Origin of the sequence: Rosenbergiella collisarenosi (assembly GCF_018494085.1) — a bacterium.
Lineage (GTDB): Bacteria > Pseudomonadota > Gammaproteobacteria > Enterobacterales > Enterobacteriaceae > Rosenbergiella > Rosenbergiella collisarenosi.
Genome location: NZ_JABBFP010000001.1, coordinates 346,030 through 403,700 on the forward strand (window position 1 = coordinate 346,030; position 57,671 = coordinate 403,700).

The window sequence follows — 57,671 nt, forward strand, 5'->3', positions numbered from 1 at the left end:
GCTTACATCTTTTATTTAAGGGGGCAAATCGCTGGGTCCCTGGTTTGCATATTGGCCAAGTAGAAGGTGGCTGGCGTAATCTGAACCTGCGCGATATTACCTACCAGATGCAGGGGGTGGATGTACGCGGCGGCCAGCTCCATCTTGCCGTTAACACGTCATGCCTGTGGCATTCGTCGGTCTGTGTTGATGACCTTACGCTGAGTGATGTGAGTGTTGCCGTCGATACCAGTAAGATGGCTCCCGCTGCACCCGTCGAGGAGACCAAAAGCGAACCTCTCACCGATATCTCTACTCCTTATCCGCTGACGCTTAAGCATCTCGGCTTACGTAATATCAACGTTAAGGTTGATGGGACGAGCATAGCGTTGGGGGAGTTTAGCACCGGTATCGCATGGCAAAACCGCCAGATCACGCTAGCACCTACGCAAATTAATAACTTCCTCCTTGCCTTACCGACAGTCGCTCAAGTTGCCGTCGATAAAGCTGCGCAGACGACGAAAACGGCGATTACACAAACTACAGAGCAGGCGGCCGAACAGAAAAAAGCCGCAGACGAACAAGCGCGTATCGCCGCTCAGCAGCCCCCTTTAGGCGATACCCTACGCGCGCTGTTTGCGAAGCCGCTTCTTGATCTCCCCTCAATAACATTACCTGTTGATGTCGATATTCAAGGGATCACCGGTAATACCTTACAGGTGACGGGGGACACGCCATTAACGATTAACCAGCTTAATCTGAAAGCGCGCGCCGTGAATAACCATATTGCATTACAACAGCTACAAGTTCAGGCGCTACAAGGGCAACTGCATGCGAGCGGTGAGGCAGATTTGGTGGATAACTGGCCGGTAAATCTTAATCTCAACAGTACACTGAATATCGACCCCATCAAGGGGGAGAAAGTTAAGTTATCGCTGAAAGGAAATATGAAACAGCAGGTTGATCTCGGCCTGAACCTTTCAGGGCCAGTGAAAGCGCAGCTGAATGCGATGGCGCAACCGGCGATAGTCGGCCTACCTTTCTCCTTAAAGGCGAACAGCCCGCGCCTACGTTGGCCGCTGACTGGCCCTGCACAGATTCAAGTCGATAACTTCGCTCTCGACACGTCAGGGAAAGCGTCTGATTACCATATTCAGCTCGCGGCAGCGTTAACGGGTGAGGGGATCCCTCCGGCACAGGTTTCACTCAACGGTAAAGGGGACCTAGGGCAATTTAGCCTAGATAGACTGCGCATCGCCGCCCTGCAAGGGAATATCGACCTCAGTGCTCTGGTCGATTGGAACAAAGCGATCAGCTGGCGCAGTAATTTGACCCTCGATAATATTAATACCGCACGGCAATATCCAGATTGGCCGGCCAAATTGACGGGTCAAATTACCACTAAAGGTAGTCTTTTTGGCGGAACCTGGCAGGTGAGCGTACCGAAGTTGGCGATTAAAGGAAATGTGAAACAGAACCCAGTCAATATTGAGGGGAGCCTGCAAGGTAACAGTTACATGCAGTGGAAAGTCCCGCAATTGTTGGTCGCTTTGGGTCGTAATCACCTTGATATTCACGGTGAGCTCAACGATAAATTGATGCTCGATGCGAATATTGACGCCCCAGCGCTAGACAACGCACTGCCAGGCCTTGGCGGTACGATCAAAGGGGTCGTGAATGCACGAGGAACCTTAGCCCAACCTGAGTTAAAGGCTGACCTGCAAGGCCGTGCTTTACGCTGGCAGCAGATGAGCTTGCAGTCGTTGGCCCTGAAAGGGAATGTGACATCGGCCCAGCAGATCTCAGGTAATTTAGTACTCAACCTTCAGCGGCTACATCAAGAGGGCGTCGACATCAGCCAGATTTTGCTGAATGCCGGTGGCGATGAGCAAGCTCATCAACTGACCTTGAAGGTGACCGGTAAACCGGTAGCGGGCGAGTTAGCCTTAAAGGGGCACTTTGATCGTCAGCAGCAGCGTTGGCAAGGTAGCTTAACCCGTAGCCAATTCTCGACGCCAGTGGGTAATGTCACCCTTAGCCGTGCGATGAGCCTCGATTATCAGAATACTAAGCAAACTATTACGGTGGGCAGCCATTGTTGGCTAAACCCGAATGCAGAACTGTGTGTGCCTGAACCGATCGTAGCAGGGCCTGAAGGCCATGCTCATCTACAGATCCGTAAGCTGGATCTCGCGATGTTAAAAGAGTTTTTACCGGCACAAACGCAGTTATCTGGACGTTTTAGCGGTGATACTCGTGTCAATTGGACCGCAAAGGGTGGCTTACCCGATGCGAACCTTTCCTTGACTGGGCAAGGGGTTGAGGTCCGCCAAGATGTACAAGGTAAGATGCTCCCCATCGCTTTTGAGCGCTTAGATCTCAAGGCCGCGCTGGTTAAAGGTAAGGCCCAGCTACAATGGCTGATTAAACTGGTGAACAATGGCCAGTTGACCGGTAATGTGCAGATTACTGATCCGGAGAATCGCCGTACCCTAGGCGGCAACGTCGGTATTGATAATCTCTCTCTCGCCATCCTTAATCCGGCATTATCGAAGGGAGAAAGTATTCAAGGGGTGTTAAGTAGCCAATTACGTCTAGGCGGCTCTTTGCAAAATCCGCAAGTGTTTGGTCAGCTTGCGTTGAAAAATGCGAAAGCATTGACCAGCGCGATGCCCGTTGAGCTGACTGATGCAAACCTTTCGATGGTATTTAATGGAATGTCGTCAACCTTGCAGGGGCTAATACGGACCGCACACGGTAATTTAGATCTCTCCGGGAATGCGGATTGGCGTCAGCTCGATAACTGGCGTGCGCATATTGCGGCTAAGGGTGACAGGATCCGTGTGACGGTTCCTCCAATGGTACGGCTAGACGTTTCTCCCGACCTTACTTTCGACGCGACGCCTGCGGCGTTTACACTCGATGGTAAAGTTGACGTACCTTGGGCACGGATAGTGGTACAGGACGTACCTGAAAGTGCAGTCGGCGTTTCTTCGGATGAGGTGATGCTTGATGACCATTTGCAACCGATCAAACCGACGACCGCGAGCATGGCCATCAATAGTAATTTAGTTATTCACGTGGGGGATGATGTAAGATTATCCGCGTTTGGACTGAATGCGCGATTAGACGGTGACCTCAAAGTTGGACAAGGGAAAAATGGCTTGGGCCTTAACGGACAAATCAATATTCCTTGGGGACGCTTCCATGCCTACGGTCAAGACCTGATCGTACGTAAAGGGCAGCTCCAGTTCTCCGGTCCGCCGGATCAACCTTATGTCAACCTTGAGGCGATTCGTAACCCAGATGCGACCGAAGACAATGTGACGGCTGGTATTCGCGTGACAGGTCTGGCAGACGAACCTAAAGTTGAAGTGTTCTCTGACCCGACCATGTCTCAGCAGGCGGCGCTTTCTTATCTATTGAGGGGGCAAGGTCTCGGTAGTAGCGATGACAGTAACGCCTTGACGTCCGCATTAGTCGGTTTAGGGGTTGCGCAAAGTGGTCAAGTCGTGGGTAAAATCGGCGAGACCTTTGGTGTTAGCGATTTAGCGCTCGATACCGCAGGTGTTGGCGATAGCCAGCAAGTTCAAGTGAGTGGCTATGTACTACCAGGCCTACAAGTAAAATACGGAGTGGGACTCTTCGATTCGTTAGCAACCCTTACGCTACGTTATCGTTTGATGCCTAAACTCTACCTGGAAGCAGTGTCTGGCGTCGATCAGGCACTGGATGTGCTTTATAAGTTTGAGTTTTAGCTATGCGAATTATTGTCTATGGTAGTTTAAGACGTAAGCAGGGAAATAGTCATTGGATGACCAATGCTCAGTGGCTGGGTGACTACCAAGTCGAAGGCTATGAGCTCTACAATCTTGGCCACTATCCGGGGGTTGTCCCCGGTGAAGGAACCATTGAGGGTGAAGTCTATCGTATTGATGCCATGACCTTAGGAGAGCTTGATGCGTTGAGAACCAAAGGGGGCGAGTATAAACGTCAACTGGTTTCAACGCCTTATGGCAGCGCTTGGATGTATATTTACCAGCGTTCGGTGGCGGGTCGCCAGCAAATTCCGAGTGGAAATTGGCTTGATAGGAGTGAACAACCTTAAAATAAAAATGCCGTCGAGATCGACGGCATTTTTTTAAAACTTACTTCTGTTGTGCGCGTTCGAAAGAAGAAACGATCTCAGCTTTCGCCGCCGCCGCGTCACCCCAACCTTCGACTTTCACCCACTTACCTTTTTCCAGCGCTTTATATTGCTCGAAGAAGTGTGCGATTTGACCACGGAGTAGCTCTGGCAGATCATTAACGTCTTTGATGTGCTCGTATTCTTTAGACAGCTTACTGTGCGGGACGGCGATGACTTTAGCATCTTCACCAGACTCATCTGTCATTTTCAATACACCCACCGGACGGCAGCGAATCACTGAGCCTGGCTGTAATGGGTAAGGCGTTGGGACTAACACATCAACCGGGTCACCATCTAAAGAGAGAGTGTGGTTGATATAACCATAGTTACATGGGTAAAACATTGCCGTCGCCATGAAACGGTCAACAAACAGAGCGCCTGATTCTTTATCAACTTCATATTTGATCGGTGCAGCGTTTGCAGGGATTTCAATAACAACGTTGATATCTTCTGGTAAGTCTTTACCTGCTTCTACAAGGTTCAAGCTCATGATTGATTCCTAATTATCAGTAAAATTTGTGGTGCGCAGTATAGCGAATTACGCACCGTTATGTGTCCGATTTTTTTAATCGCTTACTGATTTTCACTGATAAAACGTTCAACATCCTCAACCATGTATTGATTACCGACGTAGAAAGGGCAGCGCTCGTGGATAGTTTTCGGTTGTAAATCGAGGATTCGATTCACACCATCGCTCGCTTTTCCGCCTGCTTGTTCCGCAAGGAAAGCCATTGGATTGCACTCATACAGCAAACGCAGCTTGCCTGTAGGGTGGCTCGCGGTTTGTGGGTAGAGGTAGATACCGCCTTTTAGAAGGTTACGGTGGAAGTCTGCCACTAACGAGCCGATATACCTTGAGGTGTATGGGCGGAACGTTGCGGCGTCTTCTTCTTGGCAAAATTTCAGGTATTTTTTCACGCCAATCGGAAAGTGCACATAATACCCTTCGTTAATCGAGTACATTTTACCGGTAGGCGGGTAGGTCAGGCGTTCTTGGTTCAAGCAGAACACCCCTAATGAAGGATCGTAGGTAAAGGCATTAACCCCGTTACCGGTGGTATAAACCAGCATGGTAGAGGAGCCGTAGACCACATAGCCGGCGGCGACTTGTTGGCGACCGGGTTGCATAAAATCCTCGTCAGTGATCGGAGTACCGACCGGAGTGACGCGGTGGTAGATGGAAAAGATGGTTCCCACCGAAACGTTAACATCAATATTTGATGAGCCATCCAACGGGTCCATCAGCACGACGTAACGGCCATCCTCAGATCCTTCGAAGATAACAAACTCATCTTCCTCTTCTGAAGCGATACCCGCCACGATACCCCGGGCTTTTAGCGCAGATTTTAATTTTTCGTTAGCATAGAGGTCGAGCTTCATTTGCTGCTCGCCCTGAACGTTTTCGATTCCATTCGCGCCGAGAATATCTAATAGGCCTGCTTTATTAATATCGCGATGAATAATTTTCGCGCCAAGTTTAATTGCTGAAAGAAGGGCGGTGAGTTCACCGGTGGCATGAGGGAAGTCTGCTTGTTTTTCAACAATAAATTCGCCTAAGGTCTTCATTGCGTATCCTGGTTGTAAATTGATTTACTTTTCATTAACAGTATAGTCAAGCTACACCTAGGATTGGATCAAATCAATCCTCTCAGTTGCTCCTGAATGCGATATAGGTAAACTGTACAAAAAACTTAGTGGTAGATCTCTTTATGCGAATTCATATTCTCGGTATCTGTGGAACATTTATGGGTGGCTTAGCCATCCTCGCGCGCGCGTTGGGCCATGAGGTGACAGGGTCTGATGCCAACGTATATCCGCCGATGAGCACGTTATTGGAAAAGGAAGGGATTAGCCTGACTCAGGGCTATGATCCGCAACAACTTAGTCCTGTCCCTGATCTTGTGATTATCGGCAACGCGATGTCTCGTGGAAATCCATGCGTCGAAGCGGTGTTGGAAAACAATATTCCTTACGTTTCAGGGCCGCAATGGCTACACGATTTTATCCTGCGTGATCGTTGGGTGTTAGCGGTTGCCGGGACGCACGGTAAAACGACGACTTCCGGTATGCTTGCTTGGATCCTCGAGTCGTGTGGCATGGCGCCAGGTTTTGTTATCGGCGGCGTACCTGGTAATTTCGATGTTTCAGCGCGACTCGGTGATAGTCCATTTTTCGTCATTGAAGCCGATGAATACGACAGTGCCTTTTTCGATAAGCGCTCGAAGTTTGTGCATTACTGTCCGCGTACATTGGTCTTGAATAATCTTGAATTCGATCATGCCGATATTTTTGACGACCTTAATGCGGTGAAAAAGCAGTTCCATCATCTGTTACGTATCGTCCCGGGGCAAGGAAAAGTGATTTGGCCGGAGCAGGATAATAACCTGCGTCATGTCGTCGGAATGGGCTGCTGGAGCGAGCAAGAGACTGTCGGTCCGCAAGGACAGTGGCAGGCGAAGAAAACCTGCCCAGATGCCTCGCAGTGGACTGTTCAATTAGGGGACCAAGTCGTCGCTGAAGTGCAGTGGGGCTTAGTGGGCGAACACAATATGCACAACGGCTTAATGGCTATAGCAGCGGCTCGGCACGTGGGGATCACCCCGCAGGATGCAGCACAAGCGCTAAATAATTTTATCAACGCGAGACGACGCTTAGAGCTACGCGGCACGGTGAACGGTATTGAAGTCTATGATGATTTTGCGCACCATCCGACCGCTATCCTCGCGACCCTCTCAGCCTTACGCAGTAAGATCGGCGGGACTCGGCGTATTCTCGCCGTATTGGAACCTCGGTCGAATACCATGAAACTTGGTGTCAGTAAGAATGAGCTTGCTCCATCACTCGCGCGTGCCGATGAGGTGTTTCTGTTCCAGCCGAGTCATATCCCTTGGCAAGTGTCGGACGTTGCAGAAGCCTGCGTTCAGCCTGTTCAATGGAGCGCCGATATCAATAATCTCGTTACGATGATTACGAAATCGGTGAAACCCGGGGATGTAATTCTAGTAATGAGTAACGGTGGTTTCGAAGGGATCCATCAGAAATTACTCGATAGACTCGCAGCAACTTCCACGGTCTAAGGATGAAAGGCCGCTCAGTATCTTAGCTGAGCGGTTTTCGTCAGTTATGCTTCTGCTAACTCACGTAGGTATTGGAAAATCTGACGCGAGGACTTAGGAGGCTTATTCGTCGCTTTCTCTTTCTGTGCATTGCGGATAAGGCTGCGCAGCTGTTGGCGGTCGGCCGTAGGATAGAGTTCGATAACCTCATCCATCGCGCTATCTCCATTTTCGATCAGGCGATCACGTAATACTTCAAGCTTATGAAACAGAGCGACTTGCTGATTATGCCTATTTTTTAATTTATCCAACGCGAGGCGGATCGGTTGCTCGTCGCGGGAACGTAACATCTTGCCAATCAGCTGGATTTGGCGACGGCGTCCTTCTTTTTTAATTCGTTGCGCTAACTCAATGGCTTGGCGTAATTCCTCATCAAGCGGAATACGATCGAGAGCATTTTTGCTTAACTCCATTAGCTCCATTCCGAGACGTTTGAGTTCTTCTGCATCGCGCTTAATTTCGCTTTTGCTGACCCAAATAATCTCTTCGTCTTCTTCATCTTGTGGATCAGGCTGGTGGTCGAGCCACTCATCGGGCGGGTTAATCATGGTAGGGCTCCTAAAAAAAGTGGCTTATGCTATCAGGTTACAGCCAGACTGCGAAATTGTTCTCTGACTCTGTTAAACTCATTCTACCTTCAGATAACAGCAGATGGCAGAGCAATGAGTGAATCTCTTCAAGTTTTAGAACAACAAAAGGTTCTTGAACAAGCAGTCGAACACGCCTTAACCTTCGCAAAAAGCCGCACAGATGGCGCAGAAGTCGCGGTGAATAAAACCACGGGACTGAGCGTAAGTACTCGCTACGGCGAAGTCGAAAACGTTGAATTTAATAGCGATGGTGCGTTAGGTATCACCGTTTATTTGGGTCAGCGTAAGGGCAGCGCCTCGTCGACCGATTTAAGCCCCGCGGCGATTGAGCGAGCGGTACAGGCGGCGACTGATATTGCTCGCTACACCTCAGAAGATCCTTTTTCGGACGTGGCCGAGGCCTCGTTGCTGGCATGGGATGCGCCAGATTTAGATCTGTATCATCCTTTGGAGATAACCCCTGATCGGGCGATAGAATATGCAGCAGCGGCTGAACAAGCGGCGTTAGCCTGCGATACTCGTATCGTTAATAGCGAAGGGGGCAGTTTCAGTAGTCATGCGGGGATCCGTGTCTTCGGTAATAGTCATGGCTTCCTGAAAAGTTATTGTTCAACGCGTCACTCGATGTTTAGCTCCGTAATCGCCGAGCAAGATGGCCAGATGGAGCGCGATTATGCCTATACCTCTGGACGTGATTTTGCTGATCTGCAGAGCGCTGAATGGGTAGGCCAAGAGTGTGCACGACGCACGTTGTCTCGTCTCTCTCCACAAAAGCTATCGACACGTAAAGCTCCAGTGCTCTTCGCCCCAGAAGTCGCGAGCGGACTGATTGGTCATCTCGTCGGCGCGATCAGCGGCAGTAGTGTCTATCGCAAATCGACGTTCCTACTCGACAGTTTAGGTAAGCAAATTTTTCCTGAGTGGCTATCAATTATCGAGCAGCCGCACCTACTTAAAGGTACCGCCTCCTCCCCGTTTGATAGCGAAGGTGTGCGGACCCAGCAGCGTACTATCGTCGACCAAGGCGTCTTACAGACGTGGTTAATGACCAGTTATTCTGCGCGTAAGCTGGGCTTGCAGAGTACGGGCCACGCGGGAGGGATCCATAACTGGCGTTTAGCTGGGCAAGGTCAAAGCTTTGAACAGCTCTTAAAAAGAATGGGAACAGGGCTCGTTGTCACTGAGCTAATGGGGCAGGGCGTCAGTGCGATGACCGGCGATTATTCCCGTGGTGCTGCGGGTTTCTGGGTGGAGAATGGCGAAATTCAATATCCGGTGAGCGAGATCACTATCGCGAGTAATCTACAAGATATGTGGCGTACGATGGTAACGGTCGGCGATGATATTGATGAGCGTGGAAATATCCAATGTGGGTCGATTCTGTTAGAACAAATGAGTATTGCCGGACAATAATCAGCAGGGAGTTGTAATGCGTAAGGTCAATCTTATGGTCATGAGTGGTGTGCTATTTTGCTCGTCATTATCGCTTGCTGCGCATGCCGCCGATCTCGAAGGTGACATGTTGAGCTTATCTTCAGGACTGAGTACGGTACTGAGTAGTGATCAAGGGGGTGAGATGCAGCAAGCCTTGGCTACGATGCGCCATGCAGCGGAAGATGCGAGGACCGCGACGCCGCCGTCGCTGGCGGGAAGTACGGCCCAAAGCCCTGCGATGCAGGGATGGCGCAGCGCCTTCGACCAGCTGCTGGCGAAAATTACGCTGGCGGAGAAGCAGGTTAAGCAAGGAAAGATAAGCGAAGCCAAGCAAACCGCCCATGAAATTGTCGCGTTACGTAACGAAAACCACCGTAAGTATCGTTAAAGCTGGACTCAAGGTTATTTCGGCGCTGCCACGCGTTGGCGATATTGATTGGGGGTGGTGCCGAGTGCCTTCTTAAACATGGTGATAAACGCAGTCACCGATTCGTAGCCTAACTCATGCGCAATGGTTTCCACTCGCTCGCCATCGACCAACTGGTTGATGGCGAGCAGCAATTGCAGCTGTTGTCGCCATGGACGAAAGCTTAACCCCGTTTCATTAACCATCAACCTCGCAAAACTTCGTTCGCTTAAGGCTAATGTTTTAGCCCAGTAGGCTGCTGAATACTTTACGTTTCCTGGCTTACGCATTTCATCGACTAAGAATTTAATTTTCGGATGACCAGAGACGGGAAGCTGTAGCTTTCCGCTAGGCTGCCGTACGAGTTGATCCAATAAAACGCTAATCAGTCGCTGTGCCTCTGGGGTCTGATAATGGCTAAGGGGTAGGGCAGCTAAGGCAAAAATAAGTTCTTTAAGGAGTGACGAGATACGTAAAGTACAGCATTCGTCAGGCATTGTGGCGAGTCCTGGATCGATAAAAACGAAGCAAAACTCTGCCTGTGACGAGATTTGGTTACTGTGGATAACGTGTCCCGGGATCCAGATGGCTTGACCGGTCGGTGCCATCCAGATGCTCTCCTCGACGTGGCAGGTTATTGTGCCCTGTAATGGCACAATAAGTTGTCCTTTGCGGTGTTTGTGGCGAGGCACCTCATGAAAAGAGTCCTCTGCTTTAACATGAAAGGCTCCTACCTTATCGAGATGATGGTCAGGGTCGAACCCTTTAGGCATAGTGGGTGCTAGCATTTTGGCAACTTTTAGCGATAAATTGTCATTATAGCTTGATTTAACGCTGCATAAGAAACGCTATGCTATCGACTGATTTTTTTAGGTTGAGACACTTTCATGACTTCATCTGTTACTAAGCGATCATTGTTCATCGGCATTCTATTAGTCGCCATGACGCTACGCGCACCGTTTACTGGAATTGCGCCACTCTTACCCACGTTGGGTGACTCTTTGCAGTTGGACACCCTGCAGATTGGGCTACTGACTACTCTACCGCTACTGGCCTTCGCGCTGCTATCACCGCTCGTCCCCTTATTGACGCGCCATCTCGGGTTAGAGCGGAGCGTTGCTGTAGCACTGGTAGTTATCTGCTTAGGAGTTGTACTGCGTTCAATCGGACATATCTCTGCGCTTTATTTGGGTACCGTACTTATCGGTGCTGGCATTGCGGTAGGGAATGTTATTTTGCCGAGTTTACTTAAACGAGATTTTGCTGCAACGCTCCCGAAAATGACTGGGGCTTACTCGTTAACGATGGGGGTGAGTGCGGCACTAGCGTCGGTAATCGTCGTCCCTCTCGCCGCGAAATTGGGCTGGGCATGGGCATCGTTTAGCCTCTTGCTTTTACCCCTTCTAGCCCTAGCCGTCTGGACTCTGCAGCTTAAAGGTCACTCGGTGTCAGGCCTATCTCGGCCGGCAATGAGTAGTGATCGACAGATCTGGCGCTCAGCATTGGCGTGGCAAATTACCCTATTTTTAGGCCTTAATTCGTTAGTGTACTATGTACTCGTCAGCTGGCTACCGACCTTTTTAGTGGACAGCGGTTTTAGCGCCACGCAGGCGGGAAGTTTACACGGACTTCTGCAATTGGCTACCGCGCTACCCGGCCTGATTATCGGAGCGGTGATCGTCCGTTATCGCGACCAACGGTGGATCGCGATGATGATGGCGGCTCTATGGGTGATAAGCCTGCTAGGACTGTGGGGAATGCCCAGCTGGGCGATAGTATGGGTGAGTATCGCCGGAGTCGGATCGGGTGCCGCGATGATTTTGGGCTTATCGTTAATTGGGCTACGTAGTGTTTCTGCTCACCAAGCCGTAGCGCTCTCGGGAATGGCACAGGCTATCGGATATCTACTGGCTGCTGCTGGGCCTGCCGCTATCGGTAAACTCCATGACCAAAGTGGCGGCTGGCATTTACCCATACTCTTCTGCACGATATGTGCAGTCATTATGATGATAATGGGTTTCTTGGCCGGTAAAGATCGGGTGATCGGGGCATAAAAAAAGAGGTTACTGCATGCAGTAACCTCTTCTCGAAGAAGGTGAAGCTGACCGGTAAGCCGGGTTCTGTCGTGGACAGTCATTCCTCTAGGCCAGCAATCGCTCACTGGCTCAAGCAGCCTACCCGGGTTCAGTACGGGCCGTACCATGTGAACCCCTATTTGGCCTTGCTCCGGGTGGAGTTTACCGTGCCACGGACTGTTGCCAGCCGCGCGGTGCGCTCTTACCGCACCCTTTCACCCTTACCTGATCCCTTGCGGGCCATCGGCGGTTTGCTCTCTGTTGCACTGGTCGTAGGCTTGCGCCTCCCAGGCGTTACCTGGCACCCTGCCCTATGGAGCCCGGACTTTCCTCCCCTCCGCCCGTCTCCCTTTCGGGACGACGACGAAGCGGCGACTGTCTGGTCAGCTTCGGCGGCGGATGATAGGGGAAATTGCAGTGATTGTCACGTTTTTCTATCGTTTAATTAGCCTGCTGCTGTGCCAACCCATGCTTGTATAGCGCATTTTTCTTCACGCCATGGATCTCCGCCGCCAGTGCCGCCGCTTTCCTCAAAGGAAGCTCAGCCTGCAATAATGCGAGTGTTCGCAAGGCTTCAACCGGTAGATCGTCGTCTTGTACCTGGTAGCCCGCGACGATAAGAACCATTTCGCCCTTGCGGCGATTATCGTCAGCTTGTACCCAGGCGAGTAATTCGCCCACTGGGGCGCCGTAAATCGACTCCCAGGTCTTGGTGATCTCACGGGCCAACACAACGTGTCTGTGCTCCCCCAACTCAGTAACCATATCGCCTAGACAATCGAGAAGGCGGTGGGTCGATTCGTAGAAAATGAGGGTACGAGGCTCTTCGACGACCGCCCGTAGCGCATCACGACGTCCCTTACTTTTCGCGGGGAGAAAACCTTCGTAACAAAAACGATCAGACGGTAGACCTGAAGCACTCAATGCGGTGATTGCCGCACAGGCGCCGGGTAGGGGAACGACCTTCAGCCCGGCCTGACGGCAGCGCGTAACGAGGTGATAGCCCGGATCGTTGATCAGGGGGGTTCCGGCATCTGAAACCAAGGCTATACTTTCACCTTGTTGTAATTTACTTATCAATAGATCGGCTTTTTGCTGTTCATTGTGATCATGCAATGAGAATAAGCGCGCATTGATGGCGAAATGTTGTAGAAGCAGACCGGTATGACGTGTATCTTCTGCTGCAACAAGATCGACACTGGCCAATACTGTCAGTGCGCGTTGGGTAATATCGGCCAAGTTACCAATGGGGGTAGGAACGATATATAATGTTCCTACAGAAATCTCTGACTGATCGTGTTGTTTCATTGTTTCATCCGAATTGCCGCTTTACTATAGGGCGTTCTGAGAAAAACATAATAGGTACTCTATGCTTTCTTCATTTGTGAATCGTCGTAACGCAGGGCGTTTTGTTCCTGTTGTGTTGGCCGGATTAATTTTGGCCGCCTGTGGTGTTAATCAAAATAATCAGACACCATCGGCATCTCTCCAACCCACAGCGAATCAGGGGTCTGCCTATTATCTGCAACAGATGCAGCAAAGCCAAGATGATAGCAGGAGTCATTGGCAATTACTCGCAATACGCGCACTTCTCGACGAGGGAAAGGTGCCCCAAGCTGGACAGCTGTTGCAACAGCTACCGAGTCAACTTAATGCCGAGCAACAGGCAGAGAGTCATTTATTGTCCGCTCAGTTTGCCATTAAACAGAAACAATTTTCTGCTGCAGCTAAACAGTTAACCGCGGTCTCAGCATCGACATTAAGCGATGCTCAGCGTCAGCGTTATTATCAGCTTATCATTGATAGCGCACCGGGTGAGGCGCCTGTTGACGTATTGCGGGCTCATATTGCTCTACAATCGACATTGCCCGCGACAGCTCAACAGAAAAATCTCGATGCGACTTGGCAGACCTTGGTGACAATTCCCCAAGATCAAGCCGGTAATATTACCATTAATGCCAACGAAAATATTCTACAGGGCTGGTTAGATCTTTTAGGTGTTTACTACCAAAATCGCGGTAATCAAGATACGCTAAAAAGCGCGGTAAAAGATTGGCAGACGCGCTACCCGGATAACCCAGCGTCGAAAACCTTACCGGCTGGGCTGGCTCAAGTTATGAACCTTTCTGTGGCTTCCACTAGCACGATAGCGTTACTTTTACCGCTGACTGGACCGGGGGCGGTTTTTTCTAAAGCGATCGAACAAGGGTTTGAAGATGCGCATAACGGTCACCTCGCAACGAGCGCTCCAGCCGCTAGTGATGCCGTGATCCAAGCCCCTGAATCGTCTGCGAGTGCCGCGAACAATGCAGCGGTCAGCCCGTCAGCGCCTACCCCAGCCACAACAACTGGACAGGATCAGCAGCCAGGCATTCCTCACACTGCCGCGGCAAATACCGCCGCCCAAATAAAAGTCTACGACACGAACGGACACCCGATCGACCAGTTGTTGCAGCAGGCACAACAAGACGGCGCGACCCTAGTAGTCGGACCACTTTTAAAAGACGATGTAGCCAAGGCCGTTGCCACGTCGACGTCGCTGAATATTTTGGCGCTAAACGAACCGACCGATTTACAGAATCACCCTAACGTCTGTTACTTTGCGTTGTCGCCGGAGAACGAAGCACGTGATGCCGCCGATCATATGTGGGCGCAAGGTAAACGCATGCCGGTGTTGCTGTTACCGAGTAATTCGTTGGGGGACCGCGTTGCGACCGCCTTTACTCGTCAGTGGCAAACACTGGGGGGAACGACTGTTTTACGGCAGCCTATCGGTTCTGAAAGCGATTTGAGAAGCAGGGTTAATAGTAATACAGGCATAGCGTTATCCGGAACACCGGTAGCCTCGACGTCGACCTCAGATAATAACGCCGTTACCGTGGCCGGTATGACGTTTGACGCGCCTACTGCACAGCCAGTGACCAGTGGAGGTGATATTGATTCTGTCTACATTGTCGCGAACCAAGCCTCGTTAGACCTGATCAAGCCTCTCATCACGATGAGGATAGGTTCACAGAGCCATGTGGCCTTTTACGCAAACTCGCTAAGTTCGCAGGCGGGAGCCGGCCCTGATTTTCGCTTTGAAATGGAAGGGCTGCAGTTTAGCGATATTCCGTTGCTATCCGGGGCAAATCCAAGTTTAAAACAGCAAGTAACCAGTCAGTTTAATCAAGATTATACCCTGACCCGCTTATACGCCATGGGCGTCGATGCGTGGACGTTGGCCAACCACTTTACCCCCCTTCGCCAGCAAGCAGGGTATCAAGTTCAAGGAAATACTGGGTTACTGAAAGCAACACATAACTGCGTGATTAACAGGACGTTATCATGGAACCAATATACTCACGGGGAGGTAGTCCCGGTCAATTAACGCGAAGAGCGCAGGGCAAGCAGATGGAAAAGCTTGCCTGCGACTATCTATGTCAGGCAGGATTAGTCTGGGTTGCCAGCAATGTTTTATATCGGCAAGGTGAACTCGACCTTATTATGCTAGAGGGATCCACGTATGTTTTTGTCGAAGTCCGATATCGTAAAAGTGACGCTTACGGTGGCGCAGCCGCGACAATAACGTGGCGTAAACAGCAGAAGGTCAAGTGGGCGGCGATATACTGGTTAGCGAGCCAAGATCAGTGTTTAGCGACTGCGGAGTGTCGGTTTGATGTTGTGGCGATAACAGGACTACGCATTGAATGGATTAAAAACGCCTTTTATTAGGACCAACAAAGTTAGGTGATGTAGTGCAGGATAGAATTAAAGCGTGTTTTACTGAGAGTATTCAAACCCAAATCGCAGCCGCTGAGGCGTTGCCTGATGCTATCTCACGCGCCACGATGGTAATCGTCCAGTGTTTACTCAACGGTAATAAGATTCTTAGCTGTGGTAATGGCGCGTCTGCGGCGAATGCTCAGCACTTTACAGCTACGATGATCAATCAATTTGAGACCGAACGGCCGAGTTTGCCTGCATTTTGTTTAAGTGCGGATAACATCATGCTGACGGCAATCGGTAATGACCGCCAGCATGACGAAATCTATGCTAAACAGGTACGCGCATTGGGCCAAGCTGGAGATATCCTATTGGCAATATCCACTCGTGGCAATAGCCCAGATATCGTCAAGGCTGTTGAAGCTGCCGTGACTCGGGATATGACTATTGTAGCATTAACGGGTTTTGACGGCGGCGTGCTGGCAGGATTGCTCGGGCCACAAGATGTTGAAATTAGAATACCTTCACACCGTAATGCTCGAATCCAAGAAATGCATATGCTGACGGTAAATTGTTTAAGTGAATTAATTGATAATTCACTCTTCCCTCATCAGGAAGGTTAAGGAGATAAAGTCATGAGGATTCCCCTATTGGTTGTCTTAGTCTGCAGCACTTTAGCCCTACAAGGTTGTGCAGCGGTACTGATTGGATCTGCCGGTGTTGCGACTAAGTCAGCGACCGATGCCCGTACCGTAGGGACGCAAGTCGATGATGGTACATTAGAGTTACGTGTCGCGAATGCGTTAGCGACGAACAAAGAGATCAAAACGACGGCACACATTAACGAGACGGCTTATCAAGGCAAAGTACTCCTTACTGGTCAAGCCCCAAGCCAAGCACTCGCCGATACGGCCCGCGAAATCGCGTCTAAAACAGACGGCACCGTATCGGTGTACAACGAAATTCGTATTGGCAGCAATGTCAGCTTAGGAACCTCTTCTTCCGATACTTGGATTACCACTAAAATTCGATCGCAGCTACTCGCCAGCGACCAGGTAAAGTCATCGAGTATTAAAGTAACGACCGAAAATGGTGAGGTTTTTCTGATGGGCCTCGTTACCGCAGCGGAAGGGCAAGCAGCCGCTGATCTTGCGAGTCGTGTCAATGGCGTGAAGCACGTTACGACCGTCTATACTTTTTTAAAGTGATCCTATGCCAAAAGAGCGCGCGTTAACGTTAGAAGCCTTGCGAGTGATGGATGCCATAGAGCGGCGCGGTAGCTTTGCCGCCGCCGCCGAAGAGTTAGGTAAAGTTCCCTCTGCACTTAGCTATACGATGCAGAAGTTGGAAGACGAGCTTGATGTTGTTCTCTTCGATCGTTCCGGCCACCGTACTAAATTTACCAACGTCGGGCGCTTACTGTTAGATCGGGGGCGCTTCTTGCTTGATGCGGCTGATAAGCTCGCAGGGGATGCCGAAGCCTTAGCCCGTGGCTGGGAGCCACAGCTCACCATCGTCTGCGAGGCGTTGGTCAGTTGTGAATACCTCTATCCCCTCGTGGATAGGCTCGCTGAGAAAAGCCATACCCAATTAAACCTCTTCACTGAGGTATTGGCTGGGGCATGGGAAAGTCTAGAAGAGGGACGGGCAGATATTGTCATTGCGCCGACGCTATATTTTCGGACCTCTACTGAAATCAATAGCCGCAAATTGTATAGTATACAGAGTCTTTATGTCGCCCGTGCCGATCATCCCATTCATAATGAATCGAACCCGGATGCGGAATCGGTACGACTAAAATATCGAGCTATAGCGGTTGCCGACTCTGCCCGTAAGCGCCCCGCGATTACCGTGCAGGTTCTCGATAGACAAACGCGTTTGACGGTTAGCAATTTAGAGAATAAATATCGCGCGATATTAGCTGGATTGGGCGTTGGGACCCTACCGTATCCGATGATCGAGGAGGATCTACGTCAGGGACGTTTAAAGATTATCTCAGAGACCTACCAACGAGATATCGACGTGATTATGGCCTGGCGACGGGATAGCATGGGGGAGGCAAAGTCGTGGGCGTTGCGTGAAATACCGAAGGTATTAGCGAAGCGATTCCCGCAGCGCTAGCGGGAATCGGCTAAAGAGTATTAGCGAGGGATCATTTTTTTAATCATTCGCCAGCTACTCCACAGTCCAAAGCCGCGTTTAACCATGCGGCCAAGCATCTTGGGTCGTCTGGCAACCCATAATGCAAGGACACCACCACCGACAGCGAAATAACGGCGTGCAGCGTAGGCGGTGGACCACAGTTGGTCGTAACGTGAAGTGGCGACGAGCCATTGTTGCTGACAAGAGACAAGATCCATACGTTGCGTTTGAATAGTGGTTAACAATTCTTGTTTGCGTGCTTCACGTTCGCGACGACTCATGCTTGCTTCTCCTCAAGTTGTTTACGATCCGTATCCAACTCTTTACGAGTGTGCTTCAACAAAGTAGAGCGTCGAGACTTCACTAATGCCCATACGCCGAAAATAATCGCGAGCGCAAAGAGCGCGGCTGTGGTGATTATGATCGCGTAGAGTCGAGCATCAGGGGGGACTGCTAGGATGACGAGGATCATTAAACTCATCAATCCAAACGCAGTAAAAATCATCGTTAAGCCAACCATTAGCAGCATTTGCAATAGATTAGCTTTCTCTTCCTCAAGCTCGACAATGACTAAGCGGATACGTGTCTCAGCGATGCTTACTAGGGTGGTCAGGATACGCTGTCCCACTCCTAGAATGCCTTGTCCTGGCGCTGAACCCGGTCTTGAGCCGCTCATCTTAGCGCCGTGAAATCAGGATGCCGACGACCAAACCGATTGCTGCGCCTAACCCTACACCATGCCATGGTTTATCATGAACATAAGTATCAGCTTTCTGTGCTGCATCACGAGTGGATTGCGCGATACGCTCGCCGGAATCACCGAGGCGGTCGCGAGAGTTTTGTACAGCGTCCTGTGCTTTCTGATGTAAGCGAGAAAGTTCGGTGCGAGATTTGCTATTACCTTGATTCAACACTTCTTCGAGTGTGTCTGCTAATGAAGCTAATTCTGCGCGTAAATCGTTAGATGCATTATTCTTCGACATCAGAGACTCCTTAAGGGGGGAAATAAGTCCAGTTTAATAAGATAATAAATATCTGGAGTAGATGAGAACACCGCTAGCAGATACCCATTTAATCAACACTTATTTTAGTATAGATGGGGTTTTTAAAAGTTCAAAGCAGGGGGTTAATAAATTACCAATATTACTCAATGCGATAGCTATTATCCAGAATTGTCGCCAAAACTCTTTGCGCGGCGTGGCTGTCATCAGTGGAGTTAAAGCTAATAGTTAAAGAATCACGATTGGAAGTGATACTTTTTATCGCAATTCCCTTAGCGCTCAGATGCTGATAAAGAAAGAACCCGTCAGGTAATGAGACACCATGATTAATCACATTAATCCTGACGATCGCCTCCGGGGTTTGCCAAGCCCGCTGGTAAGTAAACCCACCGATGAGTAATAACATCATAACGACTATGGCGCCAATAATGAGCTTACGTTGTGTTAGGGCTAATGAGTAATGCATTAAGCTTGCGGCCTTGATGCCGCTTTACGCTTGCGCCAAAGTAGGATTAACGAGCCGACGAAGCCCCCTACTAATAATACGACGGGTAAAAGCATTAAGCAGAACATCAGCTTATCTTCATACTTCTGGAAGAGTGCTGTTTTTCCTAGCGCGTAACCGGCACAGGTTAAAATCATCACCCACAAAAAACCGCTCAACCAGTTAAAAATTTGGAAGCGTGTACTGCGTAACCCCGATACGCCTGCTAGCGTTGGCAGCAGCGTACGCACGAAGGCAATGAAGCGAGCAATGAGTAACGCAGCCAGGCCGTGCCGCTCGAATAGGGTATGAGTACGCTCATGGTACTTTTGGGGGATATGCGATAGCCATTTTTTGACCAACGGCGTATTTCCCAGCCATCGACCTTGGATGTAGCTGAACCAACAACCGAGGCTGGCGGCGGTCGTTAGGATAAGGACCGTGAGTGGAAAACTCATTGTTCCCTTAGCGATGAGTACTCCAACTAAAATTAACAGGCTATCACCCGGTAGAAAGGCCGCAGGTAACAATCCATTCTCTAGGCTGATAATAATAAACAAGATGCCATAGAGCATCCAAACCAACGAGGGATCGGCGAGCGTATTAAAATCCTGATGCCAAAGTGCGGTGAGTAGGGCCTGCAAAGTATCCATTTACTCTTCCTAATGAATAAGGTAACTGGCTCCAGTGTCAGAGCCTGACACATTAACGCCTATCGTGCGGGTATTATGCGCTGTGCAAACGATATGAAATCTAAACGTTTACTAACTTCCTTGCTGGCATAACCGGGCCAAGTGTAACAAAAATTTAGTGTGATAAACACGATAATTGTTGTTAATGCGGGAGTTTTACGCGGGTTAACGGGGAATCCCAACCCTTTTTACATAGGCTGACATTTTTCGTTTTCTTTGAGGGCGAGAAGGAAGAAAAAATAGGTAAGCGCCCCGCCAGTGGCGAGGCTTTTAGTCAGATTAAGACTCTTTTTGGGCGGGGGATGATGCCTGACAGACGGCGGCAGTAAATAACAAGTCCGTGGACGAGTTCAATGCTGTTTCGGCTGAATCTTGTAGGACGCTGATCAGAAAGCCGATAGCAACCACTTGCATTGCCATCTCATTAGGGATGCCAAACATATTACAGGCAACAGGCACTAGTAGTAGCGAGCCACCCGCAACGCCAGAGGCCCCGCAGGCACAAAGAGACGCGACCAAACTCAACATAATTGCAGTAGGTAGATCAATACTAATATGTAGCGTATTCACCGCTGCGAGGGTTAATACGGTAATAGTAATGGATGCGCCAGCCATACTCATATTCGCTCCAAGAGGGATCGAAACCGAATAGGTATCCTCATCAAGCCCAAGACGCTTAGCTATCGCCATATTGACAGGGATATTTGCCGCTGAACTACGGGTAAAGAAGGCGGTGACGCCGCTCTCTTTTAAGCAGAGGAATACCAACGGATAAGGGTTACGTCGAATTTTCCAGAAAACCAGAAGAGGATTGACGATTAACGCCATGGTCAACATACAGCCAATGAGTAGCAATAATAGCGTCACATAACTCGATAACGCACTAAAGCCGTTAGTCCCTAACACCGATGCGACGAGACCAAAGATACCAATGGGCGCACAGCGGATGACTTTACTTACCAACCAGGTGATCGCTGAGGAAAACTCATTAAGCAGGTGACGGGTTGCCGCAGAGCTATGCCTGAAGGCGAGTCCTAAGGCGATAGCCCATACTAATATACCGATATAATTAGCATTGATTAACGCATCGATAGGGTTGACGACCATGCTCAGTAAGATCCCTTGCGCGATGGCAAGGATACCTTTCGGTGCGGCACTGCCAGGGTGAGCATCGGTCAATATTAACGTCTGTGGAAAGTGATAGCTGGCGACGACCGCGACGACCGCAGCGAAAAAAGTACTCAACAGGTATAGTGTGACAATTGGCCGTACGTTAACTTTGTGCCCTTGCTGATGGTTCGCAATTGAAGACATGACTAACAACAATACAAGGATTGGAGCCACGGCTTTCAAGGCATGAACGAACAATTGACCGAGTAATGAAACACCCTGAGCAGCAGGTTTAGAGATAAGCGCGAGAGCAACTCCGGCAATCAGCGCAACAATGATTTGAGTAATTAAGTTCCCAGAACGTATCCAGTGTAGTAACCCTGAAGATTTAGCAGTCATTATTATTTCTTATTCGTCGTTTCTTTAAAGAGACTTCGCACGATCACTCGTCGTGGAAGCGTGTTTGCTGCGGCAGTATAAGAAAACGAGAAGCAAGATAAAGCGAATCTTGGCTCCATGACACATCTATTAGTAGAGTATAATATCTAATTAACTGGATTTATTGGTTATTTAAACTGGTTTTATCTCCGGTTGCAGGTTGCTACAAGGCTAGGTGGTAGCCTTGTAGCATTTTATAACGTTATGATTTTTTTCTTAGATTTAACCAGTGGTTAAGGATTAAGGTCACGATCAAGATAGAGGCGATGACGCTCAATGATAGGGAGGTAGGAATATGCCAGACATCGATCAGTAACATTTTTACCCCAATAAAGGTGAGGATTACCGCTAGCCCATATTGTAATAAGCTGAATTTTTCAGCAACGCCCGCTAATAAGAAGTACATCGCGCGCAGGCCTAAAATAGCGAAAAGATTCGAGGTTAGTACGATAAAGGGATCGGTGGTTACTGCGAAAATAGCGGGAATACTATCTACCGCAAATATGACATCACTTAATTCGACCATAATTAAAACGAGAAGGAGAGGGGTGGCATAACGCACACCTTGGCGTAGCACGAAAAACTTTTCGCCTTCTAGCTGATCCGTCACACGCATACGTTTCTTCAACCAGCGCAGAATTCGTCCTTCCTCATGCTTATCTTCGGCTGATTTAGAAAAAAACATCTTGATGCCGGTAATAATCAAAAATGCCCCGAAAATATAGAGGATCCAACTGAATTCGTTGACTAACCAACTTCCGGCAAAAATCATCCCGGTTCTTAGGACGATGGCACCTAAAACGCCATACACCAGAACCCGTTGTTGCAGGGCGGGTGGGATGGCAAAAGCGCTAAACAGCATGAGCCAGACGAAGACGTTATCGACAGCAAGTGCTTTTTCCAACAGGTAGCCAGTGAGAAAGTTTAGGGTTTGTTGCGATGCAACGGCATTTCCGCTGGTATGTTGCAGGGTAAACCAGAGGCCAGCAGCAAAGCCCAATGAAACTCCCACCCAGACCAGTGACCAGAGCGCGGCATGTTTAACGCTCATACTGCCCGAGCGCCCTGAACTTTGTAGACGAAGATCGATGATAAGCATGATTAGGACGATGATAGAGAATATTCCCCACATCAATGGGGTGCCGACAGTCTGCATAAGGCGTTTCCTTATAGGTAAGACAAAAAGGGTGATGTCGGCAGACAAAGTGGACTGATTGCAAACCTCACCAAGTGGCAAGGTCTCACTTACAATGCTAATGGCACTGCCTGACGACCGGTGTTTGCACACGTAATGACGATCTGTCAGCGTTGAAGTTACTCCCCTTTGCTTCCTCCAGCATAAGAAACTTACGAGTGTTTAACAATCTCTGGATGTAATATTTTTAAATACTTTACGTAATACCTGCCGAGTGAGCAAAGTAGCGATATGGATTGTTGAACCTGACTATAGCCTTTACACTGCCAAGAGGCATGGGGGGAGGATAGGTGAAAATACAACATAGTTCACTGAGCTGGAATGGGCTGTTATTAGCGATCCCTGTCGGGATCGCCGGGGCTAGCGTGACACTCGGTTTTCGCTTAGTCATCGCGCTGTTCAACCTTATTGTTTTTGGCCAGAGCGATGATATTACGCAAGCAATGCAAGTTTGGCCTTGGTATTGCTGGCCCGTCATTGTCGGTGGCGGCGGCGCGGTTGCTGGAGTTTTACTGCACTACGCGGTAAAACTCGAAAAACAGACGGCAATTAAATCGGACTATTTAGATGTTATCAATGCGCGACTCAATGCGGTTCCCACGGGCGCATCGTTACTGCGCGCCTGCTCCTCAATGATGAGTATTAGTAGCGGTGCTTCTATCGGTAAAGAGGGACCCATGGTTCAGCTCGCCGCGCTATGTGGAAGCTGGCTAGCGCGATTCGTCCCCAAGCGGTTTGCCTTAGCGAACAGCGATATGGTCGCGATGGCTGCTGCCGCAGGATTGGCGTCGGTATATCATGCCCCTTTAGCGGCGACTCTCTTTGTCGCGGAAATTGCTTTCGGGATCTCTGCGTTACAACGCACGATCCCTATCATGCTGTCAGCTGTAACCGCCGTTTTGACGATGTGGTTACTGGGATTCCGCTCACCCTTATATCCTCTGATGGATATTCAATTTCCGATTCAGGTTATCCCGCTATTAATAACGATATTAGTGGCCGTTTTAAGCGGGCTGATAGGATTTGGTTTTATTTCTCTCACTCAAAAAAGCCGCCAATTGTTTGGTCGGATCTCTTCATTGCCGATTCGTTTGGCCTGTGGTGGCGCTATTGTCGGCGCATTAGCCATTCTCTCTCCGGCCATTCTGGGTAATGGTTATGAGGTCATTGTGAATGTTTTTGCCGGGCATTACCTTTTACCAATGCTACTCGCACTCTTGGCGCTCAAGATTATCGCCACTAGCTGTTCAGTAGGATCGGGGGCGGTAGGGGGGATGTTCACTCCCGCACTGATGGTCGGTGCGACGTTAGGGGGTATTTGCGGGGTGATGAGCCAGCAGGTAGGGCTAACTCAAGCCAGCCCGTGGTTATTTGCCGCGATCGGTATGGCCGCAGTGTTAGCGGCGCTCTCTCAGGCACCATTGATGGCGATTTTGATGGTCATGGAAATGACGCTTAACAGCAGCTTACTGTTTCCGCTGATGATCGCCTGTGTCATCGCGACTATGGTGACGTATCGATGCCACTCTCCGACGACCTACCCACTGATCGGTACCCATTTCTCGCGGGCCAATGCTAAGTTTACCTTTGACCAGACGCGGATCAGCGACGTTATCATCCCAGGAGCCTGCCTCTCTCCACAAGATTCGGTACAGCAGGCACTGAGTGCTAGTGGGCATAAGCGTGAACGCTATGTCTATATCATTGATGCCGAGCAGCGTTTTCTGGGGGTCGTGTCCATCCATAAGATTGTCGAGAAGGTCCTTGCTGAGGAGATCAATTTGGACTCACCGATTGAAACGGTTATGGAGAGAGATTTTCCCTATGTTTACGAGGATCAAACGTTGAAACAGGGTTGGGAAGCGTTTAGCCGTGTGACGCTAGAGCGACTACCGGTATTAAACAATCCTCAGCAACGACAATTTGTCGGCGCATTGACCAAAACCAGTTTGATCCAACAGGCAGAAAGCTTCTTATAAAGCTTTGGACTGAGCAGTGTTGGGTTTAGGGCAGAAACTGCGTATACTCCGACGCGTTATAATTATCCGATTTTACAGAGAAGAACCCGATGAATGAACTGCAAGTGAGTGGGCAATCGCTTACCCTTAATCGATACCCAGCCAATGCGGCAGATCCTACCTTACAAGCGTGGGATTCCGCGGACGAATATTTACTGCAGCAGTCATTACCGGACGGTCCCGTCTTAGTAATGAACGATAATTTTGGAGCATTGGCTTGTGCCTTGCAGCCTCGGGAAGTGTGGCAGGTCAGTGACTCTTGGATTAGCCAGCAAGCTACCTTACATAATTTCGCCACCAATGACTTAGCCGTTGGTAATGTTCGATTCCTAGATAGCCTTGCCCCGTTACCGCAAGGAATGGCGGCAGTCGTCATCAAAATACCAAAAACGTTAGCGCTGCTTGAGCACCAGCTCCAAGCCCTGCGCGAAGTGATTACCGCCGATACGGTGATCATTGCTGCAGCGAAAGCGAAAGATATTCATCGCTCAACGTTAGAGCTTTTCGAGAAGTGGGTGGGTGAAACCACGACTTCATTGGCATGGAAAAAATCACGTTTAGTGTTTGCCAAGCTTACCGCAGAGTCGCCTGCCGCGAGTAGCGGTTTGTTAAGCTGGCCACTTGACGGTACACCCTATACCGTACATAACCATGCCAATGTCTTCGCGCGACAATCGCTAGATATTGGTGCACGGCTCTTCCTGCAACATTTACCTAGCCAGCTAGAAGGCGAGATTGTTGATTTAGGCTGTGGTAATGGGGTAGTTGGGTTGCTCGCCTTAGAACAGAACCCTGAAGCGAAGGTTCATTTCGTTGACGAGTCGTGGATGGCGGTGGCCTCAAGCCAACTTAATGTTGAAAAAAACCTACCGGCAGATCTGGCGCGTTGTGAGTTTACAGTGAACAATAGCTTAAGTGGTTTTACCGGTGGCAGCTTACAAGCCGTATTGTGTAATCCTCCTTTTCATCAGCAAAGCGTCATCACTGACCATATTGCTTGGCAGATGTTTAGGGATGCGAAACGCTGTTTAGGCTACGGCGGAGAGTTACGGGTCGTCGGTAATCGACACCTTGATTATCACCGGAAATTAAAAAAACTATTTGGTAACTGCCAATTAATTGCTTCCGACGCGCGCTTCGTGGTCCTACGCGCCGTTAAACTTTAAGGCTTAACAACCAGCAGGTAACGGTTATGATGCGTACATGTAGACTTCTAATTTGTATAACGATAGCCGGTTACCTGAGTGCCTGCACCAACAGTGAGCAGGTGGCCGACCAACGTTTAGCCGATCAATCCACGATGGCGGTCAATTGGATGCAGCAGTCGGGAGAGTATCCTGCAATTGCGCTGCAAACCTTTAAATTTGCTACCTATGCCTATCAACAGGCTGTTGAAAAAGGAGCTCGTACTCCAGCCGTTATCGTCGACCTTGATGAAACGATGATTGACAACAGTGCTTATCAAGCATGGGCAGCGGCACAACAAGTTCCCTTTACTGATGCCTCGTGGTCGCAGTGGACTCATGCGAAACAAGCCCTCGCTATTCCCGGCGCTGTTGAGTTTGCCCGCTATATCGACAGCCATGGCGGAACACTATTTTATGTCTCTAATCGCGCTGAGCAGGATCGCCTCGCAACGGTGGAAAATTTAAAAGCGCTCGGTTTTCCAAGGGTATCAGGGCAGACATTACTGCTGAATACGTCAAGCAGTAATAAACAAGCAAGATTCGATGAAATCCGTGCACAAGGATTTCAGGTTGTGGTGTATGTGGGCGATAACCTGAATGATTTCGGACAGGCCACATGGCATAAAGACAATATTCAGCGCCGCGCTTTTGTGATGCAGAATCGAGAAAAGTTTGGTACGGAGTTCTTTTTACTGCCGAACCCGAGTTACGGGGATTGGGAGTCAGGCTTAAGCCAAGGATACTCGGCCATGACGCCTACCCAAAAACTTCATGTGCGAGAACAAGCCCTACGCGTTTGGAAGCCCTCACACTAGTTCCTTTCTATTCGCACTGTTTGCTATTATCCATTCAAGAAATTTATGCTTAAATGGTAAGCAATTGGGCTGTCTGTTCTAGATAGCCTAACTTTACTCGCTGAATAAGGTTATGCAATACGTATTGGCTCATCTATGGAAAGGATGTCATTTCTGAATAAGTTTCGGGGTACTGCTGAGACTTTTGCTCTGTTTTTATTAACATTTCTCCTCTGCTATGTGAGCAGTCACCTTCGCTTGCCACTCCTGTTATCCATGTTCTGGATAGTGAATGCGCTGGTGGCGGGGATCTTTGTTCGCTACCCTGCAACCCATCGGCCGATAAATTATGTGGTCTGTGGTTTAGCCATGTTTCTTAATGATTACCTGTTTTCGGGTTGGTGGTCAGCGGCAATATTAATCAATTTAGCGAATATTATTTTTATTGCTGTCGTTGCTCTCGGGCTTAGAAGGTTATGGACAACGCAGCACGAGCAGCTTACTCCCAAGCAGGTTCTCCTTTTGTTTCCCGTATGCTTAGCCGCGGCGTTGTTAGCGGGAACGTGGGGCGGAATAGCGAGCGCCAATGAGAAGACACCGACCGAGATCTTACTTAATATTGGACTATGGGCCAGCGAACAATTTTCCACGGGACTCATGGTCCTCCCTCTTATTCTTAGCTTTAAACGCTCTCAACACTTTGTCTGGCAGCGCACCTCGATCTTGGCGGTTCTCTTGGTACCAACGCTATTTCTTGGCGCGGCATTGGTGGGGGGGCCAGGGAGTATCGCTTTCCCGCTTCCGGTACTCATCTGGTGTGCGCTAGTCTTACCGGTATTCGTTTCGACATTGATCACATTTCTTGTCGGTATCTTAGAAATTATGATGGTCTATGAAAATCTGATTGGCGAGCATAGGGTGGATACTCCTCCTGAAATTATGACGTTGGTCTCTATTCGATTAGGCGTGGCGGCGATGGTACTGACTCCATTTATGGTCTCTGTCACTATTGATGCGATCAAGACGTTGAACCGGCGTCTGGAGATCCGTGCGAATACAGACTTTTTAACGCAGCTACTTTCGCGCGCAGGATTATTCGAAAAATTAGCAGAAATCCCCTTACAGCCTGGTCGTTCGATCGGCATGATTATTTTTGATATCGATTATTTTAAAGCGATTAATGATAATTTTGGGCATCAAGCGGGTGATGATGTACTGAGTGAACTGGGCTATATCTTACGACGTGACTGTAGAGAACAGTTTTATATTGCACGGTTTGGCGGAGAAGAGTTTGCGTTAATTGGGCTCGATAGTGATGCAGAACAACTCTATGCACAGGCTGAGGCATTACGCCAGCGTATTGCTCGACACGACTTCGCACTGACCGACCGGTCGTTATCTATTACGATTAGTCTTGGATTAGCGGTTGGAACCGCCGAAAAGGGTGAACAGTGGTCAACGCTTGTTACTCGCTTGGTGAGTCAAGCTGATGCTCGCTTATACCGCTCTAAGGCGGGGGGCCGGAATTTGACTACCCCCGATTGGTCCGAGGGCAGTCAAGATATTAGTGATCAAAAGCAGACGTAATTTTATTTTGTTGCTGATGACGTTCAATAGCGAGTTCGATCAGTGTCGTGATGAGATCTTGATAAGCGAGTCCGCTTGCCTGCCATAGTTTCGGGTACATACTGATGTTAGTGAATCCGGGTAATGTATTAATCTCGTTGATAATGACTTTATTATTTGGGGTAAGAAATACGTCAACGCGTGCAAGCCCGAAACATTCCACCGCTTGATAAGCCTGAATAGCGATAGCGCGAATAGTGTCTTCCGTTTCAGGATCGATATCTGCCGGAACCTTAACTTGTGCACCTTGCTCGTTGATATACTTCGTCTCGTAAGAATAGAACTGATCGGAAAGCACAATCTCACCACAGCGGCTGGCTCGTGGGTGTTCGTTACCTAATACCGCACACTCGACTTCGCGACCAATAATTGCAGTCTCTATTAAGACTTTACGGTCAAAGCGGAAAGCTTCTTCGATGGCGGGAGCTAATTGTGCAAGGGTTTCAACCTTACTCACTCCGACTGAGGAGCCTTGGTTCGCGGGCTTCACGAATAGTGGCAATCCTAATTGTGCCACGACGTCATTGAGATCGGTAGCCTTTCTATTGCTTGGGGTTAGCGTAATAAATGGTGCTATATTTAGCCCTGCATCCCGTAACAGACGCTTAGTGACGTCTTTATCCATGCTAATCGCGGAGCCTAATACATCCGATCCTACAAAGGGTAAGTTTAGAATACGGAGTAGGCCCTGTAATGTTCCATCTTCACCCAATGTTCCGTGGACGATAGGAAAGATGACATCAAGCTGGGAAAGGTCGGCTGAGGTGGATGACGTGATTGATTGCGTATGGCCGGGTTGCAGAGAAAGCTCGCCTTCTGCATGGGCTAAGCCAATACGTTTCGGATCAGTGGGATGCTCAAGAAAATGATCAACTTGGTAACTGCACCATTGCCCCTGCTTAGTGATCCCCAACAGAACAACATCAAATTTTGTTTTATCAATCGCCTCAAGGATATTGCGCGCTGATTGTAATGAAACCTGATGTTCTGCTGATTTCCCGCCAAAAATGATACCGACCCGCTGTTTCATAAACTCTTTATCCGTAACTTAACTGTATAACGACAACATAACAGGTCAGGGTGAGCGAGACAATGCTCCGCCCGGTGATAAGAGTCGTTAATGTTCAGCCGCTAGATCTCACTCCATTCACGCAGCAAGTTATGGTAAAGGTTGAGTAAGTTCATCCGCGTCGTCGTGGCACTTTCGATTGAAGAGAGTTGTTGGATATCGTCGTCGAGCTGGCTAAGCATCGCGCGTTTTTTTTCATCGCGGACCATCGACTGGATCCACATAAAAGAGGCGATACGTTGCCCGGCGACGACCGGTGTGACGCAATGCAAACTACTGGATGGATAGATAACCATATCGCCTGCGGGCAGTTTTACCTTATGTTGGCCGAAGGTATCCTGGATAACCAGCTCACCGCCCTCGTAACTATCGGGCTCATTAAGAAATAACGTTGCGGAGATATCTGTACGTAGCCAGAGGTTTTCCTCACGGCGAACGGCGCCGTCGACATGAAAACCATACGCTCCGCCACCTTGATAACGATTGAAGAGGGGAGAGGATATATTGACCGGGAGTGTGGCGCTGAAAAACTGGGGGTGTTGATTGATAGCCTGTAGGACGAACTGCTGAAGCTCCTGGTATAGAGAAGACTGGGTATCAACCTGTTCGTTGCTTTTTACCGCTGCCCCTTGATGACCCGTGGTGACGCGTCCATCCACCCAATCGGCGTGGGTGAGATGCTGGGTGAGGGTGGATAACTGTTCGGCGTTCAATACGCCTTTAATATGGTGCATCATAATCGGATATCCAATAACACTATTGCTGTGGCAAGTCGCCACAGCAATAGAGGTCGGTTAAAAATGAACGTTTGCCGTTAGCATCCAGCTACGCTCTGCGCCTGGATGGTAACGATAGCCACTTTTATTAATGGACTGTACGTAGTGTTTATCAAACAGATTATACACGTTTAGCTGTAGATCAAGGTTGCGGTTAACTTGATAACCGGCCATCGCGTCAGCCACCCAATAATTATCGATAGCATTCGGCGTTCCTACCGCACCATCCGAACCACGATGCATACTTCCCACGTAACGTGCACCTGCTCCGGCGACTAGCTCAGGAGTAATTTGGTAAGTTGTCCACGCGGTAAACGCATGACGTGGGGTATAGCTGAGGTACTTCGACCCGTCGTTATTCACGGCCTTTCCTTCAGAGACTTTTGCATTCTGTAAGGTGTATCCGGCTAACGCATGCCAATTCTCGGTGATATCGCCACTAATGGTAAGTTCGTAACCTTCAACGCGCTTACGACCCACTTGCGAATAATCCTTAGTGCTGGCGTCTTGCTCGACTTCGTTTTTAATATCGGTACGGAAGAGAGCAGCGGTTAACAGTAACCGGCTATCCATTAAATTCCATTTAGTCCCTACTTCTGCGGTTGCCGCTTTTTGCGGTTGGAAGTCAGTACTATTGGCATTTTTCGATGATGATGAGCTTGCCGAGAGTTGGAAGTTATTCCCGCCAGGAGGCTGCTGCGATACACCATAGTTGACATAGACGTTGCCTTCTTCTGTCAGATGATAAAGCGCGCCTGCCTTCCAGTTAAACAAATTACCGCTCTTACTGGTATCGACGGTCTTCACTGGGGTCCCTTTCGCAATCCCCGTTGAACAAGCAACTGCTCCGCGGCCCGTTCCACCGCATGCGGTGGCTGAATCATACTCAGTATGATAACTATCTAAGCGCGCACCACCATTAATCTCGAACTTGTCGGTTAGCTGTAGTGTGTCGAAGGCATAGAGACCGAAGGTATCGGTTGTGCCATGGGCATCGGCGCCATTACGCGAAAGCCCACCGATTGAGATTGAACTGTCAGGATGATAGATATTAACCGCAGGAGGGGAGATAGCATTCAGCCCACGGGTAGTTTGGCTTTCATGAGTAAATTCTACGCCAGTACTTACATCATGTTTGACGGTTCCAGTGTTGAACTTAGTCGTTAGGTTAGTCTGGTTAGTCAGGATTTTATTCACGGAATCGCGGGTATTCGCCAGGCGGCTCCATGTCCAGTCATCGATGTTGGCCGATTGATGAGTTTGGATATTCGATGCGCCACCCATCACGGCGGTCATCAGGTATTTTTGGCTAGTTTGCGCCCAGCGTGTGGTGTTTCTAATCGTTGTAACGTCGGAGAAATCGTGTTCGAAACGCATGGTCGCGCTATCGGTGCTCGATTTATCGTAGTCAGAATCTGTACCATAGAAGTTATGGCGATTAACTTTGCCGGCACTGTTTAGCGCTGAGTAACCGCTTGGAGCGCTATAACCCGGCAGACCAATAGTGGGAATGCCGCCATCTGGAGTATTGTTTTGGTGAACATGAACATAATCGAGATATAGGCGAGTATCGGTATCGAGACCGAAAGCGATGGATGGAGCAAAACCATACTTTTCGTGGCTAACTTTATCACGGGTTTTATCGTGACCATTATCACCCATCATATTGATTCTAAAAGCAGAATTATCATTAATCATCTGATTGTAATCGACGGTTGCGCGGCGATTAGAGGCGCTACCGTAACTCAGTGAACCATCGATGTTAGTGGCTAATTCAGGCTTCTTGGTGATCATATTGATCGATCCTGACGGGGCGCTACGACCATAATCCGATCCTGAAGGGCCTTTTAATACCTCAACGCTACTGACATTGAAAGTATCACGGCTCACCGCAGCAATATCGCGAATACCATCCACATAGATGCTATTTGAGGTATCGACGCCACGCATATAAATCGCATCACCCGTCGTCGAGCTACCATTTTCCCCAGCAAAGAATGCGCCCGCGCCCGCGATATTTTTCATCGCATCGGTCAGCGTTGTCGCGTGTTGTTCCTGAATCACTTTTTCAGGCACCACCGTTACGGTGCGTGTCGTGTCGGCGAGAGGACGCGTAAATTTCGGGTCAGAAAGCGTTTTTGGGACGTAGAGCGAAGGGAGCGAGGCCTTGATGATCAGGGTATCGTCACTATTTTTACTGTCGCTAGATTTATTAACTTGTTTAGAGGTATTACTTACTGTGTCAGCCAGAGTCGGTGCACTTAATCCGACGCATAATCCTGCAAAGACGCCCAATTTAGTCAATTCTTTAAACGATGGCGTAATATTTTTATTTTTTTTCACGAGGTTACCTTGTAAATACCAATGAGAATGGTTATCAGGAGTGTTCGCATTATTCATATTTTTACGCAAAAGGTAAAGAGTTGTAAGCATTAGTTAATGGTTTTTTTAGATTTATATAAAGAAATATTTCTATTTATGAATTTTTCCGAGGTGTTATCAGTGGGGGGCTCAGCGCGAGGCAAAAAAAAGGGTGATACATTATGTATCACCCTGAGGGAATTAAGCGTTTGGTTAGACCAGTTTTCTCATCGGTTCATTACGAGCTGGCGCATCGCCTGCCACATAGTAGCTGGCAGTACTGCGTGGTAGCGAGGCTTTACCACGGATCACGTCAGCGATTTTCTCACCGATCATAATGGTGGTCGCGTTCAGGTTACCGGTAATAATTTCTGGCATAATCGACGCATCCACCACACGAAGTCCTTGCATCCCATGGACTCGACCTTCGTTATCGACTACGGCCATCGGGTCGGTCCCCATCTTACAGGTGCCGCAAGGGTGATAAGCCGTCTCACCATGGTTGCGCACGAACTCATCTAGCTGTTCGTCAGTTTTACAATCGAGACCCGGGCTAATTTCACGTCCACGATACTTATCGAGCGCAGGTTGGTTAATGATCTCGCGCGTCAGACGGATACAATCACGGAATTCCTGCCAATCTTGATCGTGAGACATGTAGTTAAAGAGAATTGCCGGATGCTCATAAGGGTCGTTAGATTTAATCCGCACATGGCCACGGCTCGGAGAACGCATTGAGCCGACATGGCATTGGAAACCATGCTCTTCCACGGCATTCGTCCCGTTATAGTTGATAGCAACCGGTAAGAAGTGGTACTGAATATTCGGCCATTCAAATTCTTCACGGCTACGAATAAAACCACCCGCCTCAAACTGGTTGCTCGCCCCCACACCTTTACCTTGGAACAGCCACTGCGCACCGATCTTCGGTTGATTATGCATTTGCAAGGCAGGGTAGAGCGAAACCGGCTCTTTACACTCATACTGAAGATACAGCTCTAAGTGATCCATCAGGTTTTCACCCACACCCGGTAAGTCGTGCACCACTGGAATATTAAATTTATTCAACAGCTCAGCCGAACCAACGCCTGAACGTTGTAAGATTTGTGGTGACGCAATCGCTCCGGCACAGAGTAGGACTTCACGGCGCGCGTCGGCGTGTTGCGGGGTCTTGCTCCCGCCAGTGAGGTAGTCGACACCGCTCGCTCGTTTACCGTTGAACACAATTTTATCTGTGGTGGCATGGGTTACGATCGTAAGGTTACTGCGGCTCTTCGCTTGATCTAAGTAGCCTCGCGCGGTACTTGCCCTACGGCCGTTCGTCGTGACGGTACGGTCCATCGGACCGAAGCCTTCTTGTTGGTAGCCATTAAGATCATCAGTACGTGGGTAACCTGCTTGTACACCCGCTTCGACCATGGCAGCAAAGAGTGGGTTATTACCCGTTTTCGGTGTGGCGACGCTAACCGGGCCTTCACCCCCATGATAATCGTTTGGACCAATATCGCGGGTCTCTGCTTTACGATAATAAGGCAGACAGTCCAAGTAGCTCCAGTTTTCTAAGCCTGGACGTTTCGCCCAGCCGTCGAGATCCATAGCGTTACCACGGATGTAGCACATTCCGTTGATCAGTGAAGACCCCCCTAGACCTTTACCCCGTCCACATTCCATGCGGCGGTTATTCATGTAAGGCTCAGGTTCGGTTTCATAGGCCCAGTTATAGCGGCGACCTTGTAATGGGAAGGCTAACGCCGCAGGCATTTGGGTGCGGAAATCTAAGCGATAATCAGGGCCGCCAGCTTCCAGCAATAGTACTGTCGTGTCTTTATCTTCGGTCAGGCGCGTTGCCAGTACGTTACCGGCAGAACCGGCACCAATAATGATATAATCGTATTCCATTATCTCTTCCTCAATTCTGTGGATTAAAATACTGACTGGAAACGTTCCAGTTCAACTTGTACCGATTTGATTTGGGTGTAGTGCTCAAGAGTCACCAATCCATTTTCGCGGCCGACGCCAGAGTGTTTGTACCCGCCGACAGGCATTTCTGCTGCGGATTCACCCCAAGTATTAATCCAACAAATTCCGGCTTCCAGCTGGTGAATGATGCGGTGTGCACGGTTTAATTCCTGTGTCACCACACCGGCTGCTAGGCCAAAGTTAGTATTATTCGCGCGACGAACGACTTCCGCTTCGTCGGTATAAGCCAAGATCGACATCACTGGACCAAAGATCTCTTCTTTCACGATCTCCATCTCGTCGTGGCAATCGGTAAATACGGTAGGTTCTACCCACGCGCCACTATCGAAGCTATTACCGGTCATACGTTTGCCACCCGTCAGTAGCGTTGCGCCGCTGTTGATACCGGATTCGATAAAACGCATCACGTTATCACGATGGGCAAAACTGACTAAGGGACCGAAATTCGTATTTGCGTCGTTCACGTCGCCTGCACGGATATTCTGAATACGCGCGAGGATTTTCTGTTCGAATTCCGCTTTATGCTGCGCAGGGATAAATACGCGGGTACCGTTGGTACACACTTGGCCAGAACTATAGAAATTCGCCATCATCGCGATATCTGCGGCAAGATCGAGATCGGCATCATCACAGATGATCAGTGGTGACTTACCACCAAGTTCCATCGTGACATCTTTTAACGTGGATCCAGCGGCGTTAGCCATCACTTTACGTCCGCTGACCACACCGCCAGTAAAGGAGACTTTATCGATACCTGGGTGTTCGGTCAGCGCTTGACCGGTTTGTGCCCCAAGGCCGGGTAGTACGTTAAATACTCCGTTAGGCACACCTGCCTCGCTGTAGATCTCTGCTAGCTTTAATGCAGTCAGTGGCGTCACTTCACTAGGCTTGAAAATCATCGCGTTTCCTGCGGCTAAAGCCGGTGCGGATTTCCATAACGCGATTTGGATTGGGTAGTTCCACGCACCAATCCCTGCGACAACGCCCAGAGGTTCACGACGCGTATACACGAAAGAGGTGTCACGCAGTGGGATCTGTTGGCCTTCGATGGCGGGAATTAAGCCTGCGTAGTACTCCAGGACGTCAGCCCCGGTCACGATATCGACGGCGGACGTTTCACTAAATGGTTTACCCGTATCGAGAGTTTCAAGCGCGGCGAGCTCATCGTTGCGCTCACGCAGAATATCGACAGCCTTGCGTAGGATGCGCGAACGCTCCATTGCTGTCTTGGCTGCCCAGATCTTTTGGCCTTTACGTGCGGCGGCTACTGCTTTATCCACATCGGCTTCACCCGCAGCGTGGACCTTAGCTAACACTTCACCAGTGGCAGGGTTAACCGTCTCAAACGTGGAACCGCTCTGTGCAGGGACGTAGGCACCATCGATATACAGTAACTGTTCAGCGAATTGGGACATCGTTATTCTCCGTCTTTAAGAGTGAATACTCGCCAAGTGTTGACGAATAAATTGTCGAGTAATTGTTTTAATCGTTTGTGGATCAAAAGGGCTGCCGCTCAGTGCTGCACGTAACCATAATCCATCGATCAGTGCGGCTAACCCATAGCCCGCCACGCGGGCAGGCTCTCTATCCAATACTTTATGAAACTCTGCCGTGAGGGTTGAATATAACCGACGGCTACTAATTTTTTGCAAACGGTGCAATCCAGGTTGATGCAGGCTGCTCGCCCAAAAGTCTAACCACGCCTTCGCGACAGCTGGATGTACTTGCGTTTCGTCAAAGTTTGCATCGACGATAGCGCTTAGTCGTTCTTCGGCACCCGCCTGACTCAGCGTTTTCAATCTTCCTAGAATTGCTAGTTGAAGTTTAGACGTAATATCGCGCATCGTGGCTTCAAGTAGCCCATTTTTATCACCGAAGTAGTGGCTGATGATGCCCGTTGAGACGCCAGCTCGTTTTGCAATCTGCGAAATAGTCGCGTAGTGCAACCCTACCTCATTGATTGTCACGAGGGTGGCATCGATTAATTGCCGTTGACGAATGGGTTGCATACCTACCTTAGGCATCACCGTAACTCCTGAATAATTAAATCTCACTTATTAAAACTTTTTTTGATTGATTGTTCAATATAAAAAAATTAATTGTTATGCTGGGGCAGATAAAAAAGGAGTAGGCCTGTTAAAAATGCTAATCGATGCAATACTTAGTCGATCAACGTATAGGCCTATGCATTTTTGTTTACCCTTAGAAACAGGATTGAGGTAAAGAATGACAACACCACCTGCTACCGGAAATAATAAAATTAATCCGGTTGTTTTTTATACTTCAGCCGGACTGATTTTATTATTTGCGTTAACCACTATTCTCTATAGCGACCTCTCTGCGGCATGGATACTGGAAGCGGTCAATTGGGTATCGGCGACTTTTGGCTGGTACTACATGCTAGCGGCCGTCCTCTATATGGTCTTCGTCCTCTACATTGCGGCATCGCGCTACGGCTCTATAAAACTAGGGCCAGAGCAATCTAAGCCGGAGTTTAGCCTTTCAAGTTGGGCGGCGATGCTTTTTGCGGCCGGTATCGGTATCGATCTGATGTTTTTCTCGGTCGCGGAGCCGGTAACGCAGTACATGCAGCCCCCGCAAGGCGAGGGGGGTACGATAGAAGCCGCTCGTCAGGCGATGGTGTGGACCCTGTTCCACTACGGCATCACGGGCTGGTCTATGTATGCCCTGATGGGGATCGCATTGGGCTACTTTAGCTATCGTTATAACTTGCCACTTACCATCCGCTCTGCCCTCTATCCTATCTTCGGTAAGCGAGTAAATGGGGCGATTGGGCACACCGTCGATATCGCAGCGGTCATTGGTACCATCTTCGGGATTGCCACTACGCTTGGTATCGGTGTTGTACAGCTTAACTACGGGTTAAGTGTGCTGTTCCATGTTCCCGATAGCTTAGCGGCGAAAGCTGCGCTGATCGTTCTCTCTGTCGTGATTGCAACGATCTCGGTGACCTCAGGGGTGGACAAGGGGATTAGGCTACTGTCTGAGCTTAACGTCCTGTTAGCACTGGGATTAATTATTTTCGTATTATGCGTCGGTAATACTAGCTTCCTTCTCAACGCTATCGTGTTGAATATTGGCGACTATGTAAACCGCTTTATGGGCATGGCGCTCGACACCTTTGCCTTTAACCGCCCTACACAGTGGATGAATAACTGGACACTATTTTTCTGGGCATGGTGGGTTGCGTGGTCACCGTTCGTTGGACTGTTCTTAGCGCGTATCAGTCGTGGACGGACGATCCGTGAATTCGTACTCGGTACGTTAATCATTCCGTTTACCTTCACCTTACTTTGGTTATCGGTGTTCGGAAATGCCTCACTGTATGAAATTATCCATGGCGATCATGCGTTCGCACAGGAAGTCCTTGTTCATCCAGAAAGAGGGTTCTACAGCCTGTTAGCGCACTATCCTGGCTTCACATTGAGCGCCTCAGTCGCCACTATCACGGGCTTATTATTTTATGTGACTTCTGCTGACTCCGGCTCATTAGTATTAGGAAACTTCACGACTCGTTTGAAGGATATCAACTCCGATTCGCCTAACTGGGTACGTATTTTCTGGTCAGTGACCATTGGCGTACTGACATTAGGGATGTTAATGACGAACGGTATCTCTGCCTTACAGAATGCCACCGTGATCATGGGGTTACCTTTTAGTTTCGTGATTTTCTTTGTGATGGCAGGTCTATTTAAATCACTACGTGTAGAAGACTATCGCCGCGCTAGCGCCAACAGAGATACCGCTCCCTATTTGGCCAATGCCAACGATCGGCTATCTTGGAAAAAACGCCTAACACGTCTGATGACTTATCCAGGCAGTCGTTACACCGAGCAGATGATGGATACCGTCTGTTACCCTGCCATGCAGGATGTGGCTAAAGAGCTTGAGGTAAGAGGAGCGAATGTAGAACTGCAACGCCTGCCACCAGAAGAAGAAGGCGGCTTGGGCCATCTTTCTCTTATGGTACATCTCGGGGAGGAACAAAATTTCTTGTACGAGATTTGGCCGCAGAAATATGCGATTCCAGGCTTTACCTACCGGGCGAGAAGCGGTAAATCGACCTATTATCGTTTAGAAACGTTCCTCGTTGAAGGTAGCCAAGGCAATGACCTCATCGGCTACAGCAAGGAGCAGGTGATCATTGATATGCTAGACCACTATGAGCGCCACCTAAACTTTATCCACCTGCATCGTGAAGCACCGGGAAATCATATTAACTTCCCTAACTTGTAAAAACCGGAAAGAGGGTTGGCATTGTCCAACCCTCTTTCGTTTTAACTTATCAATGTGCTGTTAGTATTCCTTTAAAGAGAATAACTTCGTCTTAACTATTCACTTTTATTGGTGGCACGAAACGATTAAGGTTGTTATCAACGTAATTTACTAAGTAATGAGGTCGCTATGTCACACCCACATTCTCGTAATCCCGCTAATGGTCAGCTAATCAAAGAGTATCCGTTTATCAGCCAAGATGAGCGAGAGGCGATTATGCGCCGCACCGCCGTGGCACAGAAAAGCTGGCGTGAGACTGCATTACCACAACGGCGTCAGGTGCTACTGCAGTTAGCTGCGGCATTACGCGAACGTAATGAAGAGCTGGCGGCGATGGCTACTCGTGAGATGGGTAAACCGATTAGCCAATCTCGCGCTGAGGTCAACAAATGCGCGCAGGTTTGTGAATGGTATGCTGAACACGGCCCGGCGGTCTTAGCTCCACAGCCGACTCAAGTTGACAATAATAAGGCGTGGCAAGAATTTAGGCCGCTAGGGACGATTTTAGCGGTGATGCCGTGGAACTTCCCTTACTGGCAAATACTACGTGGTGCAGCAGGCATGCTTCTCGCCGGTAATACCTACTTACTTAAGCATGCTCCGAACGTTATGGGATGCGCATTCTTGATGAAAGATATCTTCGATAAGCTTGATGCGCCCGCCGGAATTTTTGACGTTATCAATATCGATAATGAGGGCGTCTCGGCGCTGATTGCTGATCCGCGGATTGCCGCCGTAGCGGTCACGGGTAGCGTACGTGCCGGTTCGGCGATCGCGGCGCAAGCCGGTGCAGCGTTGAAGAAAACCGTGCTGGAGTTAGGGGGATCCGATCCGTTCATCGTCTTGGCCGACGCTGACTTGGATGAGGCGGTAAAGGCTGCCGTAATTGGGCGTTATCAAAATACAGGACAAGTCTGTATGGCGGCCAAGCGGTTCATTATTGAGGAGAGCATTGCACCACAATTTGAACAGAAATTTACGCAAGCGGTGGCTGAGCTATCCTTGGGCGATCCAACGCTCGAACAGACCTATTTAGGCCCTATGGCGCGTTACGACCTACGCGATGAATTACATGCTCAAGTTGAAAAGACCTTAGCAGAAGGCGCTCGTTTGGTGTGCGGGGGGGAAAAAATAGTGGGAGAAGGTAACTATTATGCACCGACAATCCTTGCCGACGTCAGCGAGACGATGACGGCCTTCCGTGAAGAGGTATTTGGCCCGGTGGCGACGTTGACTGTCGCTCGTGATGCACAACACGCCTTAGCGCTTGCCAATAATAGTGAGTTTGGCTTAGCGGCAACGGTTTGGACGGCGGATTCAGAGATTGCTGACACCCTTACGCGTGAACTCGAGACGGGCGCAGTATTCGTTAACGGTTATGGCGCATCTGACCCGCGCGTTACGATTGGCGGAGTGAAAAAGAGTGGTTATGGGCGCGAACTTAATCACTTCGGTCTACACGAGTTCTGTAATATTCAAACCGTGTGGGTAGACCGCCGCTAGTCTACGACGAGGGCAGCATTGTTAACGCTGCCCTCAACTTAACAGCCAATAATACCTTCCTGCCGTAGACACTCCCTTAGTACCATAAATGCCGCAAAGAGCTTAGGCTCGTCGATGCATGCGTAGCCAAGTAGTAGTCCTCGTTCTTGCTGAGCGCTGAGATAGTATTGAGATAGCGCCCGAACGACCACACCTTTATGGAGAGCGCGTGTTGCGATTGCCACATCATCACAGCCGTCTGGGAGTGATAACACCAAATGTAAGCCAGCATCATGACTATAGCGGGGCAAGAAATCATTGCCTAAATAGCGCAAGATCAGGCTCAATAAAAATTGTCGGCGTTGATGGTACAGAAGCCGCATCCGCCGAATATGCGCCGCAAAATGGCCCCCGCGGATAAATTCGGCGATGGCACGCTGCTTAATCAAATGCCCGCCTCGATAGAGCTCAGCCGCCGCGGTACGCAATGGATGACTCAAGCTTTTAGGTACGACGAGGTAGCCCATCCTCAAGGCGGGATATAACGTTTTACTAAATGTTCCCATATAGAGAACGGGGGCATTATCCTCTAGACCCTGTAAGGCTGGATGCGGCGGTTGAGAGAAACGAAACTCGCTATCGTAGTCGTCCTCAATAATCCAGAAACGCTGGCGACGTGCCATTTCTAATAGCTGCTGGCGTCGAGACAGCGACATTAATCCCCCTAGGGGATACTGGTGTGAGGGCGTTACGAAGACCATTTTAGGTGGCGGCGCAGCGCTCACGTCTGGAATTATTCCTTCTGCATCCACGGGCAAAGCGTGGAGGCGCAATCCATTACAACGCAAGATATTGCGCGTCCCCCAGTATCCAGGGTCCTCTACCCATACCGTATCGTTAACATCGGCGAGCACCTTGGCGACGAGATCGACCGTCTGATGGATCCCTTCTGTAATAATAATTTGCTCTACCTCAGCATTAACCGACCGGGTTACTCGCAGATATTCGCTTAATGCTTGGCGTAACTGAGCACAGCCGCCGCCATTGCTGTAAATAAGTTGTTCAATGTCCGGTGATTTCTGGAGACGATCTTCGATTTTACGTAATAACGCGTGGGGAAAGGCGGTCACATCCGGAGCGCCAGGAACAAAGGCTCCCCATTGATAAGGTGAGGCATTAGCATAGCCCAATAACTCCGCCCCTCGCGTCGAAAGGCTATGGGCGGGTAGCGCCCGCGGAACGTCCTTCGACGACGGTTGCACCGGCGCGGGTGAAAATTCAGGTAGCATGTTGGCAACCCAGGTGCCACTTCCGGTACGAGCAGTGACATAGCCTTCGGATAATAAGGCCTCATAAGCATTGAGCACGGTATTTCTTGAGACGTTAAGTTCTTTAGCGAGATCTCTGCTAGCAGGCAACCGAGTCTCAGCGGGAAAAATCCCCTCGGTTATTGCTTGCTGTAATACCAGCAATAATCGTTGGTGCAGCTTGCCGTGAGGATTTTCTTGTAACCTAGCCAGTAAGTGATCGGCGTAGAGGGATCGCAATTGGCACCTTCTTTTTAATAATAAATGGCTCTCGCAATCGATCTGTATCAAGGATAAACAATTAAGTCTAATGTTTTTAATTGTTATTGGTAGGAAGAGATGAGCGCAACTAACGAGAGTCTTAATCAACGTAAAGCCCAAGCTTTGCCCCGTGGTAGTGCAGTAATGTGTGATTGGTTCGTCGATCGTGCAGAGAATGCCACAATTTGGAGCACTGATGGGCGGGAGTTCATCGATTTTGCGGGAGGTATTGCCGTTCTAAATACCGGCCATCGACATCCAAAAATTACGCAGGCGGTCACGGAACAACTTCAGAAATTTACGCATACTGCGTTTCAGATCGTTCCTTACGAAAGTTATATTACTTTAGCTGAACGAATCAATCAGCGTGTGCCTGTCGAGGGGGCCGCGAAGACGGCATTCTTCTCAACCGGCGCGGAAGCGCTAGAAAATGCCGTGAAAATTGCGCGGAGTGCAACCGGTCGTCACGGGGTGATCACTTTTACCGGGTCGTTTCATGGCCGTACGATGATGACGATGGCGATGACTGGTAAGGTTGCACCTTATAAGCAAGATTTTGGACCGATGGTCCCCTCGGTGTTCCACGCCCGCTTTCCTGATGGAAAAAAGGTTAATTGCGAGCAAGCGTTAGAAAGCCTGCATGATATTTTTGCTTGTGACATCGCGCCGCACAACGTGGCAGCGATGGTGATCGAACCGGTACAAGGGGAAGGGGGTTTTCGAGTTGTCCCTGCGGAGTTTATGCAGGCATTGCGCGATATCGCCGACCAGCATGGTATTTTGCTGATCGCCGATGAAGTACAAAGCGGCTTTGCAAGAACTGGCAAGCTTCTTGCAATGGAACACTTCAGCGTTAAAGCTGACATCCTCACCATGGCGAAAAGCTTGGCAGGGGGTTATCCACTGTCGGCAGTGAGTGGTCGAGCAGACATCATGGATGCGCCGAACCCAGGCGGACTGGGGGGGACTTATGCAGGGAATCCTCTCGCCATCGCCGCGGCAAACACGGTACTGGATATTATCGATGAAGAAGACCTCTGTGCGAAAGCCAACACACTGGGAAATGAGTTAGTAAAGGAATTAGAGCAACTCTCTTCACAGTGCTCAGCGATCGAACACATTAGAGGGTTAGGATCCATGATTGCGGTAGAGCTTAAGGATGCGAGCATCGCTAAAGCTGTTCAGGATACCGCGATGGCACGAGGTTTACTGCTGTTAACCTGTGGTCAAAAGGGTAATGTGATACGTTTTCTTTATCCGTTAACCATTCCCACTGACCAATTCCGTCAGGGCATTACGATCTTACGTGAAGCGTTGACGCAGCATGCCACTTAATTCACCGGGCTATCCTTAAGGTGGCCTTGAACATTAGTTAGTATGTGGTGGGGCAGGTTACTCCTGTCCCGCCTCGGGGAATAAGTATGAATGAATTACCAGCTAGTCGTGACAACCTCTCTCAAGGGCTTAAGTCCCGTCATATTCGTATGTTATCCATTGGCGGCGTGATCGGCGCTGGCTTATTTGTCGGGTCCGGGCACGCTATTGCAGCGGCAGGGCCTGCGGTACTTATCGCTTATATGATTGCCGGGGCATTGGTCGTATTTATCATGCGGATGTTGGCGGAAATGGCGGTTAACACGCCTGATTCCGGCTCATTTTCTACTTATGCATCGCAAGCCTTAGGGCGCTGGGCAGGATTCACTATTGGTTGGCTATATTGGTGGTTCTGGGTACTCGTGATCCCGCTGGAAGCGAACGCGGCAGCAACTATCCTCAATGCGTGGGTCCCAGACATCGCGATATGGCAATTCACATTATTTATTACTCTTATTTTGACGGTCACTAACCTCTTTAGTGTGAAGAACTACGGCGAGTTTGAGTTCTGGTTAGCCTTAATCAAAGTCTGTGCAATCATTGCATTTCTTGCGCTTGCGGCTGCAGCGATTTTTGGCCTTCTGCCTACGAGCCAAGTCAGTGGTGTTAGCCATCTTTATGACCGAGGCGGGTTTATGCCGCATGGTATTGGCGCGGTTCTCTCTGCCGTTTTGACAACCATGTTCTCCTTTATGGGAACTGAAATCGTCACGATTGCTGCGGCCGAGTCTCGTAATCCGGGTAAAGAGATTTCCCGCGCGACTAACTCAGTCATATGGCGTATTGCCTTGTTCTATCTGCTATCCATTTTCTTTATTGTTGCACTGGTTCCTTGGAATGCACCTGATTTAGCAGCGAAAGGTTCTTACCAAACAGTACTTGAGATGATGGGTATCCCCCATGCTCGCTTAATCGTCGATGTCATTGTCTTAACAGCGGTATGTAGTTGTCTTAATTCTGCGTTGTATACCTCATCGCGCATGCTATTTTCTTTAGCCAAGCGTAAGGACGCACCCGCGGTAATCGCGAGGACGAATACGAAGGGTACGCCGTATATGGCCGTTATCTTCTCAACGTCAGTCGCATTTCTGGCCGTTATCGCTAACTACCTAGCGCCTGCTGCGGTCTTTGATTTCTTGCTCGCAAGTTCGGGGGCTATAGCGCTACTGGTCTACTTAGTCATCGCTTTCTCACAGTTGGTTATGCGCCGCCGTTGTGAGGCAAAGGGGAAAGTGCTGGACTATAAGATGTGGCTATTTCCAGGGCTTACCTACGCGATTATCGCCGTAATTATTGGAATTCTAGGGAGTATGTTGTTTATCCCCGGCCATCAATCAGAGGTTATGGCAACAGGGGGATTAACCCTAGTGGTGATTGCGGCGGGGTGTATCGTTCATCGTAGACAAAACCGTAAAGTCTCCTCATCGGTACTCGCACGTAATAATTGATTGAGCTGAGTATTCTGTCTGATAAGAGCGCGCATTGTCGCGCTCTTTTTATTTATATGCCCGCCAAAAACTCCATTAGAGCAGGGCGTTTCAGCAATAACTGATCGTGAAATTCCTAACTAATGCTATGATAAAGGCCTTAACCATCACGTCCGTTGTTGTACGGTTTTTAGGTCCTCAGGAGTAAGTATGCTTAATTCATTGTCTTCCACCACGAAGGCGTTATTGGTGGGGCTAACGGTTTCTTTTCTAACGGTAAGTTGTGCTGATCATCACGATAATGACCAGAGTGAAACCACGGTTAATCAGCCGGCGGCACAACCTGATGTACAGCAACCCGCGGTTGAGCAGCCCGCTCCTGCTAAACCCGCTGAGCCCGAAGCAAAAAAATTCAACGATCCGCTGGAGTTAGCAAGCTTCACCGGTGACTTTAGGCAGTATCAAGCAGGAGATGTCGTACCTGATATGTACCGCACGGCTCAATACACGATTAGCAAATGGCAGCTGCGTAAGTTACCTGCGCCAAGTGCGGGCAGCCACTGGACCTATTTCGGCGGCAGTTATGTGCTGATTACCGATGCAGAAGGTAAGATTCTGCGTATGTTCTCCGGCGAGATCATCTATCGATAGCTGGCGGTTGGGGCTGTATCGGCGGCCCCATCAATTTCCTACCTTCCTTGCCACTGCCATCGTTTACCTACCTTAAATCTCTAAATTCTAGCGATATCGCTAGGTTTTCCCTCGCCCACTATATAATTATGCTAATCAGTTGAAGGTCGCTAGTTACACATCCTAGGCCGATAGCTACGGCTAGATTATTGTTACATTTAATTTTTTGTGATGGACTCGACGCTTTTTCTCCCCCTAAAAAGTGCTATAAAGGTTAAACAAAATTATAAGGTTTCTCATCGTGATAGATGTGGCGATGGTGTGTTTTTCTTTTACTGGCTAGGATGGGATTATGTTTGGTTGGACGTCAACGCAGCGTAATGTTGCGACTGCAAGCTTCTTGAGTTGGATGCTTGATGCATTCGATTTTTTTATTTTGGTCTTTGTATTGAGTGATCTAGCCGGGTATTTTCAGACGTCAGTGACAGATATTTCTGTCGCGATTATGTTGACCCTAGCCGTGAGACCTATCGGTGCTCTAATTTTCGGTCGTTTGGCGGAAAAATATGGCAGGCGTCCAATCTTGATGTTTAACGTCGCGCTCTTTTCTGTCTTCGAGTTACTTTCAGCGTGGTCGCCGACTTTTACCGTTTTTTTACTCCTGCGTGTGATCTATGGTGTCGCGATGGGAGGAATATGGGGAGTGGCTTCTTCATTAGCCATGGAAACTATTCCGGATCGATCACGCGGATTAATGTCAGGGATCTTCCAGGCAGGCTACCCTTGCGGATATCTCTTAGCTTCAATTATCTTCGGTCTGTTCTACGAGCACGTAGGATGGCGAGGGATGTTTTTGATCGGTGCATTACCCGTTTTCCTTCTCCCTTTTATCTACTTTAAAGTTCCAGAGTCACCAGTGTGGCTGGCATCCAAAGCACGTAAAGAGAGTCATGCTTTACTACCGATAATTAAAAGTAATTTACGTGTCTGTGGTTATCTCGTGCTATTGATGGCCTGCTTCAATTTCTTTAGTCACGGCACGCAAGATCTCTACCCCACTTTCCTAAAGGTCCAACATCAGTTCGATGCCCATACCGTCAGTATTATTGCGATTTTTTATAATATCGCGGCAATGTTGGGGGGCGTCTTTTTTGGTGTACTATCGGAAAAAATTGGCCGTAAAAAAGCGATTATGATAGCGGCCTTTCTTGCATTGCCTGTCTTACCCCTCTGGGCGTTTGCGACGGGCTCTGTCATGATCGGCGTCGGCGCTTTTCTCATGCAATTTATGGTGCAGGGTGCCTGGGGCGTGATTCCAAGCTGGCTAACTGAACTTGTCCCCGCCAACGCACGCGCCGTGTTACCTGGCTTTGTTTATCAGCTAGGGAATCTTATCGCTTCGGTGAATGCGACCCTACAATCGAAGATTGCTGCAGCCCATGGCGGTAATTACGGAATAGGGATGGCAATCGTCGCAGGTTCTGTTGCAGTACTGATTTTCATCTTAGCCGCGTTTGGGCGCGAAACTCGAGGGATGAAAATTTCTGGCGCGGAGGGCGTTGAGCGCCAGTAGGTTTACAGGCAGACGTCAATCCATTTGGCGTCTGTCAACTGAGCCATACGCTGGGGCGACAGTCTCACGGCGCTATGAATCGCCCCGGCAGCCGGTAATACTTCATCGAAAACCTCTAAGCTTCGGTCGCAATACACTTGCAACGGATTCTCCAGTCCGAATGGGCAAACGCCACCAACGGGATGTCCCGTAGCGATAATCACTTCATCCACCGTTAACATTCGGGCTTTAGCTCCGAAGGTGTCTTTAAGTTTTTTATTATCTAAACGTGCATCGCCACGCATTACGATGAGTACAATAGTATTTTTAATCTTGAGTGAGAGGGTCTTCGCAATTTGCCCGGGTACAACACCATGCGCGCGTGCGGCCATATCGACGGTGGCGGTACTTTGGTTCATTTCGATAATTTCGATATCGGGGGCATGCTCCGCAAAAAACTCGCGGACGGATTGCAGGCTCATCGGTTTTCTCCCTTATAACACGTATGCCTAATTTCACTATTAGGTGGCAAAGTATAAACGAATTTAGCTAAATGTATTGAAGAAATAGCGGGGAGGCTTAACGGTTACTCAGTCTTCTTGCACGAAGTTAGCGAAGGTTGTGCGCACTTAAATACCTGGGTAAGAGGGATAAACAACAAAGGTTAATGCGCTTAATGATAGCTCCTCCTGCTAGTAAAAACAGGAGGAGCTGTTTGCTACGTCTTAACCAAATTTTGTTATTGAGCGGTTTTTTCTAACGTTTTCCTTAGTGATTTAACGTCATCTGGACTCACAGCAGGTGCAGCATTGCCCCAGCTATTACGGATATAGGTTAAGACATCGGCGACATTTTGGTCGTCAAGGTTCCAACCAAATGCCGGCATGGCAGGATGAGTCGGTGCTGCAACAGTGCCACCGGCGCGGCTTCCTGCGAGAACAACATGAATCAACGATACCGGATCGCCATTGATGAGGGGAGAATCAGCCAGTTTCGGAAAGAGATGAGCGACGCCTTCTCCTTGAGGAACATGGCAACCACTACACCTGTCTGCATAGATAGCTTTGCCAGTCACCATCTGTGTATTATCCATGGCGATGGGTTGGGGTGTAGGCTCTGTGCGGCGAGTGTTGAGCGATTTTAAATAAAGCGCCGCCGCATTTAAATCTTCATCTTTCCAATACTGTGTAGAGTTTTCAACGGCTTCTGCCATTGGCCCTGACGCAATATCATAATTATTTGCGCCGGTTTTAAGGTACTCGACCAGATCTTTTTGTGACCATTTACCTATCCCTGTATGGCTATTATTCGTGATATCAGGAGCAAACCAGACACCTAAGGTATTACCTGTAAGAAAATGCTCGCCTTTATCGCCACCGATAATATTCTTAGGAGTATGGCAAGTCCCACAGTGGCCGAGCCCCTGAACCAGATAGGCACCGCGATTCCACTCAGCGGACTGTCTTGGATCAGGTTTATATTCGCCCTCTTTGAAATTGATCATATTCCAGATATTGAGTGCGCTACGAAGACGGAAAGGGAATGGCAGTTGGTTGGTGTCTATTGCCCTATTGATGGGCTGCACGGTTTGCAGATAAGCCCACAACGCTTGATTATCGGCCTGAGTCACTTTGGTGTAGGCGGTAAACGGCATCGCGCCATAAAGTAATTGACCATCGGGACGATGGCCTTTACGCATCGCGTTTTGAAAATCGGTAAATGTCCATCGACCAATACCGGTTTCTGGATCCGGAGTAATATTAGCGCCAATTAGTTGGCCGAATGGCGTATCAATAGCGACTCCACCCGAAAACAAGGGATGCCCTGGTTGAGTATGGCAAGCCGTGCAGTCACCAAGTTGCGCAATATAGCGACCCTTGCTGACGAGATCCCAAGAATCGGCGCCGCTTTCTGCCTGTGCCAGACTTGCCACGAAGAATAACGTACAGGCGGAGAGAATAAATTTTTTCATACCATCATCTCCCCTGGTTTTTGAAGATACTGGGTGCGGATGTAGTGAGCGGTACGAAAAGCCAATGCACCCACCGTACCAGTAGGGTTGTATCCAGGGTTATTTGGAACAGCGGAGGCTCCCACCACAAATAGATTCGGAATATCCCATACTTGGCAGAACTTATTTACAGAACTGGTCGAAGGGTCACTGCCCATAACAAATCCTCCCACGACATGTGAGGATTGATAATCGCCATTTGACCATGGCCCCTTTCGGGGTTGCTTCTGTATTTGCTCGGGATTCATCACTTTTGCAATTTCAGCCACTTTATCGGTCACGTATTGCGCCATACGCATATCGTTGTCGGGAAAATCGAAAGTAATGCGGAGTAAAGGTCGGCCGTGGGGATCGTTATAGTTTGGATCGAGCGATAAATAGTTTATGCGTTGTGGATAACTACTCGCCTCACAACCGATACTCGTTGTGGTGAGGTAATGGTCAACCGTTGCCTTTTTCCATGCTGATCCCCACCGAGGTGTACCGGGTGGAACGGGACGAGAGGCGATAGGCGCCGAGCCGATAGGGGTCACACGCGTTGACCCACCGCCCACAAATCCGAGTCCAGAATGATCGAAATTATCGTTATTAAATTCATCAATTCCCATCCCTATCGCACCACCACCAATGAAGGGGTTGAAGATTTGATCTTTGAAAAATAGGCGTACGTTATTCGCTGTTTGATAGCAGTAATTTCTCCCTGTTGTGCCTTTACCAGAGAAAGGATCGTAAGGGATACCTACCTTCGACAGTAGCATCAAACGGACATTTTCAAAGGTAAAGGCGGCAACAATCACAATGTCAGCGGGTTGCTCATAGCGCTCGCCGTTATTATCGATATACACCACGCCCGTGGCTTTTTTGCCCGTACTGTCTTTGAGAACCTCGAGAACCTCACAGTCGGTGCGTGCCTCGAAATTTGGCATGTTCGCGACGGCAGGAAGAACGTTAACAATCGCACTCGCTTTAGAGTAATTTGCACACCCGTAATTCGTACAGAATCCGCAGTAGGTACAAGGCCCCATGGTCAGTCCATACTGATTAGTATAACTTTGTGAAGCGAGGGCAGAGGGAACATAGAAGGGCTGATAACCCATTTCTGTTGCAGCTTTGGCAAATAAGGTCGGCGCAATGGTTTGTACATTCGGCGGGTTTGGATAATCGCGGGTTCGGGGGCCTTCGTATGGATTCCCCCCTTGGATAAGCTTTCCTTGAATATTACCGGCCTTACCCGATACCCCTGCGACACGTTCGAAGGCATCGTAGAAGGGCTCTATTTCCTCCCAGTCAAGCCCCCAGTCTTGAAGAGTGAGTGCCGGATCTACTTCTTTACCATAGCGTTCGCGCAGATGACTCGCTAACCGAAAGTCTGCCGGCTGGTAACGAAAGGTTAGACCTGCCCAGTGATTCCCAGCTCCTCCTGTACCATTTCCGGGATGAAACGATCCCCAAAAACGCATAGGTAAGGCTGTTTCCGATGGGGTATTACGCATCGTACAGGTATTCTGCGCAGGTCTTAGCATCAGTTCTTCGCGTGCGTTATAGCGTAACTCATCCGCGGCACTGGCGATGTTAAAGTCTTTGGCCGTATCTCGCCATGGCCCACGTTCCAGGCCAACAACTTCAAGACCTTGATCGCAGAGTTCCTTTGCCAAGATAGATCCCGCCCAGCCTAGGCCAACAATCACGACATTGGTGGCAGGTAATTTTTTTATCATCATTTTATACCTTTGTATTCCAGGCTGAACTGCCCATGATTGAGATGGGGATCAAGTCTAATTTTTGATCGGTCTTGGTTAAATAATCGCGATAGTCATAACGCGCGCCTGGAAAGCCAATCATTTTCCAGCTGATCATGTCACGGTTTCCACCATAGATAGGATCCGCAAAGAAGCCCTCCATCGTGTTGGAAAGCACCTGATCAAAAAAAAACTTACTATCGATATGTGACAGTGTGATCTCGCCTTTCTCCAGCGCCTCTAGCACTTGATTGCGTGTTTCCCCCGCCAATTGGCTGAACTTTTTATTATATTTTTGTTGGCAATAGTCGTGAAGGGCAGCGAGTCCGAGGCGGTATCGTTCACGCGGAGTAAGGGGCGATTGATCGCCCTGTGCGGCCGTACCGGGTTGAAAGGGAGCCTGCATATAGTTACGACTGGCATCTCCATAAGAGCCGGCAAGTTGTTGATCGATAAAGACAGTACATCCCGCGTCTTTACCGTTGCACGAATATTCGTCTGCGGGAATTAATTGGCTCACGATAGCATCGACTTCAACGGCTTCGTCCGCGGTAAAAAATTGTAAGCCCGGTGCATCGTTGATAATTGGGTTATTGTGGTCGAATAGCATCCACCGAGGAATGCCGGTAATAGTTGTTGCTTGTACACTGGAGACCGCCACTACGGTCAGGCTAGCCGCGGAAGCGGAGAGCAGCCGACGTCGGCTAATCCCCGAAGAAGAAGGATCAGACATAAAAAGCTCCTTTTGACATTGCTCAATGACAGTAAGTAATGACTCGCTAAATGTTGCATTTGTATTTTTATTGTTATCAATGTTAATTAAAAAGCGAGGGATTGTGTAATTTTATTTTTGTCTTTTCGGATTGAGCAGGCAGCGGGAGATGTGTTGTTAGGTTTTAGAGAAGAGTGCTTGGAAGTGTCGGGAGGTGTTGGGCCGAGAAGAGGTATAGTCAGTCACTATTTTGACTACAGAGAATAAATTCTCTAACGATAAACGTCTGTTCTCCCCGAGTACACGAAGAGAATAGACGCTAGACAGCCTAAATCTAGATTAACGCTTATTACGTCCCCAGACACTACGGTAAACACGGAATTTTCCGGTTTGAGCTAGCACTTCGTAATGACCAAAAGTCTCTTCGAGTACTTGCGGATAAGGTAAAAAGGCGTTGGCAACGATACGCAGTTCACCGCCACTACTCAGGTGGTTGGCTGCACCCCTGATTAAAGCATTTGCAGCATCTAAACTCGTTTGTAGCCCGTCATGGAACGGAGGGTTGGATAGGATCATATCGAACCTTCCCTGAACGTTAGAGAAAACGTTACTCGCGAACACCTCACCCTCTATATTATTAATGGCTAGGGTTGCTTGACTTGCGGCGATGGCGGCGGCATTCACATCAGTTAGCCATAGGCGAACTTTCGGTGAGTGCTGTTTCAAACTCGCCGCTAACACGCCGGAGCCACATCCAAGATCTAATACCTTGCCTTTAGTGTGTGCGGTGAGGGTAGAAAGCAGAAGGGCGCTCCCGTTGTCCAGTCCATCGCGGCTGAATACGCCTGGTAATGTTTGGATCGTCAGGTCGTCAAGTTGATAGCGACCATAATAGGTCTCGATATCGAATTCAGGCTGGTGGTCGAGACGTCCATGGTATAAACCGCAGCGTCTGGCGCTATCAATCTTCTCCAGCGAGCTGTATTGTTCGATAACGTTCTCTGCGCTACGCACACCGCTACGGTTTTCGCCAACAATGAACAGATCACTGCCCACTGGCATAAGGGCAAGAAGGTTAGCAAGCTGAAACGCGGCTTCTGGCTTATTTTTCGGCCAGTAATAGATTAACGTATCGCAGCCCGCAACGTGTTCTGCGTTGGCGTAGAGGCCAAATTGTGCACGTTCTTCGAGTTGCTGGCTTAGCGCTTGCCAATGGTGAAACTGCTGTGTAAAAACACGGGTAGAGGCCGTGGTTAATTGTGCCGGTAACATATCCTGCAGGTCACCCGCAAAAATAATATGGCGATGTTCGAACTCTTCCTCGTGGCGCAACAGCACTTCGCTGGCCGGCATATAAGCTGACATGGTAACTCCTCTTTCATAAGAGAGGCGATTATAGAGGTTTATTGGCGCAGGTTCGATGGTTTTGCTAGCATAGCAGCGTAAGCTTTTGTTGAGTGGATAAAAATGACAGAAAGACGAGACTGGTTATTAGCGCAAATGGGGATCGACCAGTATCGTTTACGGCGTCCCGAAGTCTTACAAGGTGAGGTAGCCATCGCGATAAAGCCGACCACTAAGCTCGTCATTGTCGGGCTGCAACGCGATGAACTCCATCACCCTTTTATCAGTGATGTATTACTGAGCATGATTGTCGAATCCGCTAATGTACTGTATCTCTCGGTAGAACAACTGCCCCTGCTTCCCCAGCCGTTATCTTGTTTACTCTGGTTCGTGGGCCATGATCCACAGCATCGCTATGCCTCGCGCCAGATCCTCTCCCCGCCTTTTGCTACCTTAATCGGGAATGCAGAGGCTAAACGTACTTTATGGCAGCAATTTTGCGACTATGACGATAATCTCTGATCTGCATCTGGCAGACTGGGCGCAAGCCTTTACGATTGAAAACCAGTGTCACTCACATCCATGGAGTGCGGCGACTTTTCAAGCAAACCAAGGTGAGCGTTTTATTAACTTGCGCGCCGATATCGACGGCGAACTAGCGGGGTTTGTAATCTGCCAGGTGGTACTGGATGAGGCATCCCTCTTTAATATTGCCGTGTCGCCCACTTTTCAACGGCGTGGCGTCGCTCGACATCTAATAATGTCGCTTAGCGAACGGCTGATAGAGCGTGATGTCATGATGCTTTGGTTAGAGGTTCGTGCATCAAACTTACCCGCTATTGGCCTCTACGAATCACTTGATTTTAACGAAGTATCACGACGTAATAATTATTATCCCACCGCTAACGGGCGCGAAGACGCGTTGATCATGGCGTTAACACTGTAATTATTCTTGGAGCACTATGCTGATAAAACACTTCGACTGCATCCTTTTTGATGCTGATGAGACACTGTTTGAATTTGATGCCTATAAAGGGTTAAGCACGATGTTTGCGCAGCATGGTGTGACATTTAGTCCTGAAGATTATCAACGCTATCAGGCACTGAATAAGCCTTTATGGACGGCCTATCAACATCATGAAATCGATGCGGAACAGTTAAAGACGCAACGTTTTGATCCGTGGGCGAAGGTACTGAACCTTCCAGCCAGTACGCTAAATCAACAATTTTTAGCTGCCATGGCGCAGATTTGTCAGCCCTTACCGGGTGCTAAGGCTTTGCTGGAGGCTATCTCGCCTCATGTGCGTGTTGGGATTATTACCAATGGTTTCACTGATTTGCTGCATGCGCGCCTAGCGAGCACCGATTTTAGCGGTTACTTTGATGTGCTGACCATATCAGAACAATTTGGTCTTGCTAAGCCGGCGCCAGAGATTTTTCAGCATACTCTAGAGCAACTTGAGGGGTGCCTGCCAGAAAGAACCTTAATGGTCGGTGATACGCCAGAATCTGATATTTTAGGCGGTATCAATGCTGGAATGAAAACCTGTTGGTTAGATCATGGCGATAAAATTCTGCCAGCAACTATCACCCCCGACTGGCAAGTGCCCACTCTCCCCGCGTTGCAGTCTCTCCTTCTATAACTCTTTCGCCTTATCCCGCTTAGACTTCGCGGGGATGGGGCGGTGGGCCGTGAGGAGGTAGGGAGACTGCTGCCAGTGCGTGCGTTGGTCTCTTAACAGGGTACGGGTTAGAATAATACCGATGGCGAGAGCCAGTAATAGCATCAAGCGTAATAAGTTAGTGGTGTTATCGACATGGCGTGCCTCACTCGCTAACGTATGTGTATCCAATGTTAGGCGTAAATATCCCTGCGGACCTGCTTTGGTTTGCAGGGGAACGACAAGTTGACGCGTCGAGTAACTGCCTGTGCGATCATCGCTAAGCCCCAATCGGTCCCTAACACTGATCGATTGGCCACTGTGTACAAGGCGTGTCCCATCGACATCATAAAGCGAGACGTCGATGACTCTCGGTTGTTGGGTGAGATGTTTAAGGATGCCATTGATTGCGGAGAGGTCAATCTCATCCTCAGAAAAATAAGGCAGTAAACTATAAGCAACTTGGTTCGCCAGCCCCTGTGAAAGCTCAGAGGCCTGTGTTGTTTCAACTTTTTGACGGCTCGAACTAAACCATGACGCCCCCTGCATCAATGCCACCATTAATGCTAAACACGCCAACACGATCAGCGTCCTGTGAAGTTGAATGTTAATTTTAGGTCTGTGCATGGGTTGGGAATCTCATTTTTTCAGAAATCGTTAGCTCTGATGTGGGTTTATGTTGCCAGAGCTGGGGCGATCGGGGTAGCCTTTTGCCGGGTTTATATGTTTGTTCAGGAGCACCAATGCCAAACCGATTAAGTTGGTCTGATTTACCTACGGATGTTACAGCATGGCCAGGATTGCCGCTTTCATTGAATGGGGATGAAGTCATGCCCCTCGACTACCGCGCAGGCCGTAGCGGCTGGCTTCTGTTTGGCCGTTCACTGGATAAACAGCGTCTAACCGATTATCAACAACAGTTAGACGGAGCATTAGTTCTGGTGAGTGCGTGGACGGTCGGCGATTATGCCGTATTGCGAGTCGCGGGTTCACTTACCCCAGAGGCACGTAAACTGGCCTATCAGTTTGAACTAGACGTTGCCGCCCTTGGACAGCTTCCGGAGTTACAACAACCCGGCCTGTTAGTCATGGATATGGATTCTACGGCAATTGAGATCGAGTGTATCGACGAAATTGCAGTCTTGGCAGGATGCGGCGAAAAAGTCGCCGAAGTAACAGAAAAGGCGATGCGCGGCGAGCTAGATTTCCAACAAAGTTTACGCGAACGCGTCGCACAATTAGCGGGAGCCGATGAAGCTATTTTGCAGCAGGTACTCGATAATTTACCGCTGATGCCTGGACTTGAACAGTTAGTCGATACTTTACAGTCACACGGCTGGCAAGTTGCCATCGCCTCTGGCGGGTTTACCTTCTTCGCTGATTATCTCAAACAAAAATTAAAACTAAGCGCAGTGGCGGCCAACCAGTTAGAAATCGTCAACGGCAAACTGACGGGTAAGGTGTTAGGGGATATTGTCGATGCGAAATATAAAGCCACCTTCCTTGAAAAATTGGCGGCAAACTATGAGTTACCACGTTCACAAACGGTCGCGATTGGCGATGGTGCGAATGATTTAGTCATGATCCAAGCGGCGGGACTAGGAATTGCCTATCATGCCAAGCCTAAAGTGAATGAAAAAAGTGAAGTGGTTATTCGCTTTGCCGATCTGACAGGGGTACTGTGTATTCTTACGGGTAGCCTTAACCACGAATCACGCTGAGTAAGGAGCTATTTTGGCTAAAGCAGTAAAACGAGCCTTTGTTTGTAATGAGTGCGGAGCGGATTATCCTCGTTGGCAGGGGCAGTGTAGTGCCTGCCACGCCTGGAATACGATCACTGAGGTACGGCTTGCCGCCTCACCGACTGTGGCAAGAAATGAGCGTTTATCTGGCTATGCTGGCAGTAGTGGGGCAAGTAAAGTCCAAAAGCTATCTGAGATAAGCCTTGAGGCGCTGCCGCGTTTTTCGACTGGTTTTAAAGAGTTTGACCGCGTGTTAGGTGGCGGTGTTGTGCCGGGGAGTGCCATTCTGATCGGTGGTAGCCCAGGTGCGGGTAAGTCGACATTGTTGTTGCAGACGCTTTGTAAGCTGTCAGAAAAGATGAAAACGCTCTACGTTACGGGTGAGGAGTCGTTACAGCAGGTTGCAATGCGCGCCCATCGACTAGGCCTGCCCACGACACATCTTAATATGCTATCCGAGACCAGCATTGAAGAAATCTGCCAAATTGCGGAAACCGAAATGCCACAATTAATGGTGATCGATTCTATCCAGGTTATGCATATGTCCGATGTGCAATCGTCGCCAGGCAGCGTGGCTCAAGTGCGTGAAACGGCAGCCTACCTAACTCGTTTTGCGAAAACCCGCAACGTAGCGATTGTAATGGTCGGACACGTCACAAAAGACGGCTCGTTAGCCGGGCCGAAAGTCCTCGAGCACTGTATTGATTGCTCCGTGTTACTTGACGGCGATACAGACTCTCGCTTTCGTACTTTGCGCAGCCATAAAAACCGTTTCGGGGCGGTTAACGAACTGGGCGTATTCGCGATGACTGAGCAGGGGATGCGTGAAGTCAGTAATCCTTCTGCAATCTTCTTATCGCGCGGCGATGAGGTAACACCGGGAAGTTCGGTCATGGTGGTGTGGGAAGGGACCCGCCCACTGTTGGTTGAAATTCAAGCCTTAGTCGATCATTCATTAATGGGTAATCCACGCCGCGTTGCAGTAGGACTTGAACAAAACCGCCTCGCGATTTTACTCGCAGTGTTGCATCGCCATGGTGGGCTACAGATGGCAGATCAGGACGTGTTTGTTAACGTCGTCGGCGGCGTTAAGGTGACGGAGACGAGTGCCGATCTCGCCTTGCTGTTAGCGATGGTATCGAGCCTACGGGATCGTGCGTTACCCCATGACCTAGTGATATTCGGTGAAGTAGGTCTTGCAGGGGAGATTCGACCGGTACCGAGCGGACAAGAGCGTATCGCGGAGGCCAGCAAACATGGTTTCACCCGTGCTATCGTTCCTGCCGCTAATGCCCCGAAAAATCCGCCGAGTGGGATGAAAGTTTACCCGGTTAAAAAACTTGCCGATGCATTAGAAGTGTTTGATGAATTAACCTAATGCGTTTGACCGCTTAGTCACCAAGTAATCAGGAACTGACGTGATGCAAAATTATGATTATTTAAAAGTTGCGATACAGCAAAAAGGCATCACTCTACAGCAGGTTGCTGAGGCTTGTGGAATGACTAAGGGCTATCTCAGTCAGTTGCTTAATCAGAAAATAAAAAGTCCTAGTGCCTCGAAACTTGAGGCACTGCATCATTTCTTAGCGCTCGATTACCCTTATCGGCAGAAAGTCGTCGGGGTGGTCTTCGGTAAGTTCTACCCCTTACATACCGGGCACATTTACCTAATTCAGCGCGCGTGTAGTCAAGTTGACGAGCTGCATATCATCATGGGTTACGATGAGCCTCGCGACCGGCAGTTATTCGAAGATAGTGCGATGTCC

Annotated in this window: 52 protein-coding genes and 1 other RNA gene (2 of these 53 only partly in view); 27 read left to right on the forward strand and 26 right to left on the reverse strand. The window is 49.2% G+C overall.

The window, feature by feature from the left end:
- Positions 1 to 3,737 carry the 3' portion of an autotransporter assembly complex protein TamB gene (tamB, locus tag HGT70_RS01560; RefSeq protein WP_214194715.1) on the forward strand. Its footprint begins 91 nt before the window's first position, so 3,737 of the gene's 3,828 nt are visible here — the last part of the coding sequence; its start codon lies off the left edge, out of view; the stop codon is at positions 3,735 to 3,737.
- A 2-nt stretch (positions 3,738 to 3,739) separates the two neighbouring features.
- Positions 3,740 to 4,087: a gamma-glutamylcyclotransferase family protein gene (locus HGT70_RS01565; RefSeq protein ID WP_071433943.1), complete on the forward strand. Its 348-nt coding sequence runs from the start codon at positions 3,740 to 3,742 to the stop codon at positions 4,085 to 4,087.
- A gap of 40 nt (positions 4,088 to 4,127) precedes the next feature.
- On the opposite strand, the gene ppa is transcribed toward HGT70_RS01565, so the two are convergent.
- Together ppa and fbp are read right to left on the reverse strand one after the other, a co-directional pair.
- Positions 4,128 to 4,658 carry an inorganic diphosphatase gene (gene ppa / locus HGT70_RS01570; RefSeq protein WP_214194716.1) on the reverse strand — a complete coding sequence of 177 codons (531 nt, stop codon included), beginning with the start codon at positions 4,656 to 4,658 and terminating at the stop codon, positions 4,128 to 4,130.
- A gap of 83 nt (positions 4,659 to 4,741) precedes the next feature.
- The gene (gene fbp / locus HGT70_RS01575; protein ID WP_214194717.1) at positions 4,742 to 5,734 is read right to left on the reverse strand and encodes a class 1 fructose-bisphosphatase; all 993 of its coding nucleotides are present in this window, start codon (positions 5,732 to 5,734) and stop codon (positions 4,742 to 4,744) included.
- A 143-nt stretch (positions 5,735 to 5,877) separates the two neighbouring features.
- Here fbp and mpl point away from each other — a divergent pair, with 143 nt between their 5' ends.
- Entirely contained in the window at positions 5,878 to 7,245 is a 1,368-nt protein-coding gene (gene mpl / locus HGT70_RS01580; protein WP_071433949.1) for a UDP-N-acetylmuramate:L-alanyl-gamma-D-glutamyl-meso-diaminopimelate ligase, read from the forward strand.
- 44 nt (positions 7,246 to 7,289) lie between these two features.
- Here mpl and yjgA read toward each other — a convergent pair whose 3' ends face one another.
- A complete protein-coding gene (gene yjgA / locus HGT70_RS01585; protein WP_071433950.1) occupies positions 7,290 to 7,832 on the reverse strand; it encodes a ribosome biogenesis factor YjgA in 543 nt (180 codons plus the stop codon).
- Positions 7,833 to 7,946: 114 nt separating this feature from the next.
- Here yjgA and pmbA point away from each other — a divergent pair, with 114 nt between their 5' ends.
- Together pmbA and HGT70_RS01595 are read left to right on the forward strand one after the other, a co-directional pair.
- On the forward strand, positions 7,947 to 9,287 hold the full coding sequence (gene pmbA / locus HGT70_RS01590) for a metalloprotease PmbA (RefSeq protein ID WP_214194718.1): 1,341 nt from the start codon (positions 7,947 to 7,949) through the stop codon (positions 9,285 to 9,287).
- 16 nt (positions 9,288 to 9,303) lie between these two features.
- Entirely contained in the window at positions 9,304 to 9,696 is a 393-nt protein-coding gene (locus HGT70_RS01595; RefSeq protein ID WP_214194719.1) for a cytochrome b562, read from the forward strand.
- A 14-nt stretch (positions 9,697 to 9,710) separates the two neighbouring features.
- Here the strand turns inward: HGT70_RS01595 and HGT70_RS01600 are convergent, their stop codons facing one another.
- On the reverse strand, positions 9,711 to 10,502 hold the full coding sequence (locus HGT70_RS01600; RefSeq protein ID WP_071433956.1) for an AraC family transcriptional regulator: 792 nt from the start codon (positions 10,500 to 10,502) through the stop codon (positions 9,711 to 9,713).
- Between the two features lie 99 nt (positions 10,503 to 10,601).
- Here HGT70_RS01600 and HGT70_RS01605 point away from each other — a divergent pair, with 99 nt between their 5' ends.
- Complete coding sequence (locus tag HGT70_RS01605) at positions 10,602 to 11,768, forward strand: MFS transporter (protein ID WP_071433958.1); 1,167 nt, start codon at positions 10,602 to 10,604, stop codon at positions 11,766 to 11,768.
- 39 nt (positions 11,769 to 11,807) lie between these two features.
- Here HGT70_RS01605 and rnpB read toward each other — a convergent pair.
- Positions 11,808 to 12,180, reverse strand: an RNA gene (gene rnpB, locus HGT70_RS01610) — RNase P RNA component class A.
- 50 nt (positions 12,181 to 12,230) lie between these two features.
- Positions 12,231 to 13,097 carry a 16S rRNA (cytidine(1402)-2'-O)-methyltransferase gene (gene rsmI / locus HGT70_RS01615; RefSeq protein WP_214194720.1) on the reverse strand — a complete coding sequence of 289 codons (867 nt, stop codon included), beginning with the start codon at positions 13,095 to 13,097 and terminating at the stop codon, positions 12,231 to 12,233.
- 61 nt (positions 13,098 to 13,158) lie between these two features.
- Between rsmI and HGT70_RS01620 the strand changes: the two genes are divergently transcribed.
- Genes HGT70_RS01620 through HGT70_RS01640 form a run of 5 tightly spaced genes read left to right on the forward strand, consistent with a single transcriptional unit; the run spans position 13,159 to position 17,615 of the window.
- Positions 13,159 to 15,159, forward strand: a complete 2,001-nt coding sequence (locus HGT70_RS01620) for a penicillin-binding protein activator (RefSeq protein ID WP_214194721.1) — start codon at positions 13,159 to 13,161, stop codon at positions 15,157 to 15,159.
- Positions 15,117 to 15,503, forward strand: coding sequence for a YraN family protein (locus HGT70_RS01625; RefSeq protein ID WP_214194722.1), 387 nt, complete (start codon positions 15,117 to 15,119; stop codon positions 15,501 to 15,503). Before HGT70_RS01620 ends, HGT70_RS01625 begins: the two co-directional genes overlap by 43 nt.
- A 23-nt stretch (positions 15,504 to 15,526) precedes the next feature.
- Positions 15,527 to 16,117 (forward strand): DnaA initiator-associating protein DiaA, encoded by a 591-nt coding sequence (gene diaA, locus HGT70_RS01630; protein ID WP_071433966.1) that lies wholly within the window; start codon positions 15,527 to 15,529, stop codon positions 16,115 to 16,117.
- 12 nt (positions 16,118 to 16,129) lie between these two features.
- Positions 16,130 to 16,702 (forward strand): division/outer membrane stress-associated lipid-binding lipoprotein, encoded by a 573-nt coding sequence (dolP, locus tag HGT70_RS01635; protein ID WP_071433968.1) that lies wholly within the window; start codon positions 16,130 to 16,132, stop codon positions 16,700 to 16,702.
- Between the two features lie 4 nt (positions 16,703 to 16,706).
- Complete coding sequence (locus tag HGT70_RS01640; protein WP_214194723.1) at positions 16,707 to 17,615, forward strand: LysR family transcriptional regulator; 909 nt, start codon at positions 16,707 to 16,709, stop codon at positions 17,613 to 17,615.
- Positions 17,616 to 17,635: 20 nt separating this feature from the next.
- On the opposite strand, the gene HGT70_RS01645 is transcribed toward HGT70_RS01640, so the two are convergent.
- From HGT70_RS01645 to HGT70_RS01675, 7 genes are all read right to left on the reverse strand, one after another.
- Positions 17,636 to 17,917 carry a YqjK-like family protein gene (locus HGT70_RS01645; RefSeq protein ID WP_071433972.1) on the reverse strand — a complete coding sequence of 94 codons (282 nt, stop codon included), beginning with the start codon at positions 17,915 to 17,917 and terminating at the stop codon, positions 17,636 to 17,638.
- Positions 17,914 to 18,312 carry a phage holin family protein gene (locus tag HGT70_RS01650; protein WP_071433974.1) on the reverse strand — a complete coding sequence of 133 codons (399 nt, stop codon included), beginning with the start codon at positions 18,310 to 18,312 and terminating at the stop codon, positions 17,914 to 17,916. The genes HGT70_RS01645 and HGT70_RS01650 overlap by 4 nt, the downstream gene beginning before the upstream one ends.
- Before the next feature lies 1 nt (position 18,313).
- Complete coding sequence (locus HGT70_RS01655; RefSeq protein ID WP_071433976.1) at positions 18,314 to 18,619, reverse strand: ElaB/YgaM/YqjD family protein; 306 nt, start codon at positions 18,617 to 18,619, stop codon at positions 18,314 to 18,316.
- A 160-nt stretch (positions 18,620 to 18,779) separates the two neighbouring features.
- A complete protein-coding gene (gene mzrA, locus HGT70_RS01660; protein ID WP_214194724.1) occupies positions 18,780 to 19,103 on the reverse strand; it encodes an EnvZ/OmpR regulon moderator MzrA in 324 nt (107 codons plus the stop codon).
- A complete protein-coding gene (locus HGT70_RS01665) occupies positions 19,103 to 19,774 on the reverse strand; it encodes a DedA family protein (RefSeq protein WP_071433980.1) in 672 nt (223 codons plus the stop codon). The genes mzrA and HGT70_RS01665 overlap by 1 nt, the downstream gene beginning before the upstream one ends.
- Positions 19,775 to 20,092: 318 nt before the next feature.
- Positions 20,093 to 21,322 carry a serine/threonine transporter SstT gene (gene sstT / locus HGT70_RS01670; protein WP_214194725.1) on the reverse strand — a complete coding sequence of 410 codons (1,230 nt, stop codon included), beginning with the start codon at positions 21,320 to 21,322 and terminating at the stop codon, positions 20,093 to 20,095.
- A 241-nt stretch (positions 21,323 to 21,563) separates the two neighbouring features.
- Positions 21,564 to 22,517 carry a TerC family protein gene (locus tag HGT70_RS01675; RefSeq protein ID WP_214194726.1) on the reverse strand — a complete coding sequence of 318 codons (954 nt, stop codon included), beginning with the start codon at positions 22,515 to 22,517 and terminating at the stop codon, positions 21,564 to 21,566.
- 329 nt (positions 22,518 to 22,846) lie between these two features.
- Here HGT70_RS01675 and HGT70_RS01680 point away from each other — a divergent pair, with 329 nt between their 5' ends.
- The 4 genes from HGT70_RS01680 to HGT70_RS01695 all read left to right on the forward strand — a co-directional run bounded on the left by HGT70_RS01680 (position 22,847) and on the right by HGT70_RS01695 (position 28,142).
- Positions 22,847 to 24,535 carry a chloride channel protein gene (locus HGT70_RS01680; protein WP_214194727.1) on the forward strand — a complete coding sequence of 563 codons (1,689 nt, stop codon included), beginning with the start codon at positions 22,847 to 22,849 and terminating at the stop codon, positions 24,533 to 24,535.
- An 89-nt stretch (positions 24,536 to 24,624) separates the two neighbouring features.
- The gene (gene rlmG / locus HGT70_RS01685; RefSeq protein ID WP_071433986.1) at positions 24,625 to 25,740 is read left to right on the forward strand and encodes a 23S rRNA (guanine(1835)-N(2))-methyltransferase RlmG; all 1,116 of its coding nucleotides are present in this window, start codon (positions 24,625 to 24,627) and stop codon (positions 25,738 to 25,740) included.
- Between the two features lie 26 nt (positions 25,741 to 25,766).
- Positions 25,767 to 26,576 (forward strand): 5'-nucleotidase, lipoprotein e(P4) family, encoded by an 810-nt coding sequence (locus tag HGT70_RS01690; RefSeq protein WP_071433988.1) that lies wholly within the window; start codon positions 25,767 to 25,769, stop codon positions 26,574 to 26,576.
- 144 nt (positions 26,577 to 26,720) lie between these two features.
- Positions 26,721 to 28,142: a GGDEF domain-containing protein gene (locus tag HGT70_RS01695; protein WP_214194728.1), complete on the forward strand. Its 1,422-nt coding sequence runs from the start codon at positions 26,721 to 26,723 to the stop codon at positions 28,140 to 28,142.
- Here HGT70_RS01695 and ddlA read toward each other — a convergent pair.
- From ddlA to betI, 6 genes are all read right to left on the reverse strand, one after another.
- Complete coding sequence (gene ddlA, locus HGT70_RS01700; RefSeq protein ID WP_071433992.1) at positions 28,120 to 29,211, reverse strand: D-alanine--D-alanine ligase; 1,092 nt, start codon at positions 29,209 to 29,211, stop codon at positions 28,120 to 28,122. The two genes, HGT70_RS01695 and ddlA, sit on opposite strands and share 23 nt — an antisense overlap.
- Before the next feature lie 101 nt (positions 29,212 to 29,312).
- Positions 29,313 to 29,987 (reverse strand): Fe2+-dependent dioxygenase, encoded by a 675-nt coding sequence (locus HGT70_RS01705; protein ID WP_214194729.1) that lies wholly within the window; start codon positions 29,985 to 29,987, stop codon positions 29,313 to 29,315.
- Between the two features lie 57 nt (positions 29,988 to 30,044).
- Positions 30,045 to 32,369: a catecholate siderophore receptor Fiu gene (locus HGT70_RS01710; RefSeq protein ID WP_241576114.1), complete on the reverse strand. Its 2,325-nt coding sequence runs from the start codon at positions 32,367 to 32,369 to the stop codon at positions 30,045 to 30,047.
- Positions 32,370 to 32,600: 231 nt separating this feature from the next.
- On the reverse strand, positions 32,601 to 34,286 hold the full coding sequence (gene betA, locus HGT70_RS01715) for a choline dehydrogenase (protein ID WP_071433996.1): 1,686 nt from the start codon (positions 34,284 to 34,286) through the stop codon (positions 32,601 to 32,603).
- A gap of 23 nt (positions 34,287 to 34,309) precedes the next feature.
- The gene (betB, locus tag HGT70_RS01720; RefSeq protein WP_071433998.1) at positions 34,310 to 35,782 is read right to left on the reverse strand and encodes a betaine-aldehyde dehydrogenase; all 1,473 of its coding nucleotides are present in this window, start codon (positions 35,780 to 35,782) and stop codon (positions 34,310 to 34,312) included.
- A 15-nt stretch (positions 35,783 to 35,797) separates the two neighbouring features.
- A complete protein-coding gene (gene betI / locus HGT70_RS01725; RefSeq protein ID WP_071434000.1) occupies positions 35,798 to 36,391 on the reverse strand; it encodes a transcriptional regulator BetI in 594 nt (197 codons plus the stop codon).
- Between the two features lie 202 nt (positions 36,392 to 36,593).
- On the opposite strand from betI, the gene HGT70_RS01730 reads away from it, so the two are divergent.
- A complete protein-coding gene (locus HGT70_RS01730; protein ID WP_071434002.1) occupies positions 36,594 to 38,624 on the forward strand; it encodes a choline transporter in 2,031 nt (676 codons plus the stop codon).
- A 168-nt stretch (positions 38,625 to 38,792) separates the two neighbouring features.
- Complete coding sequence (locus tag HGT70_RS01735) at positions 38,793 to 40,166, forward strand: aldehyde dehydrogenase family protein (protein ID WP_214194731.1); 1,374 nt, start codon at positions 38,793 to 38,795, stop codon at positions 40,164 to 40,166.
- Positions 40,167 to 40,204: 38 nt separating this feature from the next.
- Here the strand turns inward: HGT70_RS01735 and pdxR are convergent, their stop codons facing one another.
- A complete protein-coding gene (pdxR, locus tag HGT70_RS01740) occupies positions 40,205 to 41,692 on the reverse strand; it encodes a MocR-like pyridoxine biosynthesis transcription factor PdxR (RefSeq protein WP_214194732.1) in 1,488 nt (495 codons plus the stop codon).
- A gap of 99 nt (positions 41,693 to 41,791) precedes the next feature.
- Between pdxR and gabT the strand changes: the two genes are divergently transcribed.
- From gabT to HGT70_RS01760, 4 genes are all read left to right on the forward strand, one after another.
- On the forward strand, positions 41,792 to 43,048 hold the full coding sequence (gene gabT / locus HGT70_RS01745; protein ID WP_071434008.1) for a 4-aminobutyrate--2-oxoglutarate transaminase: 1,257 nt from the start codon (positions 41,792 to 41,794) through the stop codon (positions 43,046 to 43,048).
- Between the two features lie 86 nt (positions 43,049 to 43,134).
- A complete protein-coding gene (gene gabP / locus HGT70_RS01750; RefSeq protein ID WP_214194733.1) occupies positions 43,135 to 44,535 on the forward strand; it encodes a GABA permease in 1,401 nt (466 codons plus the stop codon).
- A gap of 189 nt (positions 44,536 to 44,724) precedes the next feature.
- Positions 44,725 to 45,165, forward strand: coding sequence for an RcnB family protein (locus HGT70_RS16810; protein ID WP_157725225.1), 441 nt, complete (start codon positions 44,725 to 44,727; stop codon positions 45,163 to 45,165).
- Positions 45,166 to 45,496: 331 nt separating this feature from the next.
- The gene (locus HGT70_RS01760) at positions 45,497 to 46,717 is read left to right on the forward strand and encodes an MFS transporter (protein WP_214194734.1); all 1,221 of its coding nucleotides are present in this window, start codon (positions 45,497 to 45,499) and stop codon (positions 46,715 to 46,717) included.
- Positions 46,718 to 46,719: 2 nt separating this feature from the next.
- Here HGT70_RS01760 and HGT70_RS01765 read toward each other — a convergent pair whose 3' ends face one another.
- From HGT70_RS01765 to rsmC, 5 genes are all read right to left on the reverse strand, one after another.
- Positions 46,720 to 47,178: a YbaK/EbsC family protein gene (locus tag HGT70_RS01765; protein WP_071434015.1), complete on the reverse strand. Its 459-nt coding sequence runs from the start codon at positions 47,176 to 47,178 to the stop codon at positions 46,720 to 46,722.
- A gap of 257 nt (positions 47,179 to 47,435) precedes the next feature.
- Positions 47,436 to 48,668 carry a c-type cytochrome gene (locus HGT70_RS01770; protein ID WP_214194735.1) on the reverse strand — a complete coding sequence of 411 codons (1,233 nt, stop codon included), beginning with the start codon at positions 48,666 to 48,668 and terminating at the stop codon, positions 47,436 to 47,438.
- Complete coding sequence (locus HGT70_RS01775) at positions 48,665 to 50,425, reverse strand: GMC family oxidoreductase (protein ID WP_214194814.1); 1,761 nt, start codon at positions 50,423 to 50,425, stop codon at positions 48,665 to 48,667. Before HGT70_RS01775 ends, HGT70_RS01770 begins: the two co-directional genes overlap by 4 nt.
- Positions 50,426 to 50,429: 4 nt before the next feature.
- Positions 50,430 to 51,179, reverse strand: a complete 750-nt coding sequence (locus HGT70_RS01780) for a gluconate 2-dehydrogenase subunit 3 family protein (protein WP_214194736.1) — start codon at positions 51,177 to 51,179, stop codon at positions 50,430 to 50,432.
- 318 nt (positions 51,180 to 51,497) lie between these two features.
- Positions 51,498 to 52,523 carry a 16S rRNA (guanine(1207)-N(2))-methyltransferase RsmC gene (gene rsmC / locus HGT70_RS01785; RefSeq protein WP_071434021.1) on the reverse strand — a complete coding sequence of 342 codons (1,026 nt, stop codon included), beginning with the start codon at positions 52,521 to 52,523 and terminating at the stop codon, positions 51,498 to 51,500.
- Positions 52,524 to 52,625: 102 nt separating this feature from the next.
- Between rsmC and HGT70_RS01790 the strand changes: the two genes are divergently transcribed.
- From HGT70_RS01790 to yjjG, 3 genes are read left to right on the forward strand one after another with little or no spacing between them, the layout of a single operon-like run.
- Positions 52,626 to 53,024, forward strand: coding sequence for a DNA polymerase III subunit psi (locus HGT70_RS01790; protein WP_071434023.1), 399 nt, complete (start codon positions 52,626 to 52,628; stop codon positions 53,022 to 53,024).
- Positions 53,008 to 53,448 carry a ribosomal protein S18-alanine N-acetyltransferase gene (rimI, locus tag HGT70_RS01795; protein ID WP_214194737.1) on the forward strand — a complete coding sequence of 147 codons (441 nt, stop codon included), beginning with the start codon at positions 53,008 to 53,010 and terminating at the stop codon, positions 53,446 to 53,448. Before HGT70_RS01790 ends, rimI begins: the two co-directional genes overlap by 17 nt.
- A gap of 19 nt (positions 53,449 to 53,467) precedes the next feature.
- Positions 53,468 to 54,145, forward strand: a complete 678-nt coding sequence (gene yjjG, locus HGT70_RS01800) for a pyrimidine 5'-nucleotidase (protein ID WP_071435236.1) — start codon at positions 53,468 to 53,470, stop codon at positions 54,143 to 54,145.
- On the opposite strand, the gene HGT70_RS01805 is transcribed toward yjjG, so the two are convergent.
- Positions 54,140 to 54,790: a YtjB family periplasmic protein gene (locus HGT70_RS01805; RefSeq protein ID WP_214194738.1), complete on the reverse strand. Its 651-nt coding sequence runs from the start codon at positions 54,788 to 54,790 to the stop codon at positions 54,140 to 54,142. The genes yjjG and HGT70_RS01805 overlap by 6 nt on opposite strands.
- 116 nt (positions 54,791 to 54,906) lie before the next feature.
- Here HGT70_RS01805 and serB point away from each other — a divergent pair, with 116 nt between their 5' ends.
- The 3 genes in view from serB to nadR are tightly spaced (at most 43 nt apart) and all read left to right on the forward strand, a layout consistent with a single transcriptional unit that may run on beyond the window.
- The gene (gene serB, locus HGT70_RS01810) at positions 54,907 to 55,884 is read left to right on the forward strand and encodes a phosphoserine phosphatase (RefSeq protein ID WP_071434028.1); all 978 of its coding nucleotides are present in this window, start codon (positions 54,907 to 54,909) and stop codon (positions 55,882 to 55,884) included.
- Between the two features lie 13 nt (positions 55,885 to 55,897).
- Positions 55,898 to 57,283, forward strand: a complete 1,386-nt coding sequence (gene radA / locus HGT70_RS01815) for a DNA repair protein RadA (RefSeq protein ID WP_214194739.1) — start codon at positions 55,898 to 55,900, stop codon at positions 57,281 to 57,283.
- A 43-nt stretch (positions 57,284 to 57,326) separates the two neighbouring features.
- Positions 57,327 to 57,671, forward strand: the 5' portion of a protein-coding gene (nadR, locus tag HGT70_RS01820; RefSeq protein WP_071434032.1) for a multifunctional transcriptional regulator/nicotinamide-nucleotide adenylyltransferase/ribosylnicotinamide kinase NadR. Its footprint extends 903 nt past the window's final position; only the first 345 of its 1,248 coding nucleotides appear in the window; it begins with the start codon at positions 57,327 to 57,329; its stop codon lies beyond the right edge, outside the window.

Excerpts from the sequence above, each read along its gene's own strand:
- HGT70_RS01780 (WP_214194736.1), bottom strand. The coding sequence starts at position 51,179 with ATGTCTGATCCTTCTTCTTCGGGGATTAGCCGACGTCGGCTGCTCTCC.
- gabT (WP_071434008.1), top strand. The coding sequence starts at position 41,792 with ATGAGCGCAACTAACGAGAGTCTTAATCAACGTAAAGCCCAAGCTTTG.
- HGT70_RS01705 (WP_214194729.1), bottom strand. The coding sequence starts at position 29,987 with ATGATGCACCATATTAAAGGCGTATTGAACGCCGAACAGTTATCCACC.
- ddlA (WP_071433992.1), bottom strand. The coding sequence starts at position 29,211 with ATGAAACAGCGGGTCGGTATCATTTTTGGCGGGAAATCAGCAGAACAT.
- HGT70_RS01760 (WP_214194734.1), top strand. The coding sequence starts at position 45,497 with ATGTTTGGTTGGACGTCAACGCAGCGTAATGTTGCGACTGCAAGCTTC.
- HGT70_RS01690 (WP_071433988.1), top strand. The coding sequence starts at position 25,767 with ATGATGCGTACATGTAGACTTCTAATTTGTATAACGATAGCCGGTTAC.
- HGT70_RS01655 (WP_071433976.1), bottom strand. The coding sequence starts at position 18,619 with ATGTCGAAGAATAATGCATCTAACGATTTACGCGCAGAATTAGCTTCA.
- betI (WP_071434000.1), bottom strand. The coding sequence starts at position 36,391 with ATGCCTAAGGTAGGTATGCAACCCATTCGTCAACGGCAATTAATCGAT.
- mpl (WP_071433949.1), top strand. The coding sequence starts at position 5,878 with ATGCGAATTCATATTCTCGGTATCTGTGGAACATTTATGGGTGGCTTA.
- betB (WP_071433998.1), bottom strand. The coding sequence starts at position 35,782 with ATGTCCCAATTCGCTGAACAGTTACTGTATATCGATGGTGCCTACGTC.
- HGT70_RS01625 (WP_214194722.1), top strand. The coding sequence starts at position 15,117 with ATGGAACCAATATACTCACGGGGAGGTAGTCCCGGTCAATTAACGCGA.
- HGT70_RS01790 (WP_071434023.1), top strand. The coding sequence starts at position 52,626 with ATGACAGAAAGACGAGACTGGTTATTAGCGCAAATGGGGATCGACCAG.
- HGT70_RS01645 (WP_071433972.1), bottom strand. The coding sequence starts at position 17,917 with ATGAGTCGTCGCGAACGTGAAGCACGCAAACAAGAATTGTTAACCACT.
- HGT70_RS01640 (WP_214194723.1), top strand. The coding sequence starts at position 16,707 with ATGCCAAAAGAGCGCGCGTTAACGTTAGAAGCCTTGCGAGTGATGGAT.
- mzrA (WP_214194724.1), bottom strand. The coding sequence starts at position 19,103 with ATGCATTACTCATTAGCCCTAACACAACGTAAGCTCATTATTGGCGCC.
- rimI (WP_214194737.1), top strand. The coding sequence starts at position 53,008 with ATGACGATAATCTCTGATCTGCATCTGGCAGACTGGGCGCAAGCCTTT.
- HGT70_RS01565 (WP_071433943.1), top strand. The coding sequence starts at position 3,740 with ATGCGAATTATTGTCTATGGTAGTTTAAGACGTAAGCAGGGAAATAGT.
- pmbA (WP_214194718.1), top strand. The coding sequence starts at position 7,947 with ATGAGTGAATCTCTTCAAGTTTTAGAACAACAAAAGGTTCTTGAACAA.
- HGT70_RS01735 (WP_214194731.1), top strand. The coding sequence starts at position 38,793 with ATGTCACACCCACATTCTCGTAATCCCGCTAATGGTCAGCTAATCAAA.
- betA (WP_071433996.1), bottom strand. The coding sequence starts at position 34,286 with ATGGAATACGATTATATCATTATTGGTGCCGGTTCTGCCGGTAACGTA.
- yjgA (WP_071433950.1), bottom strand. The coding sequence starts at position 7,832 with ATGATTAACCCGCCCGATGAGTGGCTCGACCACCAGCCTGATCCACAA.
- HGT70_RS01595 (WP_214194719.1), top strand. The coding sequence starts at position 9,304 with ATGCGTAAGGTCAATCTTATGGTCATGAGTGGTGTGCTATTTTGCTCG.
- sstT (WP_214194725.1), bottom strand. The coding sequence starts at position 21,322 with ATGACTGCTAAATCTTCAGGGTTACTACACTGGATACGTTCTGGGAAC.
- serB (WP_071434028.1), top strand. The coding sequence starts at position 54,907 with ATGCCAAACCGATTAAGTTGGTCTGATTTACCTACGGATGTTACAGCA.
- HGT70_RS01650 (WP_071433974.1), bottom strand. The coding sequence starts at position 18,312 with ATGAGCGGCTCAAGACCGGGTTCAGCGCCAGGACAAGGCATTCTAGGA.
- HGT70_RS01605 (WP_071433958.1), top strand. The coding sequence starts at position 10,602 with ATGACTTCATCTGTTACTAAGCGATCATTGTTCATCGGCATTCTATTA.
- HGT70_RS01695 (WP_214194728.1), top strand. The coding sequence starts at position 26,721 with ATGTCATTTCTGAATAAGTTTCGGGGTACTGCTGAGACTTTTGCTCTG.
- gabP (WP_214194733.1), top strand. The coding sequence starts at position 43,135 with ATGAATGAATTACCAGCTAGTCGTGACAACCTCTCTCAAGGGCTTAAG.
- HGT70_RS01730 (WP_071434002.1), top strand. The coding sequence starts at position 36,594 with ATGACAACACCACCTGCTACCGGAAATAATAAAATTAATCCGGTTGTT.
- ppa (WP_214194716.1), bottom strand. The coding sequence starts at position 4,658 with ATGAGCTTGAACCTTGTAGAAGCAGGTAAAGACTTACCAGAAGATATC.
- rsmC (WP_071434021.1), bottom strand. The coding sequence starts at position 52,523 with ATGTCAGCTTATATGCCGGCCAGCGAAGTGCTGTTGCGCCACGAGGAA.
- HGT70_RS01665 (WP_071433980.1), bottom strand. The coding sequence starts at position 19,774 with ATGGATACTTTGCAGGCCCTACTCACCGCACTTTGGCATCAGGATTTT.
- dolP (WP_071433968.1), top strand. The coding sequence starts at position 16,130 with ATGAGGATTCCCCTATTGGTTGTCTTAGTCTGCAGCACTTTAGCCCTA.
- HGT70_RS16810 (WP_157725225.1), top strand. The coding sequence starts at position 44,725 with ATGCTTAATTCATTGTCTTCCACCACGAAGGCGTTATTGGTGGGGCTA.
- HGT70_RS01600 (WP_071433956.1), bottom strand. The coding sequence starts at position 10,502 with ATGCTAGCACCCACTATGCCTAAAGGGTTCGACCCTGACCATCATCTC.
- HGT70_RS01770 (WP_214194735.1), bottom strand. The coding sequence starts at position 48,668 with ATGAAAAAATTTATTCTCTCCGCCTGTACGTTATTCTTCGTGGCAAGT.
- fbp (WP_214194717.1), bottom strand. The coding sequence starts at position 5,734 with ATGAAGACCTTAGGCGAATTTATTGTTGAAAAACAAGCAGACTTCCCT.
- rsmI (WP_214194720.1), bottom strand. The coding sequence starts at position 13,097 with ATGAAACAACACGATCAGTCAGAGATTTCTGTAGGAACATTATATATC.
- rlmG (WP_071433986.1), top strand. The coding sequence starts at position 24,625 with ATGAATGAACTGCAAGTGAGTGGGCAATCGCTTACCCTTAATCGATAC.
- HGT70_RS01805 (WP_214194738.1), bottom strand. The coding sequence starts at position 54,790 with ATGCACAGACCTAAAATTAACATTCAACTTCACAGGACGCTGATCGTG.
- HGT70_RS01765 (WP_071434015.1), bottom strand. The coding sequence starts at position 47,178 with ATGAGCCTGCAATCCGTCCGCGAGTTTTTTGCGGAGCATGCCCCCGAT.
- HGT70_RS01620 (WP_214194721.1), top strand. The coding sequence starts at position 13,159 with ATGCTTTCTTCATTTGTGAATCGTCGTAACGCAGGGCGTTTTGTTCCT.
- HGT70_RS01675 (WP_214194726.1), bottom strand. The coding sequence starts at position 22,517 with ATGCAGACTGTCGGCACCCCATTGATGTGGGGAATATTCTCTATCATC.
- HGT70_RS01775 (WP_214194814.1), bottom strand. The coding sequence starts at position 50,425 with ATGATAAAAAAATTACCTGCCACCAATGTCGTGATTGTTGGCCTAGGC.